Annotated in this window: 55 protein-coding genes and 1 pseudogene (2 of these 56 cut by a window edge); 37 read left to right on the top strand and 19 right to left on the bottom strand. The window is 66.0% G+C overall.

Annotated features, from left to right (window positions below; translation table 11 throughout):
- Positions 1-3,155 carry the 5' portion of a DEAD/DEAH box helicase family protein gene (locus EYZ64_RS22705; RefSeq protein WP_135456915.1) on the bottom strand. It extends 259 nt beyond the left edge of the window, so only the first 3,155 of its 3,414 coding nucleotides appear in the window; the start codon lies at positions 3,153-3,155; its stop codon lies off the left edge, out of view.
- A 255-nt stretch (positions 3,156-3,410) separates the two neighbouring features.
- On the opposite strand from EYZ64_RS22705, the gene EYZ64_RS22700 reads away from it, so the two are divergent.
- The 3 genes from EYZ64_RS22700 to EYZ64_RS22690 all read left to right on the top strand — a co-directional run bounded on the left by EYZ64_RS22700 (position 3,411) and on the right by EYZ64_RS22690 (position 5,016).
- The gene (locus EYZ64_RS22700; protein WP_286175097.1) at positions 3,411-4,064 is read left to right on the top strand and encodes a nitroreductase family protein; all 654 of its coding nucleotides are present in this window, start codon (positions 3,411-3,413) and stop codon (positions 4,062-4,064) included.
- A 108-nt stretch (positions 4,065-4,172) separates the two neighbouring features.
- Complete coding sequence (locus EYZ64_RS22695; RefSeq protein WP_210115555.1) at positions 4,173-4,592, top strand: hypothetical protein; 420 nt, start codon at positions 4,173-4,175, stop codon at positions 4,590-4,592.
- 55 nt (positions 4,593-4,647) lie between these two features.
- The gene (locus EYZ64_RS22690; protein ID WP_135456913.1) at positions 4,648-5,016 is read left to right on the top strand and encodes a SpoIIAA family protein; all 369 of its coding nucleotides are present in this window, start codon (positions 4,648-4,650) and stop codon (positions 5,014-5,016) included.
- A gap of 269 nt (positions 5,017-5,285) precedes the next feature.
- Here EYZ64_RS22690 and EYZ64_RS22685 read toward each other — a convergent pair whose 3' ends face one another.
- From EYZ64_RS22685 to EYZ64_RS22660, 6 genes are all read right to left on the bottom strand, one after another.
- The gene (locus EYZ64_RS22685) at positions 5,286-6,386 is read right to left on the bottom strand and encodes a restriction endonuclease subunit S (RefSeq protein ID WP_135456911.1); all 1,101 of its coding nucleotides are present in this window, start codon (positions 6,384-6,386) and stop codon (positions 5,286-5,288) included.
- A complete protein-coding gene (locus EYZ64_RS22680) occupies positions 6,383-7,840 on the bottom strand; it encodes a type I restriction-modification system subunit M (protein WP_135456909.1) in 1,458 nt (485 codons plus the stop codon). Before EYZ64_RS22680 ends, EYZ64_RS22685 begins: the two co-directional genes overlap by 4 nt.
- 125 nt (positions 7,841-7,965) lie before the next feature.
- A complete protein-coding gene (locus tag EYZ64_RS22675; RefSeq protein ID WP_135456907.1) occupies positions 7,966-8,382 on the bottom strand; it encodes a hypothetical protein in 417 nt (138 codons plus the stop codon).
- A 117-nt stretch (positions 8,383-8,499) separates the two neighbouring features.
- Entirely contained in the window at positions 8,500-10,332 is a 1,833-nt protein-coding gene (locus EYZ64_RS22670; protein WP_135456905.1) for a fatty acyl-AMP ligase, read from the bottom strand.
- A 92-nt stretch (positions 10,333-10,424) separates the two neighbouring features.
- On the bottom strand, positions 10,425-10,961 hold the full coding sequence (locus EYZ64_RS32475) for a DUF4333 domain-containing protein (protein ID WP_286175096.1): 537 nt from the start codon (positions 10,959-10,961) through the stop codon (positions 10,425-10,427).
- 27 nt (positions 10,962-10,988) lie between these two features.
- Positions 10,989-12,422 (bottom strand): neutral zinc metallopeptidase, encoded by a 1,434-nt coding sequence (locus tag EYZ64_RS22660; RefSeq protein ID WP_135456903.1) that lies wholly within the window; start codon positions 12,420-12,422, stop codon positions 10,989-10,991.
- Positions 12,423-12,494: 72 nt separating this feature from the next.
- Between EYZ64_RS22660 and EYZ64_RS22655 the strand changes: the two genes are divergently transcribed.
- The 8 genes from EYZ64_RS22655 (at position 12,495) to EYZ64_RS22620 (ending at position 20,028) form a co-directional block, all read left to right on the top strand.
- Complete coding sequence (locus tag EYZ64_RS22655; RefSeq protein WP_286175095.1) at positions 12,495-13,184, top strand: nucleoside/nucleotide kinase family protein; 690 nt, start codon at positions 12,495-12,497, stop codon at positions 13,182-13,184.
- Positions 13,185-13,301: 117 nt separating this feature from the next.
- Positions 13,302-13,889, top strand: coding sequence for a peroxiredoxin (locus EYZ64_RS22650; protein WP_135456902.1), 588 nt, complete (start codon positions 13,302-13,304; stop codon positions 13,887-13,889).
- 2 nt (positions 13,890-13,891) lie between these two features.
- The gene (gene ahpD, locus EYZ64_RS22645) at positions 13,892-14,425 is read left to right on the top strand and encodes an alkyl hydroperoxide reductase AhpD (RefSeq protein WP_135456900.1); all 534 of its coding nucleotides are present in this window, start codon (positions 13,892-13,894) and stop codon (positions 14,423-14,425) included.
- Positions 14,426-14,512: 87 nt separating this feature from the next.
- Complete coding sequence (locus tag EYZ64_RS22640; protein ID WP_135456898.1) at positions 14,513-15,847, top strand: MFS transporter; 1,335 nt, start codon at positions 14,513-14,515, stop codon at positions 15,845-15,847.
- Positions 15,844-16,830: a LacI family DNA-binding transcriptional regulator gene (locus EYZ64_RS22635; protein ID WP_135456896.1), complete on the top strand. Its 987-nt coding sequence runs from the start codon at positions 15,844-15,846 to the stop codon at positions 16,828-16,830. Before EYZ64_RS22640 ends, EYZ64_RS22635 begins: the two co-directional genes overlap by 4 nt.
- Before the next feature lie 114 nt (positions 16,831-16,944).
- Positions 16,945-18,147: a cytochrome P450 gene (locus tag EYZ64_RS22630; protein ID WP_135456894.1), complete on the top strand. Its 1,203-nt coding sequence runs from the start codon at positions 16,945-16,947 to the stop codon at positions 18,145-18,147.
- A 50-nt stretch (positions 18,148-18,197) separates the two neighbouring features.
- The gene (locus EYZ64_RS22625; protein WP_167858167.1) at positions 18,198-19,220 is read left to right on the top strand and encodes a phosphotransferase; all 1,023 of its coding nucleotides are present in this window, start codon (positions 18,198-18,200) and stop codon (positions 19,218-19,220) included.
- Positions 19,221-19,290: 70 nt separating this feature from the next.
- Positions 19,291-20,028, top strand: a complete 738-nt coding sequence (locus EYZ64_RS22620) for an SDR family NAD(P)-dependent oxidoreductase (RefSeq protein ID WP_135456889.1) — start codon at positions 19,291-19,293, stop codon at positions 20,026-20,028.
- Positions 20,029-20,033: 5 nt separating this feature from the next.
- Here the strand turns inward: EYZ64_RS22620 and EYZ64_RS22615 are convergent, their stop codons facing one another.
- Positions 20,034-20,654 carry a TetR/AcrR family transcriptional regulator gene (locus tag EYZ64_RS22615; protein ID WP_135456887.1) on the bottom strand — a complete coding sequence of 207 codons (621 nt, stop codon included), beginning with the start codon at positions 20,652-20,654 and terminating at the stop codon, positions 20,034-20,036.
- Positions 20,655-20,713: 59 nt separating this feature from the next.
- Between EYZ64_RS22615 and EYZ64_RS22610 the strand changes: the two genes are divergently transcribed.
- Both EYZ64_RS22610 and EYZ64_RS22605 read left to right on the top strand, forming a co-directional pair.
- On the top strand, positions 20,714-22,126 hold the full coding sequence (locus tag EYZ64_RS22610) for an amidase (protein ID WP_135456885.1): 1,413 nt from the start codon (positions 20,714-20,716) through the stop codon (positions 22,124-22,126).
- Entirely contained in the window at positions 22,123-23,559 is a 1,437-nt protein-coding gene (locus EYZ64_RS22605) for an APC family permease (protein WP_167857930.1), read from the top strand. Before EYZ64_RS22610 ends, EYZ64_RS22605 begins: the two co-directional genes overlap by 4 nt.
- A gap of 36 nt (positions 23,560-23,595) precedes the next feature.
- On the opposite strand, the gene EYZ64_RS22600 is transcribed toward EYZ64_RS22605, so the two are convergent.
- From EYZ64_RS22600 to EYZ64_RS22590, 3 genes are read right to left on the bottom strand one after another with little or no spacing between them, the layout of a single operon-like run.
- Entirely contained in the window at positions 23,596-23,898 is a 303-nt protein-coding gene (locus EYZ64_RS22600) for a hypothetical protein (protein WP_135456881.1), read from the bottom strand.
- 9 nt (positions 23,899-23,907) lie between these two features.
- Positions 23,908-25,410, bottom strand: a complete 1,503-nt coding sequence (locus EYZ64_RS22595; protein ID WP_135456879.1) for a class I adenylate-forming enzyme family protein — start codon at positions 25,408-25,410, stop codon at positions 23,908-23,910.
- A complete protein-coding gene (locus EYZ64_RS22590) occupies positions 25,407-26,255 on the bottom strand; it encodes an SDR family oxidoreductase (RefSeq protein ID WP_135456877.1) in 849 nt (282 codons plus the stop codon). Before EYZ64_RS22590 ends, EYZ64_RS22595 begins: the two co-directional genes overlap by 4 nt.
- A 254-nt stretch (positions 26,256-26,509) precedes the next feature.
- Between EYZ64_RS22590 and EYZ64_RS22585 the strand changes: the two genes are divergently transcribed.
- Genes EYZ64_RS22585 through EYZ64_RS22570 form a run of 4 tightly spaced genes read left to right on the top strand, consistent with a single transcriptional unit; the run spans position 26,510 to position 30,512 of the window.
- Positions 26,510-28,099: a methylmalonyl-CoA mutase family protein gene (locus EYZ64_RS22585; RefSeq protein ID WP_135456875.1), complete on the top strand. Its 1,590-nt coding sequence runs from the start codon at positions 26,510-26,512 to the stop codon at positions 28,097-28,099.
- The gene (locus EYZ64_RS22580) at positions 28,100-28,501 is read left to right on the top strand and encodes a cobalamin B12-binding domain-containing protein (protein ID WP_044522188.1); all 402 of its coding nucleotides are present in this window, start codon (positions 28,100-28,102) and stop codon (positions 28,499-28,501) included. It begins immediately after the preceding gene.
- Positions 28,498-29,454, top strand: a complete 957-nt coding sequence (locus tag EYZ64_RS22575) for an LLM class F420-dependent oxidoreductase (RefSeq protein ID WP_135456873.1) — start codon at positions 28,498-28,500, stop codon at positions 29,452-29,454. The genes EYZ64_RS22580 and EYZ64_RS22575 overlap by 4 nt, the downstream gene beginning before the upstream one ends.
- Positions 29,451-30,512, top strand: a complete 1,062-nt coding sequence (locus EYZ64_RS22570; protein WP_135456871.1) for a CaiB/BaiF CoA transferase family protein — start codon at positions 29,451-29,453, stop codon at positions 30,510-30,512. The genes EYZ64_RS22575 and EYZ64_RS22570 overlap by 4 nt, the downstream gene beginning before the upstream one ends.
- Before the next feature lie 69 nt (positions 30,513-30,581).
- On the opposite strand, the gene EYZ64_RS22565 is transcribed toward EYZ64_RS22570, so the two are convergent.
- Positions 30,582-30,893, bottom strand: coding sequence for a 2Fe-2S iron-sulfur cluster-binding protein (locus EYZ64_RS22565; protein ID WP_167857929.1), 312 nt, complete (start codon positions 30,891-30,893; stop codon positions 30,582-30,584).
- A 217-nt stretch (positions 30,894-31,110) separates the two neighbouring features.
- Here EYZ64_RS22565 and EYZ64_RS22560 point away from each other — a divergent pair, with 217 nt between their 5' ends.
- From EYZ64_RS22560 to EYZ64_RS22545, 4 genes are read left to right on the top strand one after another with little or no spacing between them, the layout of a single operon-like run.
- Positions 31,111-32,406 (top strand): class I adenylate-forming enzyme family protein, encoded by a 1,296-nt coding sequence (locus EYZ64_RS22560; protein WP_286175319.1) that lies wholly within the window; start codon positions 31,111-31,113, stop codon positions 32,404-32,406.
- The gene (locus EYZ64_RS22555; RefSeq protein WP_135456865.1) at positions 32,384-33,214 is read left to right on the top strand and encodes an acyl-CoA dehydrogenase family protein; all 831 of its coding nucleotides are present in this window, start codon (positions 32,384-32,386) and stop codon (positions 33,212-33,214) included. The genes EYZ64_RS22560 and EYZ64_RS22555 overlap by 23 nt, the downstream gene beginning before the upstream one ends.
- The gene (locus EYZ64_RS22550) at positions 33,201-34,289 is read left to right on the top strand and encodes an acyl-CoA dehydrogenase family protein (protein WP_044522199.1); all 1,089 of its coding nucleotides are present in this window, start codon (positions 33,201-33,203) and stop codon (positions 34,287-34,289) included. Before EYZ64_RS22555 ends, EYZ64_RS22550 begins: the two co-directional genes overlap by 14 nt.
- A 4-nt stretch (positions 34,290-34,293) precedes the next feature.
- Positions 34,294-35,058 (top strand): enoyl-CoA hydratase/isomerase family protein, encoded by a 765-nt coding sequence (locus tag EYZ64_RS22545; RefSeq protein ID WP_135456864.1) that lies wholly within the window; start codon positions 34,294-34,296, stop codon positions 35,056-35,058.
- 146 nt (positions 35,059-35,204) lie between these two features.
- On the opposite strand, the gene EYZ64_RS22540 is transcribed toward EYZ64_RS22545, so the two are convergent.
- Entirely contained in the window at positions 35,205-35,945 is a 741-nt protein-coding gene (locus tag EYZ64_RS22540; protein WP_135456862.1) for an SDR family NAD(P)-dependent oxidoreductase, read from the bottom strand.
- Between the two features lie 12 nt (positions 35,946-35,957).
- Positions 35,958-36,722, bottom strand: a complete 765-nt coding sequence (locus EYZ64_RS22535; protein ID WP_135456860.1) for an SDR family NAD(P)-dependent oxidoreductase — start codon at positions 36,720-36,722, stop codon at positions 35,958-35,960.
- 79 nt (positions 36,723-36,801) lie between these two features.
- Here EYZ64_RS22535 and EYZ64_RS22530 point away from each other — a divergent pair.
- Positions 36,802-37,799: pseudogene (locus EYZ64_RS22530) on the top strand (thiolase family protein).
- A gap of 11 nt (positions 37,800-37,810) precedes the next feature.
- Complete coding sequence (meaB, locus tag EYZ64_RS22525; RefSeq protein WP_135456858.1) at positions 37,811-38,683, top strand: methylmalonyl Co-A mutase-associated GTPase MeaB; 873 nt, start codon at positions 37,811-37,813, stop codon at positions 38,681-38,683.
- Here the strand turns inward: meaB and EYZ64_RS22520 are convergent.
- Genes EYZ64_RS22520 through EYZ64_RS22510 form a run of 3 tightly spaced genes read right to left on the bottom strand, consistent with a single transcriptional unit; the run spans position 38,672 to position 41,611 of the window.
- Positions 38,672-39,229 (bottom strand): TetR/AcrR family transcriptional regulator, encoded by a 558-nt coding sequence (locus EYZ64_RS22520; RefSeq protein WP_286175093.1) that lies wholly within the window; start codon positions 39,227-39,229, stop codon positions 38,672-38,674. The two genes, meaB and EYZ64_RS22520, sit on opposite strands and share 12 nt — an antisense overlap.
- A 17-nt stretch (positions 39,230-39,246) precedes the next feature.
- Complete coding sequence (locus EYZ64_RS22515; protein WP_135456854.1) at positions 39,247-40,878, bottom strand: FAD-dependent oxidoreductase; 1,632 nt, start codon at positions 40,876-40,878, stop codon at positions 39,247-39,249.
- A gap of 7 nt (positions 40,879-40,885) precedes the next feature.
- A complete protein-coding gene (locus tag EYZ64_RS22510) occupies positions 40,886-41,611 on the bottom strand; it encodes an IclR family transcriptional regulator (protein WP_044522216.1) in 726 nt (241 codons plus the stop codon).
- Between the two features lie 130 nt (positions 41,612-41,741).
- Between EYZ64_RS22510 and EYZ64_RS22505 the strand changes: the two genes are divergently transcribed.
- The 8 genes from EYZ64_RS22505 to EYZ64_RS22470 are packed head-to-tail and all read left to right on the top strand — an operon-like array spanning position 41,742 to position 50,740.
- Positions 41,742-42,653: an alpha/beta fold hydrolase gene (locus EYZ64_RS22505; RefSeq protein WP_135456852.1), complete on the top strand. Its 912-nt coding sequence runs from the start codon at positions 41,742-41,744 to the stop codon at positions 42,651-42,653.
- Complete coding sequence (locus EYZ64_RS22500; RefSeq protein WP_135456850.1) at positions 42,650-44,332, top strand: bifunctional 3-(3-hydroxy-phenyl)propionate/3-hydroxycinnamic acid hydroxylase; 1,683 nt, start codon at positions 42,650-42,652, stop codon at positions 44,330-44,332. Before EYZ64_RS22505 ends, EYZ64_RS22500 begins: the two co-directional genes overlap by 4 nt.
- Positions 44,289-45,212, top strand: a complete 924-nt coding sequence (locus tag EYZ64_RS22495; RefSeq protein WP_286175092.1) for a 3-carboxyethylcatechol 2,3-dioxygenase — start codon at positions 44,289-44,291, stop codon at positions 45,210-45,212. Before EYZ64_RS22500 ends, EYZ64_RS22495 begins: the two co-directional genes overlap by 44 nt.
- Positions 45,209-47,023, top strand: coding sequence for an FAD-binding protein (locus tag EYZ64_RS22490; RefSeq protein WP_135456846.1), 1,815 nt, complete (start codon positions 45,209-45,211; stop codon positions 47,021-47,023). The genes EYZ64_RS22495 and EYZ64_RS22490 overlap by 4 nt, the downstream gene beginning before the upstream one ends.
- Positions 47,020-48,327, top strand: a complete 1,308-nt coding sequence (locus EYZ64_RS22485) for an LLM class flavin-dependent oxidoreductase (RefSeq protein WP_135456844.1) — start codon at positions 47,020-47,022, stop codon at positions 48,325-48,327. The genes EYZ64_RS22490 and EYZ64_RS22485 overlap by 4 nt, the downstream gene beginning before the upstream one ends.
- Before the next feature lie 2 nt (positions 48,328-48,329).
- Entirely contained in the window at positions 48,330-49,151 is an 822-nt protein-coding gene (locus EYZ64_RS22480; protein ID WP_167857928.1) for a coniferyl-alcohol dehydrogenase, read from the top strand.
- A gap of 14 nt (positions 49,152-49,165) precedes the next feature.
- Positions 49,166-50,152 (top strand): cyclase family protein, encoded by a 987-nt coding sequence (locus tag EYZ64_RS22475; RefSeq protein WP_135456840.1) that lies wholly within the window; start codon positions 49,166-49,168, stop codon positions 50,150-50,152.
- Between the two features lie 6 nt (positions 50,153-50,158).
- Positions 50,159-50,740: an NADPH-dependent FMN reductase gene (locus EYZ64_RS22470; protein WP_135456838.1), complete on the top strand. Its 582-nt coding sequence runs from the start codon at positions 50,159-50,161 to the stop codon at positions 50,738-50,740.
- 7 nt (positions 50,741-50,747) lie between these two features.
- Here the strand turns inward: EYZ64_RS22470 and EYZ64_RS22465 are convergent, their stop codons facing one another.
- Positions 50,748-51,407: a class I SAM-dependent methyltransferase gene (locus tag EYZ64_RS22465; protein ID WP_286175091.1), complete on the bottom strand. Its 660-nt coding sequence runs from the start codon at positions 51,405-51,407 to the stop codon at positions 50,748-50,750.
- Positions 51,408-51,487: 80 nt separating this feature from the next.
- Positions 51,488-52,531, bottom strand: coding sequence for an alpha/beta fold hydrolase (locus tag EYZ64_RS22460; RefSeq protein WP_135456834.1), 1,044 nt, complete (start codon positions 52,529-52,531; stop codon positions 51,488-51,490).
- A gap of 191 nt (positions 52,532-52,722) precedes the next feature.
- Between EYZ64_RS22460 and EYZ64_RS22455 the strand changes: the two genes are divergently transcribed.
- The 6 genes from EYZ64_RS22455 to EYZ64_RS22430 all read left to right on the top strand — a co-directional run.
- Positions 52,723-53,547 (top strand): alpha/beta fold hydrolase, encoded by an 825-nt coding sequence (locus tag EYZ64_RS22455; RefSeq protein WP_135456832.1) that lies wholly within the window; start codon positions 52,723-52,725, stop codon positions 53,545-53,547.
- Positions 53,544-54,353, top strand: coding sequence for an SDR family NAD(P)-dependent oxidoreductase (locus EYZ64_RS22450; protein WP_135456830.1), 810 nt, complete (start codon positions 53,544-53,546; stop codon positions 54,351-54,353). Before EYZ64_RS22455 ends, EYZ64_RS22450 begins: the two co-directional genes overlap by 4 nt.
- 126 nt (positions 54,354-54,479) lie before the next feature.
- Positions 54,480-55,199, top strand: a complete 720-nt coding sequence (locus tag EYZ64_RS22445) for a TetR/AcrR family transcriptional regulator (RefSeq protein ID WP_450072315.1) — start codon at positions 54,480-54,482, stop codon at positions 55,197-55,199.
- Complete coding sequence (locus tag EYZ64_RS22440) at positions 55,196-55,390, top strand: ferredoxin (RefSeq protein WP_135456828.1); 195 nt, start codon at positions 55,196-55,198, stop codon at positions 55,388-55,390. Before EYZ64_RS22445 ends, EYZ64_RS22440 begins: the two co-directional genes overlap by 4 nt.
- Before the next feature lie 55 nt (positions 55,391-55,445).
- Complete coding sequence (locus EYZ64_RS22435; RefSeq protein WP_450072316.1) at positions 55,446-56,621, top strand: cytochrome P450; 1,176 nt, start codon at positions 55,446-55,448, stop codon at positions 56,619-56,621.
- Between the two features lie 50 nt (positions 56,622-56,671).
- Positions 56,672-56,829 carry the beginning of an amidohydrolase family protein gene (locus EYZ64_RS22430; RefSeq protein ID WP_135456824.1) on the top strand. 1,012 nt of this gene lie beyond the right edge of the window, so only the first 158 of its 1,170 coding nucleotides appear in the window; it begins with the start codon at positions 56,672-56,674; its stop codon lies off the right edge, out of view.

The following is a 56,829-nucleotide window of genomic DNA, read 5'->3' as shown; positions in this document are numbered from 1 at the left end:
TGATCCAGGCCCACCAATCTGCGGATGAACAATCCCAGCCCGTGTGACTGTTCTTTGGCCAGTGCGATGTCATCGGCCCCGCCGGTGCCGCTGTCGACGAGCATCTGTTCCAGTGCCGCGAGGTCGGCGGTGGTGAGGGGCTTGTTGCGGCGTAGACGTTGCAGCGCGACGTGGTCTTGGTGCTGTTTGAGGTAGGCCTTGGCCTTGAGTTCGAATCGTTCCCAGTTGGTGCCGGGGGTGATGCCCGGCAGGTCGACGAGGGCGGACTCGCCGAGTTCGTCGGCGAAGTCGGTGTAGACGACCACCTTTTTGGCTTTCTCCAGGAAGCGGAGCAGCCCACGCAATTTGCGTCGTGCGTGCTCAAGCATCGGCAGCGTGACGTCGACCCACCACTGGTCGCCGGCGACGTCGTCGAGCAGCTCCTGCTGTGCCGCGATCGAGGGAATGGCCGTCTGGTTCAACAGGCCTGAGGCGATGTCCTGGATCCTTTCGCGCAACCGCTCGGCGGCCAGGGCATCGCCTTCGAGTTGGGCGAGTTGGCGTCGCAGGACCAGCATGTCGAACCGCTTGGCGTCTTCGTCGTCGTCCTTGTGGGTCGACGGCAATCCGGCCAGGGATTCGGCGACGTCGGCGGCTGTCTCGCTGCTCAGCGCGCCCGCCCAGGGCTCCCACTGCGCGTATTGCTCGACCAGTCGACGGTGCGGCCGCACCAGGAAGTTGTCCAGCGTCATACCGGCAACGACGCGATGCAGCGACCACGCCACGTCGACGCGTAGACCCCGGTCGGTTTCGGTGCCCTGCCCTTCGAGCGGATCGGGATCGGTCGGCGGCTGCAGGTGATCGAGCGCCGTGATCAATCCGAGTCGCGTTTCGAACAACCTCTGGTTCAACGATTTCTGCGACGACCCGGGTGAGCCGGGCAGGTCCTGGCTGAAGTATTCGAGGTTGCCGCAGTAGTCGAAGACGTAGAAGTTCTGCTTGTGCTGCCCCGGGCCGAACAGGTCGGGGCACAGGCGGGTGCCGCGTCCGATCATCTGCCAGAACTTGGTTTTCGAGCGGACCAGCTTGAAGAACACGAGATTGACGACCTCGGGTACGTCGATGCCGGTGTCGAGCATGTCGACCGAGATCGCGATGTGCGGGGCCTTGTCGACGACGGAGAAGTCGTCGATCAGCGATTGTGCGTGCGAGATGCCGTGGGTGATGACCCGTGCGAAATGTCCGGCCAGGTGCGGGTATTGGATGTCGAAGCGGCGGGCGATGAACTCGGCGTGGTCGCGGTTCTTGGCGAAGATGATGGTCTTGCCCAGGCGGTCGCCGGCTGCGACGCGATGTCCCTTGGCCATGAGATCGGCGAGCACCATGTCGACGGTGCTCTCGTTGAACAGAACCTTGTTCACCTCTTCTGAGGTGACCTCGTCGGGGGTGTCATCGCCCCAGTCCAGGGATTCCCATTCGTCCTTTTCGTCCTCGGACAGGTCGGTGTAGCGGATTCCACGGTCGAGAAACTTTGTGCCGCCGGAGATTCCCACGGCCGGCACCAGGAAGCCCTCTTTGACCGCGTCGTCGAGTCCGTAGGCGTCGGTGGGCACTCCGTCCTCGAGGTGGAAGAGGCGGTAGGTGTTGTGGTCGACCTCGTCCTTCGGGGTCGCAGTCAGGCCGACCAGCAGCGAGTCGAACCAGTCGAAGATGGCCCGGTACTTCTGGTAAACCGAGCGGTGGGCTTCGTCGATGACCACCAGGTCGAAGTAGCCGGGTCCGAATTTCCTTGTCCCCGAGCTGGTGTCGTTGATGAGATTCATCATCGTCGGGTAGGTGCTGACGTACACGCGCCCGTCCGTGACCTTCTCGGTCAACAGGTTCACCGTGGTGGCGTCGGGAAGATGCGCCTTGAAGGCGTTCGCGGCTTGGGTGACCAGCGCGGTGCGGTCGGCCAGGAACAGCACCCGCTTGGCCCAGTTGGCCTCCATGAGCTGCTTGACCAGGGCGATGACGGTGCGGGTCTTACCTGACCCGGTGGCCATCACCAACAAGGCTTCGCGGCGTTTGTCCGTGAAGGTTTCGTCGATGGCCCGGATGGCGCGGTGTTGGTAGTGGCGTTCGACGATCGCCGAATCGATCGGGGCGTCGGTGAGCGGCTGGCGCGTCGAGCGGCGCTGCACCATCAGTTCCAGCTCGTCCCGAGTGTAGAACCCCTGGATGTCCCGCGGTGGATAGCCGGCCGCGTCGTCCCAGATCCAATGCTCAAAGCCGTTGGTATAGAAAATGACCGGGCGCCGACCGGTCATGGCCTCCAAACAGTCGGCGTACAGCTTGGCCTGCTGTTGGCCGAGGTGCGGGCTCTTCGAGGTGCGTTTGGCCTCCACCACTGCAAGGGGTAGTCCGTCGGCGCCCCACAGCACATAGTCGACGTATCCGGTGCCGTTGTCGGGCGGCATGCCGGTGACCTTGTACTCCCGGTCTTTGGCGTCTGCCAAGGGCCAGCCGGCCTCGCCCAGCATCAGGTCGATGAAGGTGTCGCGGGTCTCGGCCTCGGTGTAGTCACGGTTGTCAGGCTGTTGGTTGGCGGCCTGTGCCTTCTTGATTTCCTCACGCAGCCCGGCGATCTCAGCCTCGTGCGCGGCGGCAAGCTCGTCCTTCTCGGCCAATGCCTTGGCGTGGGCTTCGTCCTGCTTCTTGAACTTCTCGGCGAGCTGGGCCACTTCCTGGCGGCTCAGGGGAGCGGCCTTGGCGGCCAGCTTCGGGTCGAAGGGCAGCTTCAGCGGAGCGGCCTTCGGATAGGCCGAGTGGTGATAGACGGCCCACACCATGATGTGGTGCAGTTCGCGCAGGACAGCCAGCGCGATGTTCGGCGCGATCGGTTTCTGTTCGTGCACGGCCGCATTGCCGGCTTTACGGATCAGATTCAGTTTCTGCACGATCGCCGGCGGAACCTTGGAGCGGAATGGCGGCTCGTTGATGCGTGCCGACAGGTCGTTCTTGTAGGGGAGCGGCAGCGCCAGGACGTCGTACAGCAGGCCGACGAGTTGCTCGACGGCACGTCGGCTGTAGAAGCAGGCTGAGCGCGGGTCAGAGTTGAGGTAGCTTTCGGCGCGCGCGCAGTCGGCATTGATCTCTGGCCAGTCGGCGGCACCGACGAAAGCAAAGTTGGTCACGACGCGCCCCCTATGCGCTGGCCCAATACTCGGCGTAAAGCAAATTGATCAATTGATCGGCTGGTGAATGGAACTTATCAACTTTGGTCTGCCGACTTCGACGGACATGGCATCTCCTCGTGCGGGTGGGTTGAACCGAACCGGACTGTCTAACAGGTGCCTCTGACATCGCATGCCTTCGGTGGGCCACCCAAAGGACCGAGCATTCGCCCGAGAATGCCCGCTGGAGAGACCGGTCGTGCTGAAATTGTGGCCATGACGCAGCACGAGCCCTTGGCCATGCCGCTCGAAGAGGCGATGCGTACTCAACGGGCGATCCGTCGGCTCAAGGATGAGCCCGTTGATGATGCACTCGTGCTTCACATTCTGGAACTCGCGATGAAGGCGCCGACGGGTTCAAACGCACAGAATTGGGAGTTCATCGTCGTCAAGGACCGCGAGGTCGTCGCGAAACTCGGCGGCTTGAATCGACGGGCCTTGAAGTTCGGCGGCCCGATTTACCGGCGCGTCGTTGTCCGCCGCATGGATGACCAGATGCTGAGGATCGAGAAGGCCGTGCAATGGCAGGCGGATCATTTCGACGAGATCCCCGTCGTAGTCGTCGCCTGCCTCAAGGGTGTCATTCCGCTCTGGCCGTCGGTGGCGGTGAGCAGTGCCTACGGTTCTATTTTTCCCGCGGTGCAAAACCTCTTGCTGGCGGCACGTGCATCTGGCTTGGGTGCAGCACTGATCACCATGCCGTTGTGGAGCAAGCTGTTGGCGCGGCGCACCCTGGGCTTGCCGTGGAACGTCACTCCGTGTGCGGTCATCCCGCTGGGCTGGCCGAAGGGCAAGTACGGGCCGACGACACGTCGGCCGGTCGGAGAATTCGTCTCGCTCGACCGCTACGGCAATCGACCGTTTCTGTAGGCAGCGCGGCTGGCTGATCGGTCCTGGCGGCCAGACCGTATCGTTCCATCTCACCAAGGCCGCCAAGGCGGACGGCGCATTGGTCGGCGCGGAAGGGTACCGATACACGTGAGCAAGCGGTTGATCGCGACGATGTTGGCAGTGATGGCGATTGTCGCGGGCTGCGGCAAAGGCGATGGCGCTGCCGCTTCGATTGTCACCCCCGACCATGCCCAGGCCTCTCCGTCTGGCACGTACACCGCCTTCGCCGAGCAGGGGCCAGAAGACAAAGGGGAGAAGCCCTGGGTGGTGGTGGTTCGGGACAAGGCCGGCAAAGAGGTCTTCCATGACCATTCCTCGTACAGCGCCGACAAGGGCGTGATGATCACTTGGCTGTCCACCGAGCCCGAACAGCTCTGGGTGTATTCGGGTGATGCAGGGGTCTACCGGATCGCTCCGGGCAGCCACGGCGGATGGACCAGGGCCGGCGTCAAATCCGAGAACGTGCCGTCGGAAATATCCCGTCTTTGGGAGTCTTCGCGTTCCTGATTCAAAGAGCCGTCGGTTAGGTGCAGACTCGAGGCGCGAGACGGGAGGAGTACCGATGATTGACGTCCTTCCCGACATGCCCGAGGGCGTGTTCGGTATCCGAGTGTCGGGTCGAGTGCGCGGTGATGATCTGCGCGAATTCCGGCCGACGATGGACGAATTACTGAAGACCGGTGAGATCCGGATCGTCGAGGTGATTTCACCGGACTATGAGGGATTCGGGTCCGGCGGGCTGGTTCAGGATCTGAAGCTCGGCTTCGGTGCCCTGATACAGCACCACTCCGCGTTCAAACGGATTGCCGTGGTGTCCGACAAGGATTGGGTCGCCCACGCCATGCATGCCTTCGCGTGGATGGTCCCCGGCGAGTTGAAGATGTTCGGCCTCGACGAACTCGATGCGGCCAAGGAGTGGGCCGCGGGCTGAGGCCTTCAGGCGAGGGGGTATTCGTCTTCACCCGCGCGGTCGGACAGGTCGAACCGGATGTCGCACAGGTGGACATGGCCGGGGATCTCCTGCTCCGTGAAGGCAACGTGCGGTGTGGACGACTAGGGCACTACCGCCTGTACGGATCCCCAAGGGCGTGGTTTTGTGTTGTCCCGGTCGTGGTCGGGTTGGATGCCCAAGGTCTGAACAAATTTTGCTCAATCCGGCCGCCATTGGCGTTGTCTCAAAGGCGATCACGGCGAACTGCATCAGAGTTCCCCTCGGAATGCGCGGGCTTGGAGGGAGGCGAAGAGCTCGTCGAGATCGTCGGTTGTGACTCGTGGCACGGCCGCTACCCGGCGCGCAAACTCGAACTGTCGCTTGACCGGGACATTTGGCAGTTCAAGCTGTTCGAGCTTGGTTTTCGAGATGTTCTTCATCGAGCCGCCCGTTCCACTGGAAAGCTGGCTGACGCGGCGGCGCACCGATGGTGTGCGGAACAGCGACCAGTAATAGAGCGGATTGCTGTCAGGGTTCTTCCAGACGAATCGCCAGATCTTGTCTGGCAAGGCGATGTCGGACGGTGCTACATCCACATAGGCAACGGCGCCTACCAGTTCAGCTGTGTTCGCGCGGCTGATCAGAAGGTCGCCTGATCGCACCATGTGTTCGGAAGGTGGCTGGTAGTCGGGTGGGAGAGGTTTGGACTCTACTGCTTTGAATTGACCCGAGGTGACTGCGCTGATCTTCAGGACACGGTACTTGGATGCGGAGTTTTCGTCGTCGGCGACGAGATTGCGTCCACCTTTGAGGTCAGCCACTTCGCAGAACCGCACACTCTCGTCAGTTCCTAGGTAGAAATCGGGATCCCCGAACATGTCGAAGAAGATCGACTGTGCGAGGTCATTGAGCTGAGACACCACGTGGCGTCTTTTGACACGGAGTGAGTCGGCATGGTCGAGGATCGCGGCGATGCGGCGCTGCTCCTCGAGTGGCGGCCTAGGTACCTGGATCTCTTTGAGAAATTTGAAGTGGCGAGAATAGCCGGCATCTGGCAGAGCGACCGTGCGGAGATAGTGGTAGACGAACTTCGGATGGAAGTCGCCTCGCGTGCGAAGTACCTTTACGCCGTCAGCGCCCATTGCGAACGGAAAATCGACGTATTTCATCGCACGGGTGTGGTCACCAAAGATGATTTTCGGTCCGGCATGCCTGAACGCATGGCTGGTGTTGTCTGTGTATCCGGAGACCAAGCCCTTGCCTTGGTCGACCACCGGTAGCTGACCCGACTGGCGGTATTCGGAACGAGGTACTTTGGAGTTTCCGCCGGTAATATCCTCAACCGCTTCGAGGAACGCGACCGTCTTCACGACAGCATCGCCTTCAACTCGGCGAGCCCGACAGTAATCTCGCCTTCGAGCTTCTCTATCTCGGCGATGATCTCCAACGGTGGCCTGTGCTCGACCTCGTCGTGCACGATCTCCTTGTACCGGTTCAGCGACAGGTCATACCCCTGGGCGACGATATCTGCGACCGACACGCAGAACGACTGCTCAGTGCGTGCTCGTTCCAGCTCCGAGGAGCCTCGTGAACTCCACCGCGACAACGCATCCGGCAGATCATTGGCCTCGACCGGATTCCGCTTGTCATCGAGTGAGAACCCGTCGGCGGTGACGTCGTAGAACCACACGTTGTCGGTGCCGCCGGAGTTCGTTTTGGTGAACAGCAAGATCGCAGTCGACACACCGGCATACGGCTTGAACACACCGGACGGCAGCTTCACGATGCCATCGAGCTTCTGATCCTCGACCAGGATCCGCCGAAGTTCCTTGTGCGCCTTGGAGGATCCGAAGAGCACGCCGTCGGGCACGATCACCGCGGCTCGCCCGCCGGGCTTCAGAAGCTTCAAAAATAGTGCCACAAAGAGAAGTTCGGTCTTTTTGGTCTTGGCGACGCGCTGCAGATCCTTGGACGTGGCCTCGTAGTCCAGCGATCCGGCGAACGGGGGATTGGCCAGGATCAGGGTGTACTTCTCGGTGTCCTCACTGGCACCTTCCGACAGTGAATCTCGGTAGCGGATATCGGGAGATTCGACACCGTGCATCAGCATGTTCATGCTGCCGATGCGCAGCATGGTCGAGTCGAAGTCATAGCCGTGAAACATGCTGTTGTGGAAGTGCTTACGCTGGGCAGCGTCAGTGAGTACCGATGAATGCTCGTCGCGCACATACTCCGACGCCGCCACCAGGAACCCGGCCGTGCCGCAGGCAGGGTCACAGATCTCATCGGTGGGCTGGGGAGCGGTGATCTTGACCATCAACTCGATGATGTGGCGCGGGGTACGGAACTGCCCGTTCACCCCCGCGCTGGCGATCTTGGACAGCAGGTACTCGTACAGGTCGCCGTTGGTGTCGCGGTCGGTCATCGGGATGTCGTCGAGCATGTCGACAACCTTGGACAGCAGGGCCGGCGTGGGGATGGTGAACCGGGCATCACGCATGTGCTCGGAGTATGTCGACCCGTCGCCGCCGAGGTCACGCAGGAACGGGAACACCTTGTCGCCGACGGTGGAGAACATCACCGCCGGCTCGGCGTTCTTGAACTGCGACCACCGCAGCTGCTGCTGATCCGGCCCGAACCGCAGCCCCTCGGACTTACCGGTCACGCGGGCTTTTTTCTCGGCGAGGATCTCCAGGTCGTCCAGGCGGCGAATGAACAGCAGGTAGGTGACCTGCTCGATCACCTCCAGAGGATTGGAGATACCGCCGGACCAGAACGCGTCCCACACCCGGTCGACCTTGCTCTTCAGCTCACCCGTGATCACTGCACTGCCCCTTGCTGCCGTTAAGAACCGAACCGAACTGTATATAGGACCCCGCCGACAAATGGGGCGATATCCGTGAATGGACGCACGGACGGACGAGGCGGCAAGGCAGATGAGAAGTCACGCTAGCTTGGGCACGCGCCCTCAAGCACGGTGAGACTCTCGTTGAATTCCGCTGAGATATACAAGGACTCGCGAATCGATGGTCGTGGCCCAGTAGCCCCTGGAGCGAGGTTCGCCATCTTGGCTGCCCGCTCGGCCATCGTGTCGGCTCGTTCAGCCAGGCCCGGGTCACCGTGGATCTGATCAGCGAACCCATGTAGCCGTGCCGACCACTGGGTGTAATCAGCGGCGGTGACTTCGTCTCCAGCGTCCTTCTTGGAGATGACAGCTCGGGCGAACTGTCTGCTGTAGTCGAGCATCGACCGGATGACGGCGCAATCTGAGGCCGGACGACTGGACAGTACGAATACGCCCGCAGCAAGCGCGACCGTCGCAACAAGGCCGATCCCGCCGAGAATCAACCACCTACGTCCGGTCATCTACGACGCCTCTGCGGGTTCGGAGGGGCACAGCATCGAAATCAACGCTGGGGTCGCTCCACACGCTGGAGCGCGACCCTAGCGTCGCACTCGGCGCCAAGCCAGAACGAACCAGCCCTACTTGTTGAACTTCCCGCTCAGATACTCAGCCCGACAAGCATTCCGAGCCAGCTTGCCGCTCGTCGTGCGGGGGATCACGCCGGCGGCGACCATGCGGACGTCGGCCACCCGGATCTGGTGGTGGCGTGACACCGCGGCGCGCACGGCGTCGACGATCGGGCCGGGCTCGGCACGTCCGGCTCCGGCGGCCCGCTCGGCGACGATCACGAGTTCTTCACCGCGGTCGCCGACCACCGAGAACGCCGCGACGTAGCCCGAGCGCACGGCGGGCGACGACGCGCTCACCGTGGTCTCGATGTCGTGCGGGTAGTGGTTGCGTCCGTCGATCAGGATCATGTCCTTGATCCGGCCGGTGAGGTACAGCTCGCCGTCGAGGTAGACCCCGAGGTCGCCGGTGGCCAGCCAGTGGCCGTTGTCGGGCACCTCCTCGGCGTGGCTACCGGTCGTCAATCGGGTCTGCAGCTTGTTGGCGAACACCCGCTCGCTCTCATCGACGCGGCCGAAGTACCCCTGGCCGACGTTGTTGCCGTGCAGCCAGATTTCTCCGACGGTGCCGTCGGCCAGTTCGTCACCGTCGGGGCTGGCGATGACCGCCCACTGGTTCGGAATCGGCTGGCCGCAGGAAACGTGTGTGACGGCGCCCTCGTCGGTCGGGTCGACGGTCACCGCGCGTCCGGCACTGAGTTGTTCGCGGTCGAGGTAGACCGCGGTGGCCGCGGCGCTCGGGGCGATGCTGGCCACCGACAGCGTCGCCTCGGCCATGCCGTAGGACGGTTTGATCGCAGTCGCGGGCAGCCCGTACGGGGCGAACGCCGAGGTGAACTTCTCGACGGCGGCCATGGTCACGGGCTCGGAGCCGTTGAGGAGCGTGACCACATTGGTCAGGTCCAGCGTCTCGCCCTCGGGCGGCAGGCCGCGCTCGGAAGCCAGCTCGAAGGCGAAGTTCGGGGCTGCGGCGAAGGTGCGACCGTGTGCAGCCTCTTCGGCCAGCCGCTTGATCCAGCGGTACGGGCGGCGGACGAATGCCATCGGGTCCATCAGGCTGATGTGTCCACCGCACAGCGCCGGGAACATGATCATGATCAGGCCCATGTCGTGGTACAGCGGCAGCCAGCTGACACTGCGGATACCGGTGTCGAGATCGCCGGCCAGGATCATCTGGATGACGTTGGTGCACACGTTGCGATGGGTGATCTCCACACCGGCAGGCGTGCGTGTCGACCCCGACGTGTATTGCAGGTAGGCGATGTCGTCGATGTCGACCTCGGGGTCGACGTACATCTCGGCCAGCGTGTCCGGGACGGCGTCGACGGCGATCACGCGGGGACGCTCGGCGGCCGGCAGCGTCTTGATGAACGTGCGGACCGATTCGGCAGCAGACGTCGTGGTGAGCACTGCCGTCGGTTTGGCGTCGGCCAGGACTGCGGCCAGCCGCTCGGCGTGACCGGCCAGCGCCGGTGCGAACAGCGGCACCGCGATGTTGCCGGCGTGCACCGCCGCGAAGAACGCCGCGACGTACTCGACACCTTGCGGGGCCAGGATCGCCACCCGGTCGCGGGGCTTGGTGACCTGCTGCAGTCGGGCGCCGACGGCGCACACCTGTGACCACATGGCATTCCAGCTGAGCTCGACGGCACGACCCTCGGGGTCGGTCGAGTAATCGAGGAAGCGGTACGCAGGCTCATCTCCATAGATGAACCGGTTGCGATCCAGGAACGACGTCAAGGTGACCCCGTCGGGTACGACGATCGTGCCGTCGTCGCGAACGTAGTTTTCGACGTTCGACACCGACGAATCAACAGCACTGGTTGCAGCGGGAACCCGACCCATAACCCGTAAGACTAATAGCGGCTCTAATAAAGCCTGGCAGCGTGGTCGGGTGTGGGTTATCACCGAGTGCCGAAAATGTGTCGTGCGTCTCTCTATCGGGGCCCGTCAACGGCATAAGTCCCGTTATTGTCCGTGAATTCCACGATCACCCGGCGCAGCGTGTCGTTGACCTCAACCGCGCAGGTGAACGTCGCGCCTGTCCGCACGACCGGATTCTTGCCGCCGTTGCATGCCACCGCGACGACCCGGTTGGCCCCGTAGCCGTTGACCGGATCGGACAAGATCTGCGCCACCCCGGCCTCGGCCTGACGGACGTCCAGCCGGGTGCCGGTGGCATCCGAGCGGCTCCACGCCCACAGCCCGGTGCCGACCACCGCGACTGCGCCCACGACGATCGCCGCACCGATGAGCAGACGCCGATCGGTCGGCTTGGGCTGCGACGGCGGTTGCGGTGCGCGTGGCGGTGGCGCGGGCCGCGCATGGTGCTGCGGCTGCTGGGGCGGCGACGGCTGTCGCGGGGGTTGCGGCGTCCACACCGGCCGGGCCGGGCGAGCCCCAGGTGGCGGAGTGCCGCCCGGCAGGGGTGCGCCGCCTGGCCGCGCCCACCATGGTTGGTCGGGACCGCTCATCGACTCTCCTCGACTAGACTCATCAGCTCACGCGAACCGTTGGTAGCACTGCGCGTCGTCGCCTTGCAGGCCGGACCGGTAGGCCAGGATGCGGGTGAACCCGGCGGGCAGCACCCTGCCGTTGACGTCGCTGGCGGCCAGCCCGTTCGTGAGCAGGCCGCTGATCGCCTCGTCGGTGTCACCGGCTGACAGCGTGATCGGTAGACCGGGCTCGGCCATCCTGGCCTGCCCCACACCGGTCAGGCAGCCGGTGCGCATGGCTGCCACCGGAGTGTCGAGTACCAGGCCCTTCTCGTGCTGCACGGCGAGCGCATACCGCGATGTCAGGACGGAGATGGCCGAATTGTCGCCTTGTAGGAGCTCACGCTCGTCGTTCTCATTCCTGGCTTCCCCCAACGCTTTCATCCCGTCGAGATCCACCACGATGGTGTTGGTCGCCGGACAGTAGGACGCCGGCGGCGACGGCCCCGCGTCGGGACATGCGGTGGGCTCGGTACTCAACGTCGGTGGGTTGGCCGGTGCATAGACCTGCTGCAGCGACTGCATGGTCTTGTCCAGCAGATCGGCGGTGATCGTGCTGTTCGCACTCTGCGGCCCGCCGAAGAAGTCGAGGAACTTGGGCAGATCACCGCGACGGTTCTTGATCTCGTCGGAGTCGATGGCCGCGCATTGGTCGATGTTGCCGCTGAAGCCGATCTGGAACGCGCTGACGCGGTCCAGCGCCGACCCGTGTTCGTTGCCGGTGAGTGTCGCGTCGACCCGTGTCATCAGAGGATCGCGGATGTAGATGAGACCGCCCAGGACGTGGTTGAGGCCGTCGCCGGTGCTCAACTCGAAGCGCGGTGATTTACCCGCGGCCACCCAGCGCAGGTAGACCCCGGCGAGGCAGTCGGCTTGCTGCTCGGCCACCAGCACGGGCGTGCTCTCGTTGATCAGCCGGGCCTGCTGCTGGACGGCATGGCCGTACTCGTGGGCCATCACCCCGACGACACCCATCTGGCCGAAATACTGTGCCGCAACGGGAATCGCCACGCCGCGGTCCCAGGCCATCACGTCGCTCTTGAGGCAGTAGAAGGCGTTGGTCAGCCCGACGGTGTTTTCCCCGCAGATCTCGAGCCCGGGGGAGAGGTCGGAGTTGAACGAGACGAGCCGGGACACGGGGGTGAAGGTTCCCGGCAGTGATCCGCCGGTGTAGTTCTGTGACCAGAAATTCTCGATGTCGTCGACGGCAAGCAGGGCCAGGTCGTCGATCTGGCCGCCGTCGGTGTTCTCGGCACGGCGGGTCGGCCCGGGTGCGTCGGACCGGATGCCACTGTGGCCGTCGGTCACCGGCAGGCCACCGACCCGGTCGGGCAGAAACATCATCGAGGTCGCCCGGCCCCCGACCATCGGGGCGTTCCCGCAGCCGGCCAGCAATACCGCACAACAGGCCAGACCGAGCCACCAGCGAAGCCTCGCCAATTGAGCCGCCTTCCGTGCGATCCGCCTCAGCCAGTTCTACCTGCTCGTGCCGACGTTCGGCACGGGCCGTCGGTGACCTGCGCGACAATGGCACCCGATATGTGCACGTTCGACGATCTGCTGGCCCGGGTGCTGGCCCGCGCGGCAGAGCCGGGGACGTCCGTCATCGGGATCGCCGGGGCGCCGGGGGCGGGTAAATCCACGCTGACCGAGGCGCTGGTCGCCGCGGCGCGGGTCCGCCTCGGCGTCGACGCGGTGGCCCACGTTCCGATGGACGGGTTCCACCTCGCCGATGTGGAACTGCACCGGCTGGGCCGGCTGGACCGCAAGGGCGCGCCCGACACCTTCGACGTTGCCGGCTATGCGGCGCTGTGGCGCCGTATCCGCGCACGCGCCGAGGTGGTCTACGCCCCGGGCTTCGAGCGCGACATCGAGCAACCGGTGGCCGGTGCGATCCCGGTGTTCCCGGACGCGGCCGTGGTGCTCACCGAGGGCAATTATCTGTTGCTCGACGACCCGGGGTGGTCGGCGGTAGCCGCTGAGATCGATGAAATCTGGTACTGCGCAATACAAGACGAAGTGCGCATCGCGCGTCTGGTGGCCCGTCACATCAATTTCGGCAAGCCGGCCGCGGTGGCGCAGCGCTGGGTCGCCGAGGTCGACGAACCCAATGCGAGGTTGGTGGCCGCCACCGCGTCGCGGGCCGATCTGCTGGTGTCGATCGCCGCCGCGATGGGCCCAGTGATGCCCAACTCACATTGATGTCGTCTGTGCGCATTCTCACGTCTGATCGAGTTGCTATAACTATCAGCCGCGGCCAGAATCTAGGTGTAAATCTGGAATCATTCCAGAAAATCATGCGAGATTGGATAGGTTGCGATGGCGCTTTTGACGATTGGTTCTCAGTTCCCGGAATACGACCTGACGGCCGTGGTTGGCGGAGATCTGTCCAAGGTCGACGCCAAGCAGCCCGATGACTATTTCACCCGCGTCACCAACAAGGACGATGAGGGTAAGTGGCGGATCGTCTTCTTCTGGCCCAAGGACTTCACCTTCGTGTGCCCGACCGAGATCGCCGCGTTCGGCAAGCTCAACGAGGACTTCGAGGATCGCGACGCCAAGGTTATCGGGGTGTCGGTGGACAACGAGTTCGTGCACTTCCAGTGGCGTGCGCAGCACGAGGATCTGAAGACGCTGCCGTTCCCGATGGTCTCGGACCTCAAGCGTGAGCTCTCGCAGGCCGCGGGCGTGCTCAACGCCGACGGTGTGGCTGACCGCGCCACCTTCATCGTCGATCCCAACAACGAGATCCAGTTCGTCTCCGTGACCGCTGGTTCGGTGGGCCGCAACGTCGACGAGGTGCTGCGCGTTCTCGACGCGCTGCAGTCCGACGAGCTGTGCGCCTGCAACTGGAAGAAGGGCGACCCGACGCTGAACGCCGGCGAGCTGTTGGCCGAGGCGGTGTAACCATGAGCATCGACAACATCAAGGAAGCGCTTCCGGAGTACGCGAAGGACCTCAAGCTCAACTTCGGCAGCATCGTGAAGTCGACCGAGCTCACCGAGCAGCAGCTGTGGGGCGCCCTGGTGGCCACCGCTGCGGCGACCAAGTCGGAGCGCCTGCTGAAGGAGATCTCCGAGGACGCCCTCGACGTGCTGAGTGCGGAGGCCTACAACGGCGCCCTCGGCGCTGCGGCGATCATGGGAATGAACAACGTCTTCTACCGCACCAAGGGTCAGCTCGATGGTCGCTACGACGATCTGCGGGCAGGTCTGCGGATGAACATCATCGCCAACCCCGGTGTGCCCAAGGCGGATTTCGAGCTGTGGTCGCTGGCGGTGTCTGCGATCAACGGCTGCTCGCACTGCCTGTCGGCGCACGAGACCGTGCTGCGCGACGCCGAGGTGTCCCGCACGACGATCTTCGAAGCCATTCGGTTGGCGTCGATCGTCTCCGGGGTGGCCCAGGCGCTGCTCACCGCGGACGCGCTCGCCGCAGTCTGATGCCGTAAGCCTCCACAAAAGGGGCTTACGCGCATAACCCAACAGATAAACTCGCCTCTCGCGATTGGAGAGGCGAGTTTTCTGTTGATGGCACCGAAGAGAAACGCCCGCATCGACCCAATCGTGCGGAAGGCGATCACCGGCGCGTCCATCGGTAACGCGGTGGAATGGTTCGACTTCGCCATCTACGGATTCCTGGCGACCTACATCGCCGCCAACTTCTTCCCGTCCGGCAACGAAACAGCCGCACTGCTCAACACATTCGCGATCTTCGCCGCCGCGTTCTTCATGCGCCCGCTCGGCGGCTTCGTGTTCGGTCCACTGGGGGACCGGCTGGGCCGCCAGCGGGTGCTCGCCGTGGTGATCCTGTTGATGTCGGCCGCCACGCTGGGTATCGGCCTGCTGCCCACCTACGCGACCATCGGTGTGGCCGCCCCATTACTACTGCTCCTGCTGCGGTGCCTGCAGGGATTCTCGGCCGGCGGCGAATACGGCGGCGGCGCAGTGTATCTCGCCGAATATGCGGGCACCCGATGGCGTGGGCTCACCGTGACGTTCATCGCATGGTCTGGCGTGCTCGGCTTCCTGCTCGGCTCGATCACCGTCACGGTGTTGCAGGCATATCTACCGCCCGACGCCATGGAGAGCTATGGCTGGCGTATCCCGTTCCTGGTGGCCGCACCGCTCGGCCTGGTCGGCCTCTACATCAGGCTGCGGCTCGACGACACGCCTGAATTCGCCAAACTCGACGCGACCGACCGGGTGGCCACCTCGCCACTGCGCGAAGCCGTCGGCACAGCCCGGCGGGCGATCCTGCAAGTCATCGGCCTGTTCATCGTGTTCAACGTCGGCTACTACGTCGTCTTCACCTTCCTGCCGACGTACTTCATCAAGACGCTGCACTTCAGCAAGACCCAGGCATTCGTCTCGATCACCCTGGCCAGCCTGGTGGCGTTGATCCTGATCCTGCCGTTGGCGGCGCTGTCGGACCGGATCGGACGCAGGCCCCTGCTGATCGCGGGCTCGGTGGGCTTCGTCTTGCTGGCGTATCCGCTGTTCCTGCTGATGAATTCGGGATCGGCGGCGGCGGCGATCGCCGGGCACTGCGTGCTGGCCGCCGTCGAATCGGTGTATGTGGCGACCGCCGTGACGGCCGGCGTCGAACTGTTCGCCACCCGCGTGCGCTACAGCGGTTTCTCGATCGGCTACAACATCGCGGTGGCATTGTTCGGCGGGACCACCCCATATGTGGTCACCTGGCTCACCGCGACGACCGGCAACAACCTGGCGCCCGCGCTGTACCTCATTGCCGCGGGCATCGTCTCGCTGGCCACCGTCCTGACCTTGCGCGAGAGTGCGGGGCGGCCACTGTCGGGTGTGGATGACCCAGCCGGTCAGCAACGTGTCACGATGACACCGTGAGCGCGACAAGAGGACGCCCGACCAAAGCCGACGTTGCCAAACTGGCCAATGTCTCCACGGCAACCGTCAGCTATGTGCTCAACAACGTTCAAGGGCAACGCATCTCGGAGCAGACCCAGGCCGCGGTGCGCAAGGCCGCGGCCGATCTCGGTTACCGGCCCAACCTGGCGGCCCGCAACCTCGCGGTCGGTGGCAGCGGCGTGGTGCTCTACATCGTGCCGCGGACCGATCTGGGCGAACTACCTCTGGAGGTCGGCAGTCGCCTCACCACCGCGCTCGGCCGGCACGGCATCGTGCTGTCGATGCAGCTCGAGACCGACGACGGCCAGAACATCGTCGACGCGGTGGCGAACCTCAACCCGGTGGCCGTTGCCGGCGTCTTCCCGCTCACCGGTGCTGCTGCCGCGGCTGTCGAGGCGGCGCGGATTCCGCAGATCTACCTGGGCAGCGAGAAGCTGCGCGCGCTCGGATCGTTGCACCTGACTGTCGGGGTGATGCGGGTCGAGCATCTGATGTCACGCGGCCACACGCGTCTGGGCTTCGCGTATTCCGGCTCTGAGGTGCTGCGGCCGCTCGGTGACTACTGGCTGTCGGGTCTGCGGGTGGCCGCCGGCGAGCACGGCCTGCCCGAGATCGACGTCGACAGCGTGGCCACCGACGGATCGGATGCGGCAGCCGTCGTGTCGAAATGGGTGTCCGGGGGCGTGACGGCCGTATGCGCGCAGAGCGATGAGACGGCGTTCGTGGTGCTGCACGGAATACGCCGGGCCGGCTTGCGCTGCCCTGACGATCTCGCGGTCATGGGGGTCGACGCGATACCGCTGGGTGCGGTCAGCTCCCCACCGCTGACCTCCGTCGCCTTCGACGCCAAGACCATTGTCGATGCCGCGGTCCCGGCCATGATGGCCGAACTCGGATATCCGACGGTCGCCGACGTCGACGGCAGCGACCCCGCCGGGCTCATCGTGCGCGACAGCACCTGAGCATTACATGTGAACTGCAAACCGTAACTCGTGGTGGCCTTGTCCGGTGACCGTCCCGCCGTGTAACTTACGCGGGTAAGTAACTCTCCGCAGCCCTCAGAGAGGCGGACCGCCGTGAGTGTGAGCACCACCAGTGACGTGTACTTCGACCCGTACGACGTCGAGATCAACGCCAACCCGTATCCGACGTTCGCCCGGCTGCGCGAGGAATCGCCGCTGTACTACAACGAGCAACACGACTTCTATGCGTTGAGCCGTTTCGCCGATGTCAACAAGGGACTCGTCGATCATGAGACCTTCAGCTCAGCCCGCGGCGCCATCATCGAACTGATCAAGGCGAACATCGACATCCCCTCGGGCGCCCTGATTTTCGAGGATCCACCGATCCACACCGTGCACCGCAAGCTGTTGGCCCGGATGTTCACCCCGCGCAAGATCAATGCGCTGGAGCCCAAGATCCGGGAGTTCTGCGCGCAGTCACTCGACCCGCTGGTGGGTGCCGGAAAGATCGACTTCATCAAGGATTTCGGCGCGATCATGCCGATGCGGGTGATCAGTGCGCTGCTGGGCATCCCCGAGGACGACCAGGAGATGATCCGCGACCACGGCAACGATCAGTTGCGCACCGAGGCCGGCAAGCCGATGAAAGCGGCCCGCGAGGGTCTGGTCGACGGCTCGATCTTCGAGACGTACATCGACTGGCGCAAGGACAATCCGTCCGACGACATCATGACCGATCTGCTCAACGTCGAGTTCACCGACGAGCACGGGATTACCCGCAACCTCACCCGCGAGGAACTGCTGATCTACATCAACGTGGTGGCAGGTGCGGGTAACGAGACCACCACGCGGCTGATCGGTTGGGCGGCCAAGGTGCTCGCCGAGCATCCGGATCAGCGCCGCCAGTTGGTCGAGAATCCCGCGCTCATCCCGCAGGCCATCGAAGAACTGTTGCGATTCGAGCCGCCGGCCCCGCACGTGGCCCGTTACGTCACCCGTGACGTCGAGTTCTACGGCCAGACGGTTCCCGAGGGCGGCGTGATGATGATGCTGATCGGTGCGGCGGTCCGCGACAGTCGTCAGTTCCCGCCCGACGGTGAGGTTTTCGACATTCACCGCGAGCAGCGCCAGCATCTGGCGTTCAGCGTCGGCACCCATTACTGCCTGGGCTCGGCGCTCGCGCGACTGGAGGGCCGGATCGCTTTGGAGGAGATGCTCAAGCGATTCCCGGAGTGGGATGTCGATCTCGACAATGCCGAGCTGTCGCCGACTTCGACTGTCCGCGGCTGGGATTCGATGCCGGCGTTCATCCGGTGACCGCCGCGCTGACCGTCCCCAAGGACTGGGCCGAGGTCACACCGGAGTGGATGACGGCGGCGCTGGTCCGCCACCACCCGGGCGCGGTGGTGGACCGCGTGACCGTCGACATGCGCGACGACGGTACCAACCGTCGCGCGCGCCTGTCGGTCACGTACTCGGCGGGCTCGGGACCCGCCACGGTGTTCGCCAAGGCCGTCGACCCCGGCCACAAGGAGATGATCAAGTACACCAGCGGCCTGCTGCATGAGCCCAGGCTGTTCAACTCGAAAATCGAGCTGCCGCTGGAACATCCGACGGTCTACGCCGCGCCGATCGATGAGGGCGACGAAGACTTCGTCCTCGTCATGGAGGATCTCACCGCCCGTTCCGCTGATCCGCGTGATGCGACCCGGCCGCTGACCGTGGAGCAGGCGGCGCACGGCGTGCGCGGCCTGGCCCGGCTGCACGGTGCGTTCTGGGGCGCGCGCGTGCGCCGTCCCGGTCTGGAGTGGCTGGAGCCGTTCGTTCCGTGGGACGGCATGCAGTGGGCGCCTTTACCTGCTGCGCTCGACCGGTTGGGTGACGATGCCCCGCCCTCGGTGCGCGCACTGACGATCGACCACCTGGTGGAGGGGATCTGGAAGCCCTTCATCCGGACACTGACCGTGCCCGGCACCGCTCAGACACTGCTGCACGGCGATCCGCACATCGGGAACACCTATCTGGTGCCCGACGGAGATGTCGGGTTCCTCGATTGGCAGGTGGCCCGTCACGGCAACTTCTCCTTGGATCTCGGCTATTTCCTGCAGGGCGCGTTGACCACGGAGGACCGCCGGCTGTCCGAGCGTCAGTTGCTCGAGGAGTACCGCGACGAGCTCGGACTGCCCGCCGACGAACTGCCGTCGCCCGATGAGATATGGCTGCGCTACCGGGCTTCGGTCGCGCACGGGCTGATGACCTGGCTGGCGACTGCCAGCGCGGGCGAGTTGTGGCAGCGCCCGGACATCGCCCTGGCGCTGGCCCAGCGGTATTCGGCCGCTTACGAGGATCTGCAGACGGCGCAGGCGCTGGCCGATCTCGTCGGTCGGTGAACTCCGTCAAACCGACCGCCTGACGGGAATCCTCAATCTGGACACCCGCCGAGCCACTACGGTGTCCGGCATGACAGGTGTGGTGGTGACAGGTGCAGCGTCGGGGATCGGCCGGGCCAGCGCGGAGGCGCTGATCGCCGACGGTCGACGGGTTGCGTTGTGGGACATAGCCCCCGAGGTCCGTGATGTGGCCGACGGCTTGGGTATGCCCTCGGCGGTGATCGACGTATGTGACACCGGTGCGCTGTCGGAGGCGGTTGAGGAGGCGGCTCAGGCGCTCGACGGCCTCGACGGCCTGGTGCATGCCGCGGGCCGGGTGCTTCCCGAACCGGTGGGCGCCTACACCGAGGAGTCCTGGGACGCGGTGCTGGACGTGAACTTGCGTGCACAGGCGTTGCTGATGCAGCTGCTGTTGCCCCACCTGGAGAAGTCCGCCGCCGACGGTGGATCGCCCGCGGTCGTCGGTATCTCGAGCATCGAGGGTCTGGCCGCCAACCCGTTCATCCCGGCCTACTGTGCCTCGAAGGCCGGACTGCTCGGCATGACGAGGTCGATGGCTGCCCAGCTGGGCCCGTTGGGAATTCGCGTCAACGCGGTGTGCCCCGGCTTCATTCACACCCCGATGCTGCAGATCGCATTGGACGTCGAGGAGATCCGCGCGAGCTTCGAACAGGCTGCGCCGATGGGCCGGCTCGGTCAGCCCGACGAGGTCGCGGCCGCCGTCGCGTTCCTGATGTCGCCGAAGGCGTCGTTCATCACCGGCACGCAGCTCGTGGTGGACGGGGGAGTGACCAGCCGTCACGCGTGACGCGGTCAGCCGGCGATCGGCCCCAGCGTTTCGGCCAGCCCGGCGATGATCGTGGTGAGCCCTCGGTCGAATTCGTCGAGGTGTCTGAGATCGCTCAGGCTCGGCCACGGCGCGGGCAGGTTGCCCGGCCGTCGAGTGGCGTGACTGCGGGCCCAGACGACGAGGAAGCCGGACGCGTACGCATCGGTGACCGCGAGGACGTGGCGCGCCTGGTCCGGGTTGAGCCCCGCGCCCTGCAGGACGTTGAGCACTTGGGCCAGGTGGGGCGCCACCGGCAGCTCGTCGTAGGGCGCGAGGGCCAACAGTTCGAACGTCCGCGGGTACCGCGCCGCCACGTCTCGATATGAGCCCAGCACGCGCCGGATCGCCTGCTGCCAGGATTCTCCCGCCCGGGCGTCGGTGTCGAGCAGGCAGATGAGCTGCTCCACGACGCTTTCGAGAAGGTCGTCACGGTTCCGGACATGGGTGTAGAGGCTCATCGTTCCGCAGCGGAGCTCGTCGGCGAGGGCGCGCATGGTCAACATCTCCAGCCCGTCGCGTTCGATCAGCGCGATCGCGGCGGCGGTGACGTTGTCGCGATTCAACTTGGGACGCGACTTTGTCTGTACCGCTTGACTTCTTCCCATGGATCTCACAATATCGGCGTACGTCGTACGGTGCGATGTACGTCACTAAGGAGCTTCCGTTGGAACTGCATCACTTGTCCGCCGTCGAGGCGACGGCGCTGTTTCGTAGCCGGGATCTTTCCCCCGGCGAACTGCTCGAGGCGGTCGTTGCCAGGACGGCCGCCACCGAACCGGCGGTCAACGCCGTGACCGAGCAATGGCTCGACGACGCCCGCGAAGACGCCCGACGGTCGGAGCAACGTTTCGTACGCGGTGAGGAGGTCGCGCCGCTGGAGGGAATCCCGCTGATGCTCAAAGACGAGCAGCCGGTCGCGGGGCGCCTCTGTGAGGACGGGTCCATGCTGGAGAAGGGCCGGATCGCCGACGTCACCCATCCCATCGTGGATCGAATCCGCGCGGCGGGGGCCGTCATCCATGGCAGGACCACCACACCGGAGTTCTGCTGCGCGCCGGTCACCCACTCCGACCTGTGGGGCGTGACCCGCAACCCGTGGAACCTCACGGTCACTCCGGGCGGTTCGTCCGGCGGAGCCGGTGCCGTGCTGGCCGCGGGGTCGACGGTGCTGGCCACCGGCTCCGACATCGGCGGCTCGATCCGGATCCCGTCGTCGTTCTGCGGAGTCGTCGGATACAAGCCGCCGTTCGGACGGGTCCCCGGTCTCCCTCCGTTCAACTCCGACACGTACTGCGCCGATGGGCCCATGGGCCGCAGCGTCGCCGACGTCGCGCTGCTCCAGAATGTGATCGCGGGCCCTTGGTCTGGGGATCAGGCGTCCCTGCGGCAGTCGGCACCGGTCTCCGCCGATGTGACCTCGCTGCGCAACACCCGGATCGCACTCTGCCTCACGCTGGGCGACTACGCGGTCGACCCGGTGATCGCGGAGAACACCCGAACTGTCGCCGCCGCGCTCCGGTCCGCAGGCGCCGACGTACAGGAAGTCACCCTGCCGTGGCAGACCCAGCAGGTACTCGACACTGCGTGGGCCCATTTCGGCGCTGTGATGGGGCCGTTCATCGAGCAGGTCGCTGAGGGCGACCCGGAGATGCTCCAGGCCCTGATGCCCTACACGCGGGCATTTGCGGCGTCCGCTGCCGGGTCATTCGATTACGTCGCGGGGCTGTCCGCAGAGGCCGACTTCTACCGCCCGTTCGGGGAGCTGATGGACGGCTTCGACGCGTTGGTGTGTCCGACCATGGCCGTCACCGGGCTCGACGCCGAAGCCGCATGTCTGGACACCCAGCAGGTCTTCAAGACCATGATGACGTTGCCGTTCAACGTGATCGGACGGGTTCCGGTACTGGCAGTCCCGTCCGGCAAGGCGCCCAACGGCGTGCCCACCGGGGTTCAGATCGTGGGTCGCACCTACGACGACGCAACGGTGTTCCGAGTCGGCGCCGCGCTCGAGCACGAACTGGCGCTGTGGACTGATCCCGGATGGTGGCCGGACCTGCCCATCCAGTTGGCACAGTGACGTCCGTCCAACCCGCCGCCGATCGGCGGGTATCCGGCGGAGGCTTGGCGTCCGGACGGCTCGGGACCTTCGACATCGTCTTCTTCGTCATCGCCGCGGCGGCACCGCTGGCGGTGGTTGCGGGGTCCGCACCGCTCGCGTTCAGGCTGGGCGGGTTGGGTACTCCGGGCGCCTACGTCCTCTGTGGTTTGGTGTACATCCTGTGCGCGGCCGGCCTGACGGCCTTCGCGCAGCACGTGCGCAACGCGGGCGCGTTCTACGCCTTCATCGGACGCGGACTCGGGCGACCGGCCGGAGTCGGGTCGGCGCTCCTCGCGCTGTTGTCGTACGGGCTCGTCTGCTTCGGCTTCTATGGCTTCTTCGGCTCGTATGCGAAGACGGCTGTCCACGATCTCGTGGGTATCGACCTGCACTGGTCCGTCTACTCCCTCGCAGGTGCTGCTTTCGTGGCAGTACTCGGTTACCGGCAGATCGACATCGGCGCACGGGTTCTGGGAGTGCTGATGACCCTCGAGGTTCTGATCCTCGCGGTGCTGTCCATCACCATTCTCATCAAGAACGGCTCAGCCAATCTGTCGTCGCAACCCTTCGAGCCGGGCAACGTCTTCAACTCCGGTGCGGGAGGAATGTTCGTTCTCGCGCTGGGCGCCTTCATCGGCTTCGAGAGCACGGCGATCTATGCCGAGGAGGCCCGGAACCCGGAGCGGTCCGTGCCTCGGGCAACGTACGCCGCCGTGGCGTTCCTCGCCCTGTTCTACGGATTCACCACTTGGATCGCGGTCGACGCATTCGGCGTGGAAAAGCTGCTTGCCATGACCCAGGCAGACGACTTCCAGAGCCTGTATTTCGGCCTCGCCGACACCTACCTCGGTGGCTGGGCGAAGACCACCATGGACCTACTGATCGTGACGAGCATCCTCGCGGCCACGATCGCGTTCCACAACGCGACCTCGCGGTACATGTTCGCCCTCGGCCGGGACCGGATCCTGCCCGCGCGGCTGGGACAGGCGCACCCGCGGTTCGGATCTCCCAGCCGGGCCAGCGTGGTGACAACACTCGGATCGGTCCTGCTGATCGTCGTCACCGTGGGGCTGCACGGCGATCCGTATCTGCACCTCCTGCTGTGGACGAACACCGTGGGCATCGTCGGAATCGTGGTGTTGCAGGTCCTCTGCATGGCAGCCGTCATCCGGTTCTTCGCACGGGATCGCCGCGGCAACACGGCATTCCGGGTCTGGGTGGCGCCCGCGCTCGGTGCGGCCGGGTTGATCGTCGGCCTCTACCTCATGCTGACCAATCTCGATCTGCTCACGGGCCGCACCGACTGGGTCAACTGGGCACTGGTAGCTCCGTTGCCGCTGGTCGGCCTCGGCGGCTACGTCTGGGCGCGGATCACCCGAGGCCGGCGCCCGAGCGAGGCCGGCGCCGACTGACCCCACAGCTTGGCCTACAGCTGTGGGGTCAGCCCACTAGTCGCTGGCCGGAAGGGGCTTGGCCTCTTTGAGGCTGAGGGCGGTGGTCCCGACCGAGAGCGTGCCGGCACCGGCCTTGGTGACCAGCACCTCGGCCCCGCCTTCGTCGACGTAGCGCTTGCCCATCAGGTTGCCGTCGGAGAACGCCGCGTCGATCGTTGCGGCCGAGTCCTTTTCGGCGTCAAGTGCGACCATCGCGACACCGCCGGCCCGGAGGTCGTCGAGGCTGTCGGCGCTGCGCACCACGATGACCTGGGTGTCGCACACCTGGCTCTGCAGGCGGGTGCCGTTCTTGATCATGCTGACTCCTTACGGGGTGTGCCTTGAGACGGGTGCGAGTTCGTCGACCAGTTGGCGGCGCAGGACCTTGCCGGTCGGGTTGGTGGGCAGTTCGTCGCGGAACACCACCCGGTCAGGGGTTCGTGAACCGCGCAACTGCTTGCGCACATGATCGCGCAACGCATCCGGGTCGGGCGAGGTGCCCTCGACGGGCACCACGACGGCCACGATGATCTGTCCCCATTGCGGGTCCTCGGGGCCGACGACGGCCACGTCGCGGACTTCGGGATGCTCGACGAGCACATCCTCGATCTCGGCAGGGGCGATGTTCTCCCCACCGCGGATGATGGTGTCGTCGGACCGCCCGCCGATGAACAGGTAGCCGCCCTCGTCGAGCATGGCGACATCCTTGGTGGGGAACCAGCCTTCGGCGTCGAGCACCGACCCGATGTCGGTGTAGCGGCCGGACACCTGCTCACCGCGCACGAAGAGTTCACCGGTCTCGCCGGCGCCCAGCACGGTCCCGTCCTCGGCGCGGATCTGGACCTCGATGCCGGGGACCGCCTGGCCGACCGAGCCGAGCCGACGGGCGGCGGTCGCGTCCTCTGCGGCCAGTGCCTCGCGGTGATCATCGGGGCCCAGAACCGCGATGGTGGAACTGGTTTCGGTCAATCCGTAGGCGTTGACGAACCCGACGTCGGGCAGTAGCTGCAGTGCCTTGCGGACCAGGGGCAGCGCCACCTTCGAGCCACCGTAGGCGAGGCTGCGCAGGGTGGGCAGTTCGAGGCCGGCCGCTTCCAGGGCGGTGACGATGCGGTCCAGCATGGTCGGCACCACGGTGGCCGACGTGACACCTTCGGTGCGGACCAGCTCGACCCAATTCTCAGCGTCGAAGTGTCGCAGGTACACCATCTTCCGGCCGGCGTACAGGTTCGACATGGCCGCGCTGACCCCGGCGATGTGATACGGCGGGACGCAGATCAGGGCGGCGTCTTCCTCTGCCGCCGAGGCGAATTCGACTGTCCCGGTGATGTAGCTGGTGAGGTTGTTGTGGGTGAGCTCGACGGCCTTGGGGCGTGAGGTCGTGCCCGAGGTGAACAGCACGACCGCGACGGCGTCGGGGTCGGCGAACTCGGCCGCGGGTTCGGCGGTGCGCGCCGCGGCCAAGAACTCCTCCGAGGTGATGACCTGCTTGCCCGCTCCGGCGACGACATCGGCGTATTCGGCGTCGGTGACCACCAGCGCCTCGGGCAGTCGCTCGATCAGTTCGTGCAGGCCGTCCTTGCTGAGTCGGTAGTTCAGCGGGGTGAACGGCACGGCTGCACGGGCAGAGGCGAACAGCAGCAACGGCAGTATCGCCCCGCCGGTGCCGACATAGGCCACGTGGGCGGCCCCGGAGGCGGCGATCACGCCGGCGCCGCCGTCGGCCAGGGTGCTGAGTTCCTCTGTGGTCAGGCGGAGATCGTCGGACACCACTGCGGTGCGGTCGGGTCCGCCCGAGACCGCCATCTCCAGCAGTAGCGAGATGCTCATAGGCCTTGTCCCGGTGCGTCGATGAAGATGTCGATGATCGGATTATCCCCGCCGCCGTAGCGTGACAGGTCGGTGACGCCGGAAGCGGTGAGCACCTCCGAGTCGATGAAGGTCTGACCGTTCACCTCGCCGGCCGGTCGGGACAGGATCTCCACGGCCGCATCCGCCATGATCTCGGGGTTGCGGGACTGAGAGGCCATCTTGTCGCCGTCGGCGAGGTTCGTCACCGCGGCGGTGGCGATGTAGGTCTCGGGCCACAGGCAGCTGAAACCGATTCCGGCATCCGCGTATTCAGCGGCCCAGCCCAGCGACAGCAACGTCATTCCGTACTTGGACAGAGTGTAGGAGGGGTGCGCGCCCAGCCAGTAGGGGTTCATGTTCATCGGCGGGGCCAGCGTCAGCACCTGCCCGTTGGTGGATTTGCGCAGGTGCGGCAGCGCGGCTTTGGTGAGCAGGAACGTGCCGCGGATGTTGATGTCCATCATCAGGTCGAACTTCTTGGCCGACAGCGCCTCGGTGGGGTCGGTGGAGATGGCGCTGGCGTTGTTGATCACGATGTCGACGCCGCCGAAGTGCTCGACCGCGGTCTCGACCGCGCGGGCCACGTCCTCTTCCTTGCGCACGTCACCGACGACCGCGACGCCCTTGCCGCCGGCGGCCTCCACCTCGGCGACGGCGGTGTGCACGGTGCCGGGAAGCCTGGGATGCGGTTCGGCGGTCTTGGCCAGCAGCACCACGTTCGCCCCGCGGCGGGCGGCGCCGAGCGCAATCGCCAGTCCGATCCCGCGGCTGCCGCCGGATACGACCAGCGTGCGATCGGTGAATGACTCCTGCTGGCTGGACATGGTCCTCCTCGTCGAGCGCAGCGTCTGCTGTGCGCCGTTATCAACCGTACCCAAATGGTATTGGCATTCTCATTTTTAGCAAGTGGCGTAATCGTCGGCTGAGGCGCCCGAAGAATCGGCGTCCATCAGACTTGTTCGGCCGTGTCGCCGGAGCCGCTCTGTGTGCAGGTCGGAGGACTCCCGGCCAGTACAGGCGCCACATTTCCACCCTGCGGTATTGGCATTCTCATTTTTAGCAAGTACGTTATCCACTGATGAGCGAGCAAGTTGTGCCTCCGGTAGAGACACCATCTGGCATCCCGCTGGCGCCCGTCTACGGACCGAGCGACCGTGCGGTCGAGCCGCCTGCCCCCGGGACCTATCCCTTCACGCGCGGCAACTTCGCGTCCGGCTATCGCGGGAAGACCTGGACCTTCCGGCAGTACTCGGGTTTCGGCACCGCCGAGGAATCCAACCGTCGGTACCGCTACCTGCTCGATCAGGGTGGGACGGGCCTGTCGGTGGCGCTGGACCTGCCTACCCAGTGCGGCTACGACTCCGATGACGAGGAGTACGGCGAGGAGGTCGGTCGTGTCGGCGTCGCGGTGGACACCCTGGCCGACGCCGAGATCCTGTTCGACAGCATCCCGCTGGACAAGATCAGCACCAGCTTCACCATCAACGGCACCGCGGCCATCCTGCTGGCCTTCTACGTTGCCGCCGCGGAGAAGAAGGGCGTCCCGCGCGAGAAGCTGACCGGAACCATCCAGAACGACATCCTCAAGGAATACGCGTCGCGCGGGACGTGGATCTGGCCGCCCGAGCCGTCGCTGCGGCTGATCGCCGACACCATCGAGTTCTGTGCCGCCGAGGTGCCCCGGTTCAACGCGATCTCGGTGGCCGGTGCGCACTTCCGCGATGCGGGTGCCAACGCCGTGCAGGAGATGTCGTTCACGCTCGCCGATGGCGTCACCTACTGCGACACGGTGGTCGCGCGCGGCCGCATGACGATTGACAAGTTTGCCCCGCAGATCTCGTTCTTCTTCTACACCCACGGTGACTTCTTCGAGGAGATCGCCAAATATCGTGCCGGCCGGCGTCGTTGGGCCACGATCGTGCGGGAGCGCTACGGCGCGACCACCGACAAGGCGTCGATGTTCCGGTTCGGCTGTGTGGCGGGCGGGGCCTCTCTGTACGCGCCGCAGGCTCAGAACAACCTGGTGCGGGTGGCCTACGAGTCGCTGGCTGCGGTGCTGGGCGGTGTGCAGTCGATGTTCACCGCGGCGTGGGACGAACCGTTCGCCCTGCCCAGTGAGGAATCGGCGACGCTGGCCCTGCGGACCCAGCAGATCCTGGCCTACGAAACCGGTGTCACCAAAGTCGCCGACCCGCTTGGCGGTTCGTATTTCGTCGAGGCGCTCACCGACGCCACCGAGGCCAAGATCATCGAGATCATGGACGATTTGGAGCGGCACGGCGGCATGGTCCGCTGCATCGAGGACGGCTACCTGCAGGGCCTGATCGCCGACGAGGCGTTCAAGATCCACCAGGAGGTCGAGTCGGGGGCACGCCCGGTGGTCGGGGTCAACAAGTTCGTCACCGACGAGCCGGCGCCCGATATCGACACCTACGAGCTCGATGCGGAGGGCCGCGATCTGCAGCTCAAGCGGCTGTCCAAGGTCAAGGCCGAGCGCGACGATGTTGCGGTCAAAGAGACTCTGGCCGCCCTGGCCAGGGGTGCCGAAAGCGACGACAACCTGATGCACCGGTTGATCGATTGCGCCAATGCGTATTGCACAGTGGGAGAGATGGTGTCGACCTTGAAGTCGGTGTGGGGCGAGTTCCAACAGCCGGTGGTGTTCTAGATGGCGACTCGTGTACTCGTTGCGAAACCAGGGCTCGACGGCCACGACCGCGGCGCCAAGATCGTCGCGCGGACGCTGCGTGACGCCGGATTCGAGGTCATCTACACCGGTATCCGGCAGCGCATCGAGGACATCGTGTCGATCGCATTGCAGGAAGACGTTGCTCTGGTGGGCCTTTCGATCCTCTCGGGTGCGCACGTCGCATTGACCACCCGCACTGTCGAGGCGCTGCGGGCGGCCGATGCCGGTGACATCGCCGTCGTCGTTGGCGGCACGATCCCGCAGTCTGATGTCCAGAAGTTGCTGGACGCCGGTGCGGCAGCGGTGTTCCCGACGGGGACGTCGCTCGACACCCTGGTGACCGACGTTCGTGCGCTGACAGAAAAGGTTTCGGAATCATGAGGCTGGGCGTGATGATCGGGGCCGAGCGTGGCGACATGGCCCGCAAGGTCTCCAAGCTGGTCTCCGACATCCAGTGGGCCGAGTCGGCCGGACTGGACAGTGCGTGGATGCCCCAGGTGCCCAACGACTTCGACCTGCTCACCATGGTGGCGTTGATGGCGTCGAACACCACGCGCATCGAACTCGGCACCGCGGTGGTGCCGCTGCAGGCGCAGCACCCGATCGCACTGGCGCGGCAGGCGCTGTCGGTGCACGCCATCTCGGGTGGCCGGCTGGTCCTGGGTGTCGGGCCGTCGCACCACTGGATCGTCCGCGACATGCTGGGCCTGCCCTATGACAAGCCCGCCGCCTACACCCGGGACTACCTGCAGGTGCTCAACGCTGCCATCTCCGGGCCCGGAGACGTTGACGTGGAGAACGATTCCTTCACCGTGCACAACCCGACGGTGCTGGGCGCCGACACCCCGATGCCGGTGCTGGTGTCCGCGCTGGGCCCGGTGATGCTGCAGATCGCCGGTGAGCACGCCGACGGCACATCGCTGTGGATGGCCGACGAGAAGGCGATCGGCGAGCACATCGCCCCGAAGATCAACAAGGCCGCTGCCGAAGCCGGTAAGCCCGCGCCGCGCATCGTCGCCGGCATCCCGGTCACGCTGTGCGCCAACTCCGAGATCGAGGAAGCCAAGGACCGCGCCAACCGCGTCCTCGCCGAAGCCGAGACCTCGCCCAACTACCAGCGGCTGCTGGACCGCGGCGAGGCCCGTAACGTCGGCGATCTGCTCGCCGCGGGTGACGAGGAGTCAATCCTCAAGCGGTTCAAGCAGTTCGCCGACGCCGGGGTGACGGACCTGTCGGTTCGTCTGCTGCCGATCGGGGAGAACCGCGACGAGCTGATCGCGTCGAAGTACCGGACGCGTGAGGTGATCGCCGAACTCGCCAAGTGCCTGCGATGACCGCGCCGCTGGCGGGCATCCGCATCATCGAGGTCGGTGTCATGCTGGCCGGCCCGTACGCCACGATGATGCTGGCCGACCTGGGCGCTGAGGTGATCAAGGTCGAACCGCCCGGCGGGGAGATCTCCCGTCAGGTCAGTGACAGCTATTTCGCGAGCCTCAACCGGGGCAAGCGCAGCATATGCATGGATCTCGCCTCCGAGGCTGGACAAGCGAAACTCGCTGAGCTGGTAGCTGATTCGAACGCGCTCCTGGTGAACATGAAGCCTTCGGTGATCCGCAGGCTGGGCCTCACGTACGAGAATCTGCGGCGCTTCAACGAGAAGATCGTCTGTGTCGCGATGACAGGATTCGGGTTAGACGGGGGAGATGACCCGGCGTTCGACTACGTCATCCAGGCCGCCACCGGGGTGGCCGCGATGACCGGTGATCCCGACGGCCCGCCCACGTTGCCCGGCTACTCCTCGGCGGACAACTCGACCGGGCTGACTGCTGCGCTGGGCCTGCTGGCGATGATCGTCTCGGGCAACGGTGGGCAGGTGGACGTGTCGCTGCGCGATGTCATGCTCTCGCAGCTGAACTACCGCGCCTCGGCCTATCTCAACGACGGTGCCGAGCCGCGCCGCCATCCGTTCGGCGCGCATTCGTATTACGTACCCGCGCAGCTGTTCCCGACCGCCGATGGGTATCTGGCGTTGTTCATCACCCATGACGGGTTCTGGAAGTCGTTCGCGGCTGAGGCCGGGGTCGACGGTTTCGAGACCATGGCTGAGCGCGCCGCCCGCCGCGAGGAAGTGCTCGACGTGGTGACGGCGGTCCTGGCCACCGATACCGCGGCGGGTTGGGAGTCGCGGCTCAAGCCGCTGGGGATTCCGGCGGCTGCCGTGCGTACCTTGCCGCAGGCGCTGGATGCGACACCCGAGATGGTCGTCACCGCTGGGGATTTCCGGCTCGTGGGCAGCCCGGTGCAGGTCGCCGGGTACACGCCGGACTACCGGCCAGCGCCGGCGTTCGATGAGTACGGCCAGCGGTCACCGGTTTCTGCACCAGAGTCGTGACTGCTTGATTTGTGCGACCCTGCTGTAGAAACCGGCGGCGCACATGGCGCTCGCTCATGGCGCTTGAGGTCAATCCTCGTCGTAGGAGACGGTCACTGAATCGCAGTCCGGGATGGCCTGGCAGGTCAGCACCCAGCCCTCGGCCACCTCGTCGTCGTCGAGCGCGTCGTTGACGCGCATGGTGGCGGTCCCCTCGAGGAGCTTGGCCATGCAGGTGCCGCAGTTGCCGGCCTCGCAGGAGAACGGAGGCGTCATACCGGCGCGGCGCGCGCTCTCCAGCAGCGTTTCGCCCTGCCGGCGGGGCACGGACAACTGCTCACGATCGAAGACGATCGTGACCTTGCCGTCCGCTTCGCTACCGACCGTCGGATCTGCCGTCATGTGACTCCCCTGTGCACGTACGTTCTGATATGAAGAGAATACCATTCTCGCTAACTGATAGTATCTTCTCGGTGTGCTCGACGGCCAGCGGAGCATGGGAAAGGGGCGGTGAATCTTGACTGGGATCGCAACTGTTCCTCGGGTGCGCACCCCGGTCGTGCTCGCCTTCGATGACCGTGACTACACCCTGGCCGAACTCGACGCGCTGACCAGCGGGATGGTCACCGAGCTGGAACGCCGCGGCGTCAGGCCGGGTGACCGCGTCGCGATGATGTCCTCCAACCGCCCCGAGTTCGTCGTCGCGCTGCGCGCGATCTGGGGCCTGGGCGCGGTGGCCGTGCTGATCAGCCCGGCCTGGAAAGAACGCGAGGTTGCCCACGCCCTCGCGCTGACAGCGCCCAGCCATGCGGTGGGCGATCACGAGGTGCTGGCGTCACACATGCCGATGTTGCATCTCGATGAGCCGGTCACCCCTGGCCTCCGGCGGTTCGACCCGCCCGACCCGGACAGCGACGCGCTGTTCGTCTTCAGCTCGGGTACCACCGGCCTGCCGAAGGCGGTGCGCCACACCCATCGCGGGTTCGCGACGGCCATCGACCATTGGCGTGACGCACTGGGGTTCACCAGCGCCGACCGTATGCAGATCATGACGCCGCCGTCGCACATCCTGGGGTTGCTCAACATCGCCATGGTGCTCGACACCGGCGCCTGGATGCGCCTGCACCGCCGCTTCGACGTCGACACGATGCTGCGCCACATCGAATCCGACCGCATCACGATCGAAATGGCGGTGGCACCAATTGCTTTGGCGCTGGCCGCGCACCCCGATCTGGGTCGCTACGATCTGTCGTCGCTGCGCTACGTGATGTGGTGTGCCACCCCGGTGACCCGCAGTGTCGCCGATGCCGCCACCGAACGGGCCGGGATCCGGTGGCTGACCGCCTACGGCACCACCGAACTCCCGGTGATCGCGTGTAATCCGCTGGATGCCACCCACATCGACACCGTGGGCACCCCGGTGCGCGGGGTCGACGTCCGCATCGGCGAGGACGGTGAGATCCAGGTGCGGTCGGACTCGGTGATGGCCGGTTATCTGCCGAAGGACGCCATCGCGGGGGCATTCTGTGACGGCTGGTATCGCACCGGCGACATCGGCTACCTCGATGACGACGGATACCTGCACATCACCGACCGCGCCAAGGAGATGGTCAAAGTCCGCGGCTTCCAGGTGGCACCGGCCGAGGTCGAGGCGGTGCTGCACGGCCACCCGGCAGTCACCGACTGCGCGGTGTTCGGCGTGACCGACGCGGCCGATGGCGAGGCCATCGTGGCCGCGGTGACGACACATTCTGCGGTGTCAGCCGAGGAACTCATCGACCTTGTCGGTGAGCGGCTGGCCTCGTACAAGCGGCCCAGCCGCGTGGAGTTCGTAACCGAGATACCCCGGTTACCTTCCGGAAAGGTATTGCGACGAGTGCTGAAGGAGCGGCATGGACGTTCGTCTGACGTCTGAACAGCAGCAGCTGCGAGAGGCCGCAGCGAAACTGGCCGACGACCTCGGACCGGATGCGGTCGGAGAGCTGTCGGATGAGGGCCGGATCGCCCGGTTGGAGAGCACGGTCGCCGCAACCGATTGGCGCACACTGCGTTCCGACGGCGCCTCCGGCGTGGAAGTGGCGATCATCGCCGAGGAGTTCGGACGCGGTCTGGTCGACGTGCCGTTCCTCGGTCCGGTGCTCGCCGACGATCTGGCGCGGCGGCTCGATCGTGAGGTGAAGGTCGGCACGGAGGAAGCCGCCACCGCCGGTGTGGATCTGACGCGAAGCACCGTAGGTGCGGTCGAGTCGCCCGCCGAGCTCGCCGAGCTGTCGAGCGAGGACGCTTTGCGCTGGCAGGCGCTGGCGCTCGCTGCCACCAGCGCCGACCTGGTCGGTGCCGCGCGCGGCGTGCACGCGCTGGCCGTCGACTACGCGAAAGTCCGTGAGCAGTACGGCTCGACGATCGGGTCGTACCAGGCGGTCGCACACCTGCTGGCCGAAGGACTCGCGCTGATCGAGGGATCGATCAGCGTGCTGCGTCACGCGGCATGGGCCGTCGACGAACTGCCGGCCGAGGAAGCCGTCCGGGCCGGAAAGATCGCCAAGGTCTACTGCGCCCGCGCCGCGCGCACCGTCTGCGAGACCGCGATCCAGGTGCACGGCGGGATCGGAAACACCTGGGAATGCCTGGCGCATGTGTACCTGCGCCGGGTTCTGGTGGCCACCGAGTTGTGGCCAGTCAAGCTGGAGGACTTGGAGGTCACTGATCTTGGACTTTCGTGATTCACCTGAGGAAGCTGCCTTCCGGGACCGCCTGAGGACCTGGCTGGCGGACAACGCCGCGTCCTTCAAGGCATCCGGTGACGACTACTGGGCCCGGATGGGGGAGTGGCATCAGGCCCTCTATGCCGCAGGGTTTTTCGGCACCTCGTGGCCCGAGGAGTTCGGCGGCCAGGACCTGCCGCCGGTCTACGACGTCATCGTCGACGAGGAGCTGGCCCGGGCCGGTGCGCCGCCGCGCCCCAGCCTCGGCTACCTGGTGGTCGGCCTGGGTCATCACGGCAGCAAGGAACTGCAGCAGCGGTTCCTGCCGGGGATGATCAATGGCACCGAGCGTTGGTGCCAGGGCTTTTCGGAACCCGGCGCCGGTTCGGATCTCGCCTCGCTGACCACGACGGCGACGCGCGACGGCGACAACTACATCATCAACGGGCACAAGATCTGGACCAGCTACTCCGATGTGGCTGACTGGTGCCTGGTGCTGGCCCGCACCGACAAGACTGTGGCCAGGCACAAGGGGATCTCGGCGTTCATCGTGTCGATGCACCAGGACGGCATCGAGCAGCGGCCGCTGCAGATGATCAACGGTGTCACCACGGAGTTCGGTCAGGTGGCGTTCGACGGTGCGGTGGTGCCGGCCTCGAACATGGTGGGTGAGCCGGGCGACGGGTGGCGGCTGGCCATGACCGTCGTCAGCCATGAGCGTGAACCGTCGACCCTCGGTTATTCGGCGCGCTACGGAAAGCTGGTGCGCGAGATGGCCTCTCGGGTCGAGGGGAAAGTGCCCGAAGACCTCGCCTGGGCCGGGGTACAGGCCGAGATGCTGCGGCTGCATGTGCGACGGCGGCTGTCCGAACAACTCGACGGGCTCAAGCACGGCCCGGAGGGCTCGTTGGACAAGCTGCTCATGACCTGGGTCGAGCAGTCCGTCGGGCATGCCGCGTTGGCGGTCACCGGCACCAGCGATCCCGAACTGCTGAGCGCGTATCTCTACAGCCGCGCCCAGAGCGTCATGGGTGGCACATCGCAGATCCAGAAGAACATCATCGCGTCACGAATCCTCGGGCTGGGAGTCTAGATACATGTACGGAATGCCAGACGAAATCAATGTGCAGGCCGACGGTGCGCTGCGCATCATCACGCTGAACCGCCCCGATGCGCTCAATGCGGTCAACGACAACTTGCACGTCGGCCTCGCGCGGTTGTGGGAGGCGCTCAACGAGGACGCCGATGCGCGCGCCGCCGTGATCACCGGTGCCGGCCGGGCGTTTTCCGCGGGCGGCGACTTCAACTACCTCGACGAGTTGCGGCGCGATGAGGCCTTGCGGCAGAAGACGATCAAGCACGGACGTGACCTCGTCATCGGCATGGTGCGGTGCCGCATTCCGGTCGTCGCCGCGGTGAACGGCCCGGCCGTCGGGCTCGGCTGTAGCCTGGCCGCGCTGTCGGACGTGGTCTACATGGCCGAGAACGCACACTTCGCCGATCCGCACGTACAGATCGGGCTGGTGGCCGCCGACGGTGGTCCGCTGGTGTGGGGTTCGCAGATTTCGTTGTTGCAGGCCAAGGAGTTTGCACTCACGGGCGTGCGGATCAAGGCTCAGCGGGCAGTTGAACTGGGCCTGGCCAATCATGTGGTCGAGGACCCACTGGCCGAGGCGATCGCGTGCGCGAAGAAGCTGATCGACCTGCCGAAGCAGGCGGTGGAGGCCACCAAGCGGCTGATGAACATCCAGCTGGAGCAGCAGGTGATGGCGTCGCTGGATTACGCAAACCTCGCCGAGTACGTGTCGTTCGGAACGGCTGATTTCAATCGGATCGTGGACGGCTTGATCGCGAAGAACTGATCACCGCTGTACCGCGAGCGTGCGTGTCTGTGCACGCTCGCGGGATATGGCGGGGCGCAAGCTGTTACGGCACACGCGTGCGTAACGCAGTGGCGGTGATTCTGCGATTTTCCGCCATGGCGTTACGCGCGACGGGCAGCTGGCAACTAGAAGGTGAGCGACTCGGAGCGTTGGACGGTTCCGGTGACGCCGCCGGCATCTTGACCGGCCAGGCGCACCGCCGCGAGTCCCATCGCCTCGGGCGGTTCGACCATCTCCGGAGGGATCTGCAGCCCGCTGCCGCCGGCCTGCCAGCCCTCGGTCAGCACCACGCGTGATGGGCTGAGGCAGTTGACCGCGATGTTGTCACCGCGCAGGTCAGCAGCCAGGCCGAGATAGAGCCGTTCGGCCGCGGCCTTGGACACCCAGTAGGCGTTGGCACCGTGCTCGACCATGTCGACCCCGGTGGTGGTGATCGCGATGAGCGACCCGCCGCCGCGCTCGCGAACATGCGGGATGACGGCCTTGGTCACCAGGAAGACCCCGGTGAGGTTGACGTCCAGGCACAGTTGCCAACGCTTGAGCGGAGTCGACTCCACCGGGCCGAGCCACAGCACACCGGCGTTGGCAACCAGGATGTCGATGCCGCCGAACTCCGAAACCGCCTCGGCGACAGCCTTGTTGACTGAATCCTCGTCGGTGACGTCACAGGCGACCGGCATTGCGCGCCCGCCAGCATCGTTGATGTCCGCGGCCACCGAGCCGATCGTGCCGGGCAGCTTGCCCGGTTGTTCGGAGCGGGCGGCCACGGCCACCGCGGCACCCTCGGCGGCCAGTGCGGCAGCGATCGTCGCGCCGATGCCGCGGCTGGCGCCGGCGACAAAGGCGACCTTTCCGGTCAGGTCCATCGCGTCAGGCTATTACTTGGGAGGGAAGCGCAATGCCCCATCGAGGCGGATGATTTCGCCGTTGAGGTAGTCGTTTTCGATGATGCTCTGAGCCAGCTGGGCGTACTCGACCGAGCGGCCCATGCGCTTCGGGAACGGCACCTGCGGACCCCAGTACTGCTCGAGCTGATCGGCGGCCTTGCCGTAGGCAGGGGTGTTGATGGTGCCGGGGGCAATGGTGCAGACCCGGATGCCCAGGGGCGACAGGTCGCGTGCGGCGACGAGCGTCATCCCCAGCACGCCGCCCTTGGCAGCCGAGTACGGCAGCTGGCCGATCTGGCCCTCGAACCCGGCGATCGAGGCCGTGTTGACGATGACGCCGCGGCCGCCTTCCTCCAGCGGTTCGGTCTTGGCGATCGCCGCGGCCGACAGGCGCATCACGTTGAACACCGCGGTCAGATAGAACTCGATGGTCTTCTTGAACCCGTCGAGGTCCAGCGGGGACCCGTCCTTGCCGACCAATCGGCCGCCGGCGGCGGGCCCTCCGTGAGTGTCCACGGAGATGCGGAGCGGGGCAAGGGCTTCAGCCTCGGCGATGGCGGCGAGTACCGACTCCTCGGAGGTGGCGTCGGTGCTCACATAGCGCACGCCCAGCTCTTTCTCCAGGCTGGCGCCCTTCTCGTCGGCGAGGTCCGCGACGACCACCTTGGCTCCCGCTGCCTGCAGGCGGCGGACGGTCGCCTCACCCAGGCCACCCGCACCGCCGACGACGATCGCGGAACTACCGACGATTTGCATACGGTTCCCCTTCTTGCAACTCGGACTCTCTGGCTGCGAGAATAGCATTCTCTTACCGGGTGAACCAGGGAGCAGATCAATGCCTGAAGCCGTCATCGTGTCCGCGCTGCGTACTCCCATCGGCACGGCGAAGAAGGGCACGTTGCGCGATACGGACGCCTACGCGCTGGCCGACCATGTCGTGCGCGCTGCGGTGGAGAACATTCCTGCCGACCTGACCGCATCAATTGACGACGTGATCCTGGGTGAAGGTCTCTACGGTGGCGGGGTCGTCGCCCGCCACGCCGCGATCACCGCCGGCCTCACGACAGTCCCGGGAGCATCGATCAATCGGCACTGCGCGGCCGGTCAGGCCGCCGTGCAGGGGGCCGCGGCCAGCATTCGCGCCGGGATGGACCGGCTGATCCTGGCCGGCGGGGTGAACTCGGCCAGATGGACCAGTGGGCTTTGGGCTCGCACCTCAAGGCGCTCGCGGCGATCGACGAGGGCCGGTTCAAGGAGGAGATCGTCCCGATCCAGACTCCATACGGGTTGTTCGACACCGATGAGCATCCGCGCCGTGACACCACACTGGAGAAACTGGCGGCGCTCAAGCCGCTGCATCCAGAGATTGACGGGTTCTCGATCACCGCGGGCAATGCGTGCGGTGCCAACGATGCGGCCGCGCTGCTGACCATCGCCAGCGACAAACTCGGGCTGCCGGCCCTGGCCGCCATCAAGTCCTGGGCCTCGGTGGGCGTCGACCCGGCCTCCACCGGGCTGGCTCCCGTCGAGGCCATCACCAAAGCCCTTCGCCGGGCCGGTCTTTCGCTGTCGGACGTGGACCTGTTCGAGATCAACGAGGCCTTTGCGTCGATGTGCGTCGCCACCATCAAGCTGCTCGACATCGACCCGGAGATCGTCAACGTGAGCGGCAGCGGGTGCTCACTGGGCCATCCGGTGGCCGCCACCGGGGCGCGCATGCTGGCCACGATGGTCCATGAGTTGCGCCGGCGCGGTGGCGGTATCGGCGTGGCCGCCATGTGTGCCGGGGGCGGTATGGGTTCGGCGACGGTCATCGAGGTGCCTGCGTCGTAGTGTCATCACTGATGCCAGATATCGAAGAACTCATCACCGCGGCCCGCGGCGGATCCCAACGTGCCGTCGGGCGATTGCTGAGCCTGGTCGAAAGCGACCGTCGCGACGAGGTTCTCGCGGTGCTCAGCGCGGCATCTCCGCGCGTCATCGGGGTTACCGGGCCACCTGGGGCCGGAAAGTCGACGACGGTCGGCGCGCTCGTCGGCGCGTACCGGGACCGCGGTCTGCGGGTCGCGGTGCTTGCGGTGGATCCGTCGTCGCCGTACAGCGGCGGTGCACTGCTCGGGGACCGGATCCGGATGGCCGCCCACATCAATGATCCCGATGTGCTGATCCGCTCGGTGGCGACCCGTGGGCATCTGGGCGGGCTGGCCGCCGCGGTACCCGCGGCCATTCGGCTGCTTGCCGCGCTGTCCTACGACTTGATCGTGCTGGAGACGGTGGGCGTGGGGCAGTCCGAGATCGAGATCGCCGCCATCGCGGATCCGACCGTGGTGATCCTCAATCCCGGCGCGGGTGACGCCGTGCAGGCCGCCAAGGCCGGGCTGCTGGAGGTCGCGGATCTGGTGGTGGTGAACAAGGCCGACCGCGAGGGTGCCGATCAGACCGCGCGTGACCTTCGGGCCGAGGCGGCTGTCCCGGTTCTCAAACTCGTTGCGGCCCAAGGGGAGGGGCTGGCCGAGCTGGTCGAGGCCATCGATGCTCACCATCGATCCGACACCGCGGCGCGCCGCGCCGCGCGGGCCAGGGCCCAGATCCTGTCGCTGGCCCAGACCTTGTTGCGCAATCACGGTGAGCTGGACGGGCTGGCCGCCGCGGTGGCCGACGGCACCACTGACCCGTACAGCGCTGCGGCACAATTGATCGCGGATTCAGCCGGGTAAGGCCAGGACGCGTCGCATCGTCTGCAGCAACTCGGTGCGCAGCGTGTCATCGTCGAGATCGGTCACCAGTGGGTGCATCACCGCGACGCTGATCACGCCGGACAACACTGCCGCATGGACCCGCGCGCCATCGCCGGACTGATCGCCGAGCATGGCCGCATAGAGCCGGTCGATGAACAGCTGGAACGGTTCGTGTTCGGCGAGCAGGCGCACCACGACCGGATCGAACTGCAGTGTGCTGGCGGCGCGTCGACGCGATACGGCCATGTCGATCACCCGGGTGAGCAGGACTTCCCGAGCCCGGGTGGGCGAGCCCTCGGCCTCGGCCGCCTCGAGCGCATCCTCGAGCTGGCCGAGTTCACGCTCGGTGAGCGCGATGACGATGGCTTCCTTGGTCTTGAACTGGTGGTAGACAGCGGCTTTCGTGACACCGAGCGCGTCGGCGATCATCTGCAACGACGTGCCGCTGACCCCGTGCTCGGCGATCAGCTCAAGCGCCGCATCGAGGATGCGGGTCTGGGCTGCGCTGCGCGGGTTCCCGAGCACCACTCGACCGTAACTGATCAGCTCACCGACTTGCCGGTAGCGGCGGCATAGCCGCTGCGGTAACCGAACACCATTGCGGGACCGAGCGTGCCGCCTGCCCCGCCGTAGGCCTTGCCCGTCACCCCGCCCATGGCGTTGCCCGCGGCGAACAGGCCGGGGATCGGGGCGCCGTTGACGTGCAGGACACGGCCGTCGCGGTCGGTGCGCGGTCCGCCCTTCGTGCCCATCGCGCCGATGTTGACGGGAACCGCGTAGAACGGCGCGGTGTCGAGTGGCCCGAGCGTCTGGCCGGCCGGGGTGGCGGCCGAGTTGTCGCCCCAGTACCCGTCATAGGCGCTGGATCCGCGGCCGAAGTCGGGGTCGACCTCGCGGGAGACGTTGTCATTCCAGCGGTTCAAGGTCTCGGCCAGGCCCTCGGCGTCGATACCTGTCTTGGCGCCGAGTTCGGCGAGGGTGGCCGATTCGCAGAACCAGTCCGGCACCACATCACCGGGTTCGACGCCGAGGAACCCGTAGCGCTGCAGGTGCACGGAGTCGAAGACGATCCAGGCCGGGTCGTTGGCATAGCCGACCTTGGGGTCGAGGTACTGGAAGGCGCCCGCCATCGAGTTGTATTCGCCCGCCTCGTTGAGGAATCGCTTGCCCGCCCGGTTGACGATGACGCTGCGTGGCCGGGTGCGTTCCAGCCGCACACTGCGGCTACGCGGATGACCGTCGATGGTGTCGCCGGGAATCTGCACGATCGGAACCCACCACGCCTCACCCATGTTGGCCAGGTCGGCACCGAGCGCCATCGCCATCCTCAGCCCGTCGCCGGTGTTGTTGGGTGGGGACACCGCGCCGCGCATCGGCCCGCGCAGGTAGGCCTCGACCAGTTTTGCGTCCCACTCGAATCCGCCGGTGGCCAGCACCACGCCGCTGCGGGCGCGGACACGAACGTCGGCACCGTCGACGCTGATCCGCACCCCGGCGATGCCGTCGGCGTCACCGACCAGTTCGATCGCGCGGGCCTCGGTGACCGGCTGGATGTCGCGATCGAGCAGGCCGCGCAGCAGACCGGCGATCAGTGCGGTGCCGGCGACACAGAGGTCGGCGTCGGGATCGTCGTAGACGGCGTGAATGCGGGCGCGAGTTTCCGCGTCGATGCCGACGTTGCTGAAATCCGCTGGGAATGAGGTGATCCGGTCCCGCCAGACGCCGAGCTTGCCCTGATCCACCGGGCTGGCGCTCAGCGAGCGGCCGCCGCCCGGGCGGCCGCCGGGCAGCTCGGGCTTGTAATCGGGAAAGCCCTCGGCGACGGCGAAACGCAGCTCGCTGTGCTCCTCGACGAAGTCGAGCATCGCCGGGCCGGTCCGCACGAGGGTGTCGACCAGATCGGCATCCATGTAGCCGAGCGATTGGGCCTGCAGGTAGTCGATCGCGTCGGCGACCGGCAGCGGCCCGTCAGCGCTGCGGTCATGGGCCGGGATCCAGACGATGCCGCCGGAGACCGCGGTCGTGCCGCCGACCGTGGGCGCCTTCTCGTAGATCGCGACCGACGCGCCGCTGACCGACGCGGTCAGTGCGGCGGTGAGCCCTGCGCCGCCGCTGCCCAGTACGACGACGTCGACCTCGTCATCCCAGTCAAATTCGGTCTGGGTCACTGTCATTCCCTTCTCAGTACAGAATCGCCGATAGTTCGTTTGCTGCCCGGACCACCGCGTCCTTGCCGCCCAGCACGACGTCTTCGCGGTGCGAGATGAGATTGATGCAGGTGGGCGGCGACGGCAGACGCCGGCGCACGGGCACCGCAAGGCCATAGGTGTCCGGTTCGATCTCGCCGTGGGTGATCACCCAACCCTGTTCGCGGGTCTCGCGGACCAGTTCGCGTTCGCCGGGACGCGGCGGCATGCTCGCTAGCAGTGCCACTCCGGCGGCGCCGCGCTCCAGCGGATGGCGGCTGCCCTCGTGGAATGACAGTTGGTAGAACACCTGCGTCGGGACGATCACCGCGACCGCCACCTGCTGATCGCCCTCGGCCACCAGCAACGACACCGTGCTGCCGAGCTCGTCGGCAAGGGCGCGCAGGGTCGGGACGCTGAGCTGGCGCATGTTGTTGTCGAAGGACGCACCGAGTGCGGCGAGGCCGGCGCCCGGCCGGTAGCGGCCGTCCTCACCCTTTGTCACGTACCGGAACTGGCTGAGGGTGGCCAGCAGCCGGTAGGCGATCGTGCGATGGGCGCCGACGTGGTCGGCGACCTGTTGCACGGTGAGCCCGGTCGGGGCTGCGGCGATGGCCGCGAGCGCGCTCAATCCGCGCGCCAGCGTCTGTGAACCCGGCACCCCGTTGGGGGTGCTGTCGGTCTTCGTTTGTGCCTGCGGCTGGGTTGCCTTGGCCGGCATCGCGCCCCTCCTTGACAGATAGAACCGCGAGAGTGATGCTCTGATAATAATGCACGTTGATGTGCGCTATGTGAGCAAAGTGCTTACAAATTTGGAGAATATCATTCTCTTTACCGTCGGAGAGGGGAACATGACAAGCACTGCCGCCGGGCCGGCATCCGGTTCCGTTTCGGCCAGCGAGCATGAGAGCGTCTGGTCTGACCTGCAGGGCGTCGCGTTCTCGCAGGGTTACCTCGATGTGGGCGGCATCCGCACCCGCTACCTGCATGCCGGTGACCCGAAGCTGCCCGTGCTGGTTCTGCTGCACGGGTCGGGCGGGCATGCCGAGGCCTATGTGCGCAATCTGGAATCCCATGCCGAGCACTTCTCGACCTGGTCGATCGACATGCTCGGGCACGGCTACACCGACAAGCCCGGCCATCCGCTGGAGGTCGCGCACTATGTCGACCATCTGATCGCCTTCCTCGACACGATCGGTGCGCAGCGCGCCCACATCTCCGGTGAATCGCTGGGCGGCTGGGTGGCCGCGCGGGCCGCCGCCGATCACCCGGACCGCGTCGATCGGTTGGTGCTCAACACCGCCGGTGGTTCACAGGCCGACCCCGAGGTGATGAAGCGGATCATCACGCTGTCCATGGCGGCCGCGGAGAACCCGAGCTGGGAGACCGTGCAGGCCCGGATCAAGTGGCTGATGGCCGATAAGTCGAAGGATTACGACGACATCGTGGCGAGTCGTCAGGCGGTGTACCGGCAGCCCGGTTTCGTCGCCGCGATGAGCGACATCATGGCACTGCAGGATCCTGAGATCCGCGCGCGGAACCTGCTGGGGAAGAAGGAATACGGATCGATCACCGCCCCCACGCTGGTGTTGTGGACCAGCGATGACCCGACCGCCGACGTCAGTGAGGGCCGGCGTATCGCGTCGATGATCCCCGGTGCCCGGTTCGAGGTGATGCCGGACTGCGGGCACTGGCCGCAATACGAAGACCCTGACACGTTCAACCGGTTGCATCTGGACTTCCTGCTGGGAAAGCCGGCGTGACCGACCAAGAGGTCGACGTCATCATCGTCGGGGCCGGGCCGGTAGGCCTGACCCTGGCGAATGTTCTTGGCATCCAGGGTGTCCGAACGCTCGTGGTGGAGGAACGCGACACCCTCATCGACTACCCCCGGGGAGTCGGACTCGACGATGAATCGCTGCGTACCTTCCAGTCCATCGGCCTGGTCGAGGCGATCCTGCCGCACACGGTGCCCAACCAGATCCTGCGGTTCTACGACGGTCACCGCCGGCTGCTGGCCGAAATGGCTCCTCCGGACGCACGATTCGGCTGGCCCAAGCGCAACGGCTTCGTACAGCCGTTGGTCGACGCGCAGTTGCTGGTCGGGCTGGACCGGTTCGAGCACGTGCAGATGGCCTGGGGGCGCCGGATGGAAGCGGCGATCGAGACAGCTGACGGAGTGACGGTCGAGTTCGGCCCGGACGTGCCCGCGGTGCGGGCGCGCTATGTGGTGGGGTGCGATGGCGGCCGCAGCGCCACCCGCCGCCTGATGGGGGTGTCGTTCGACGGCACCACTTCGCCGACCCGCTGGGTGGTGGTCGATCTCGCCAACGATCCGCTGGGGCATCCGAACAGCGAGGTCGGTGCCGACCCGGATCGGCCGTACGCCTCGATCTCGATCGCGCACGGCATCCGCCGGTTCGAGTTCATGATCCATGCCGACGAAACCGACGAGCAGGCCGAGGATCCCGAATTCGTTGCCCGGCTGCTCGCTCCGTTCGTGCCGTATCCCGACAAGGTCGACGTGATCCGTCGCCGGGTCTACACCCACCATTCCCGGATCGCCGGGAACTTCCGGAAGGGCCGGTTCCTGCTGGCCGGCGATGCCGCGCATCTGATGCCGGTGTGGCAGGGCCAGGGGTACAACAGTGGCATCCGGGACGCGGCCAACCTCGGCTGGAAGCTGGCCGCGGTGGTCAACGGCCAGGCCGGCGACGGACTCCTGGACAGCTACGACACCGAGCGCCGCAAGCACGCCCGGGCCATGATCGACCTGTCGACGTTGGTGGGACGGGTTATCTCGCCCACCAACCGCAAGGTCGCGGTGTTGCGGGACAGGCTGATTCGCGGTGCATCGGTGGTTCCGGCGCTCAAGCGCTACGTGCTGGAGATGCGGTTCAAGCCGATGCCGCGTTACGACCAGGGTGCGGTCTACCACCCGAAGCCGCCGACGCCCGAAGCGCCGGCCGGCACGCTGTTCATCCAGCCGCGGGTGGACACCCGCGAGCAGTCTGACGTGTTGCTCGACGATGTGATCGGGCTGAACTTCGCGGTGCTGTGCTGGAACAACAATCCGCGCGCGTTGCTCGGCGAGCAGGCCTACCAGCGCTGGAAAGCGCTGGGCGCGAGGTTCATCGCGGCCCGCCCGCAGACCCAGCTGTTCTGGACCGGCCACGATGCGGACAACGACGACGGCTCTGTGGTGATCGTCGGTGACCGCTCGGGTGCGCTCAAAGCCTGGTTCGACGTACACGCGGAATCGGTGCTGGTGCTGCGCCCGGACCGCTGCATCGCCGGTGCCGACATCGCCCAGCGTGCCCCGGAACTGAGCAACGCCCTGTTCGACGTACTGCATGTGCTGGAGGGAGGTGCGAACGGTGCCAGTAGCCCTGTGCTGTATGTCCCACAGCCCACTGCTGAATCTTCCGGGACCGTCGGCTGACCTCCTCGACGAGATCGGGGCGGCGGTCGGCAGCGCTCGCGAGTTTGTTGCCGACTACGACCCCGAACTGGTCGTCACGTTCTCGCCCGACCACTACAACGGGTTCTTCTACCGGCTGATGCCTCCGTTCTGCATCGGTACCGCCGCGGCGGGAGTGGGGGATTACGGGACCTACCAGGGTGCGCTGAACGTTGCCGGTGACATGGCCCAGCAGTGCGCGGAGGCGGTGTGGGAGTCCGGGGTGGACGTCGCCATCTCGACGAGCATGGACGTCGACCATGGCACCGTGCAGCCGCTGCAGGAGTTGTTCGGTGAGGCGACCGCGCGGCCGATCGTGCCGATCTTCATCAATTCCGTTGCCACCCCGTTGGGTCCGCTGTCGCGGTCCCGTGCTCTGGGGGCTGCCGTGGGCGCCTACCTGGCAACCCTCGACAAGCGGGTGCTGGTGTTGGGTTCCGGTGGGTTGTCCCACGATCCTCCGGTGCCGACGCTGGCCACCGCCCCGCCGGCTGCGTTGGACCGGATCGTGCACGGGGTGCCGATGACCGCCGAACAGCGCACGGCCCGGCAGACCGCGGTGAGCCAGGCCGCTCACGACTTCGCCCACGGTGACAGTGCGCTTCGGCCGCTGAATCCCGAATGGGACCACAGCCTGCTGGAGATATTCGACGAGGGCAGGCTGACGGAACTGGACAGCTGGTCCAACACCTTCATCGCCACCGAAGGGGGCAATTCGGCACACGAGATCCGCACCTGGGTGGCCGCATTCGCGGCGCTCGAAGCCAACGGGCCATACCGGACCGGGAACCACTTCTACCGGGCGGCACCGGAATTGATCGCAGGATTCGCAATCAGGACGGCGGTAGGAATCGCAGCATGACCTCAGACACCAGTGCACAGACCGCCGAGCAGACGTTTGACAAAACGGTCGACGTTCTCATCGTCGGATCCGGCGGCGGCGGCATGACCGCTGCGTTGGCCGCCGACGCAGCCGGTCTCGATACCCTCGTGATCGAAAAGTCCCCCCACTTCGGCGGTTCCACCGCGCTCTCGGGCGGCGGGATCTGGGTACCCGGGGCGCCGTCGCAGCGCCGGGCCGGCTATGTGCCCTCACCGGACGGGGTTTTCGACTACCTCAAGCAGATCACCGAAGGCACGGTCAGCGACGCCCGGCTGCGCAAGTACGTCGAGGCCGCACCGGAGATGATGGACTTCCTGGAGCACAACAGTGATTGGTTCGAGTTCGTCTGGAAGCCCGGCTACGCCGACTACTACCCGGAACTGCCCGGCGGCTCGGCACAGGGAAGCACCATCAACGTCCCGGCCATCGACCTGCGCAAGCTCGGCGAGCACGAGCAGGAACTGCTCGCCCCGCTGGCCCTGGCGCCCAAGGGAATCTGGTTCGCCCCCAAGGATCTTCGGCTCTTCTACCAGGTTCGGCAGAACTGGCGCGGCAAGGCCGTGCTGCTCAAACTGATCTGGCGGATGGTGCGGGCCCGGGTGTTCGGTGACCGGATGGCCGCCATCGGCCAGTCGCTGGCCGCCCGGATGCGGTTGGCGCTCAAGCAGCACGACATCCCGCTGTGGCTGGATGCGCCGATGACCTCGTTGATCACCGGTGCGGACGGCGCGGTACTCGGCGCCGTCGTCGAGCGTGACGGCAAGCCGCTGCGGATCCGGGCCACAGGGGGCGTCATCCTGGCCTCGGGTGGGTTCGACCATGACATGGCGTGGCGCAAGGAGCACCTGCCGGTGCTCGAAAAGGACTGGAGCTTCGGCAATCCGGCTGCCACCGGCGACGGCATCCGGGCCGGGGAGAAGGCCGGCGGCACCACGGAACTGCTGGACGAGGCGTGGTGGTTCCCGGCGATCTGCTGGCCCGACGGCCGGCTGCAATTCATGCTGAACGAGCGGATGATGCCGTCGCAGTTCGTCGTCAACGGCGAGGGTAAGCGGTTCATCAACGAGGCCGCTCCCTACATGGACTTCGCCCACGCCATGATCGAGGGGCAGCAGTCCGGCATCGGCCACATCCCGTGCTGGCTGGTCACCGACATCGACTCGTTCCACCGGTACGTGGTGGCCGGGCACCTGCCCATCCCGAAGATCCCGTTCGCACCGGTGCCCACCGGACGCAAGGTGCCACGGGCCTGGCTGGATTCGGGCGTCGTGGTCGAGGCACACAGCTGGGAGGAGCTGGCCGGCAAGATCGGTGTGCCCGCGCAGAACCTGCGGGCCACAGCCGAGCGGTTCAACCAGCTGGCACACGGCGGGCACGACGACGACTTCAACCGCGGTGACAGCGCGTACGACAACTACTACGGCGACCCGACCCTGCCGAACCCGAATCTGGGCCCGCTCGGCAAGCCGCCGTACTACGCGTTCCAGATCATTCTCGGCGACCTGGGCACCTCGGGCGGACTGCGCACCGACGAGTACGCCCGTGTGCTGCGTGCCGACGAGTCCACGGTGGACGGGCTCTACGCCGTGGGCAATGTCTCGGCGGCCGTCATGGGCCGCAGCTATGCCGGTGCGGGCGCGACCATCGGGCCTGCAATGACGTTCGGCTACGTGGCAGCCAGACATATCGCTGACCGGAACGCCCAACAGTCTGTCGCACAACCAGTTTCACAAGCAGCCAACCAACAAATCCAGGACACCGTCAGCAACCCCTCAGGAGGAAACCGATGAAGATTTCGCTGTTCTACGAGTTCCCACTGCCCCGGCCGTGGTCGGAGGATGACGAACATCAGCTGTTCCAGCACGGTCTGACCGAGGTGGAGGCCGCCGACAAGGCCGGCTTCTCCACCGTCTGGCTCACCGAGCACCACTTCCTGGAGGAGTACTGCCACTCCACCGCACCGGAGATGTTCCTGGCCGCGGCCAGCCAGCGCACCAAGGACATCCGGCTGGGTTTCGGTGTCATGCACCTGCCCCCGCCGATCAACCATCCGGCCCGCATCGCCGAGCGCGTCGCCACCCTGGACCACCTGTCCAACGGGCGGGTGGAGTTCGGCACCGGTGAGGGCTCCTCGGTGGCCGAGCTGGGCGGTTTCGACATCGACCCGGCCGACAAGCGCACGATGTGGGAAGAAGCCCTTGAGGTTTCGATCCGCTGTATGACCGAGGCGCCGTTCACCGGATTCAAGGGCGAGCACGTCGAGATGCCGGCCCGCAACGTGATCCCCAAGCCGCTGCAGAAGCCGCACCCGCCGGTCTGGGTGGCCTGTACCCGCCCGTCGTCGGTGCAGATGGCCGCCCAGAAGGCCATCGGTGCGCTGAGCTTCGCCTACACCGGTCCCGAGGCGCTCAAGGAGCGGGTCGACGGGTACTACAAGGAATTCGAAGAGCAGGGTGCCCCCATCACCCCGGCGATCAACCCCAACATCCTGGCCATCGGCGGTGACCTCTCGATGATGGTGGCCCGCTCCGACGACGAGGCACTCAAGCGCCTCGGCATCGGCGGTGGCTTCTTCTCGTTCGGGATCATGCACTACTACCTGACCGGTATGCACACCCCCGGCCGTACCAAGGTGTGGGAGCGGTATCAGGAGGCGGTCAAGGAAGATCCGACGCTGGCGTACGGTCCCGGCCGCGGCGCCATCGGGTCGCCCGACACCGTGCGCGAATTCCTGCGCGCCTATGAGGCGAGCGGGGTCGACGAGATCATCCTGCTGCTCAACCCGCGCAGCCACGAGGGCACCATGGAGTCCATCGAGATCATGGGCAAGGAGATCCTGCCCGAGTTCATCGAGCGGGATGCAAAGGCGGTGGCGGACAAGGCCAAGCGCCTCGAGCCGGTGATCGAGAAGGTCGAGTCGCGTCGCCGTCCGTCGGACGCCCCGTTGTTCGACGAGACCTACGCCTTCGGTGGGCTGCCCACCGGCCGTGACAAGTTCACCGCCGGTGAGATCCCCGAGGCGATGGCCGAGATCAACGAAGGCCGGGTCAAGGCCGCTCAGGCCGAGAAGGCAGCTCGGGAAACCTCCGGATGACCGTGACCCTACTAAGCGAGTTGGTGCGCTACGACCGCAAACACGTCGTGGTCACCGGCTGCGGCTCGGGCATCGGCGCCGCGCTCACCCGTGCCTTGGGTGAGCTCGGCGCCCGGGTGACGGGCCTGGACATCCGGCCACCCGATCACCTGCCCGATGAGTTCATCGAACTCGATCTGGCCGCCCCGCAGTCCGTCGACCGTGCCGCCGGTGCGGTCGACGGGCAGGTGGACGCCCTGTTCAATGTGGCCGGCGTGTCCTCGGGGATCGGCAATCCACTGCTCGTGGTGCGCATCAACTTCCTGGGAACGCGACAGTTCACCGAAGCGGTGGAGGGCCGCATTCCGGCCGGCGGATCGATCACCTCGGTGTCCTCGCTGGCGGCATCGGGGTACCGCGAGAACCGGGCCACCACAGCGGGGTTGATCCGGACACGATCGGTCGACGAGGGGTTGCGGTGGTGCGCCGACCATCCCGAGGCTCTGGCCGACGGTGGCTACCGCTTGTCCAAGGAGGCGATGATTCTCTATGGGATGTGCCGGGTTTCGGAACTCGGTGCCCGCGGGATCCGGATCAACTGCACCGCACCGGGGGTGACTCAGACGCCGATCCTCGACCAGTTGAACTCGGCGTTCCTCGATACGTTCACCACCCCGCTCGGCCGCAAATCCGGGGCCGCCGAACAGGCCGCGCTGCTGGCGTTCCTGGGCAGCCCGGCCGCCAGTTACGTGACTGGTCAGGTGATCTGGGCCGATGGCGGCATTCTCGCCCAGCGGGAGGCCGCCCTGGTCGATGCTGTAGAAGACGCTGACCAGAGGAGCTGAGATTGGCCGGGACGATGAGCGACTTTCGCAAGGTCGCCGACGATGTGCGCAACTGGGGTCGCTGGGGTTCCGACGATGAGCTGGGCACACTGAACCTGATCACCCCCGCCAAGGTTGCCGAGGGTGCGTCGCTGGTCACCCACGGCAAGGTGTTCGCACTCGGCGGCGACTTCTCGTCGGCCGGCCCGCAGGGAGCGTTCCAGTTCCGGCAGAACCCGACCCATGTGATGACGGTGGACGGCGGCGACGCCAACACGCTGGCGCAGTACGGCCCACAGTGGCTGCGCAATTCGGTGGCCCACGAGGTCAGCGGGTTCTTCGTGGACAATCCGTTCCGCTTCAACGACGACATGATCGTCATGCCGCTGCAGGCCGCCACGCAATGGGATGCCCTGTCGCACGTCTACTACGAGGACAAGCTCTACAACGGATTCCCGGCCGATTCGGTCACCAGCTTCGGCGCGTTCCGCTGCGGTATCGACAAGGTCGACGGCAAGGGCATCACCTCTCGCGGGGTGCTGCTGGATGTGGTCCGGCACCGCGGCGCCGAGCAGTTCCTGGAACCGGGCAATCCGATCACGCCGGCCGAGCTCGATGACGTGGCCAGGGCGCAGGGAGTAGCCGTCACACCCGGTGACATCGTGGTGGTGCACACTGGCTGGTGGACAAGGTTTTTGGCCACCGGCGATGGGGCCGAACCCGGGTCGGGACTGGATTGGCGTTGCGCCTCGTGGCTGCACGACCACCAGGTGGCGGCTGTGGCAGCAGACAATCTGATGGTCGAGGACCCCGACCCGGCCAACGGTGTCGAGGGCACTTTCCTGCCGATGCACATGCTGTGCCTGCGGGACATGGGCCTGATGCTCGGCGAGTACTGGGACCTGGGTGCGCTGGCGGCCGACTGCGCGGCCGACGGTGTCTACGAGTTCCAGCTCATCGCCCCGCCGCTGCGGGTCACCGGTGCCGTCGGTTCGCCGGTGAATCCCATTGCGATCAAGTGAGGAAACATGACGTCAGCTGAAAAGGTGCCGTTCGTGGTCGGGCTCGGCGGCACCCTACGCGCGGACTCCTCGACCGAGCGGGCCGTGCGGTACTGCCTGGAGTCGGTGGAACGGCAGGGAGGCCGGACCCGGATGTTCGCCGGGCCGGATCTGGAGTTGCCGATGTATGCGCCGCATTCGTTGGAGCGCACGCCCGCGGCTCTGGAGTTCGTCTCCGCGCTGCGTGACGCTGACGCTGTGGTGGTGGGCTCGCCGGGCTATCACGGTGCGATCTCCGGTCTGGTCAAGAACGCGCTCGACTACATCGAGGACCTGCGGGAGGACCCGCGGGTCTACCTGGACAACACCCCGTGGGGCTGCATCAGTTGCGCCTACGGGTGGCAGGCCGCGGTGGGAACGCTGGGGCAGTTGCGCTCCATCGGTCATGCGTTGCGGGCCTGGCCCACCCCGCTGGGGGTGGCGATCAACTCCGCGGACAAGATCTGGTCTGAGACTGGCGAACTGGCCGACGGAACCGTGCGCGGTCAGCTCGAGATGCTGGCCACCCAGCTGCTCACCTTCGGCCGGTCCAACGGAGCGGCGCGATAGCTTCGGATCACAATGTGGCCCGGCCGACGACGAGCGGACGGACGATCGCCGGCATGCCCCGCCATATGCCGTCATCGGCTGCGACGGCGAACCCGCACGCCCGCATCAGTTCCACTGTCTGACGATTGCAGTGGCAGCCGCCACCAAAGCTGCGCCACGGTCGGAACAGGGCATCCTGGCACGCCGCGAGAAGCCGTGAGCTCGCACGGACATGTTCGATGAACAGCAACTGCCCGTCAGGGCGGAGCACACGGGCGATCTCGCGCAGCGCACCTCCGGGATCGTCGACGGTGCACAGGGCGAGGGTCGAAACAACCGTGTCCACGGAGGCATCGGCCAGCGGCAGTCGCTCCGCACGCGCGTCGACGACCCGCGCGACGCCCTCGTACCGCGGCAAACGGTGCGCGAGCTTCCGGCGCATGCCCGGCTCGGGTTCGGTGAGCACAAGCTCCGCGATCCCATTCGGGTAGTGCGCGATGTTCAGGCCTGTACCGGCGCCGATCTCGACGACGTGACCGCGGGCGCCGGCCAGCAGAGTATGCCGCCGGTGGCGCATTCCTGCGATCTCACCCATCCAGAGAAACGGGTCGTACACCCGCGCCATGATCCGAAGCCACGTCGGCGATGACGGTCTCGGCTGAAGTTCAGTACTCACAATGTCGGTCATGCCACGAACGTACGAACACCCGTGTCGTACGCGCATCGCTCAACGCGGCCATCTTCGGCGGATGGCCCATTCCGGCCATCTCACAGGAGTCCGAGACGCGCGGCCTCCGCGACAGCCGCCGTTCGCGAGGTGCGACCCAGCTTGCGGCGGATATTCGCCACGTGTCGGTGAACGGTATGTGGGCTCAGCACCAGCTGCTCGGCGATCTCGCGATCACCGAGACCGCGCGCAACGCAGGCGAGGATTTCACGCTCACGACGGGACAGTAGGACCGATTCCGGCCCGCCGGCAGGGGGCCGCGACGGCTGCGCCGGTGACAGGGCTTGGCGGCATGCGCGGACCACGGAATCGGTGTCACCGTGCCAAGGGAAGTGTGCGCTTCCCTGCAACGGGATGAACGTCGCGCCCGATATCGAGGCCGCGACCTCACGGCCGAGCCGGGACGGCACTGCGCGGTCGTTACGACGATGCACGACCAGCGCAGGCTGGCGAACGAGGGGTAGGTGTTCGCGCACATCGAGGCGATAGGCGAGATCCAGCAAGGCGGCGGCGGTCTCGGCGGTCGCCGCTTCCCGTTGAAACCGGGCAAAGCGCTCGTGCTCAGCAGCGTCCGCGGTGCCGAGGAAGATGTCACTGAGCAGACGAGAGCCCAATCCCCAATGTGCGCGTACCGCAGTCAGAATCGCGTCACCCACACCCGGTGCCGTCAGTGCCGCACCGGTGGGGTACGACCCGTACAGCACCAAGTGCTCGACGCGCTGCGGATACGCCGCGGCAAATGCGATGGCGGTGCAACTTCCCGACGAGCCGCCGATGAGCGACACGCGCTCGAGCCCGAGCTCGTCGAGAAGCGCGCGCAGTGTCGCAACCTCCTCATCGAGGTTCAGATCCGAATCTCGCAGAGCACGATCCGACATGCCGACGCCGAGGCGGTCATAGCGGATCAGTGTGTATCCGTCCGAGACCCCTTCCCAGAATCGCCGGAAGCTCGCGCTCTGCCAGTCGAGTTCGAGGTGGCTCACCCACCATGCCGGAGCAACGAGCGGTGGACCGTCCCCACGAATTTCGTAGGCCACTCGACGGGCGCCGAGGGGAAGGAACCGGATCTCGGACTTCTCCAGCATCGTCAATCAGGCTACGCATGAAGCCTGGTTGTGCACAGCTTCCGTTCGTCACCGACGGCGTCATTGATCTCCCAGCTCATCGGCTCACAGCGAAGTCGGCCGAGCGTCGTACGCGAGATTAAGCACTGTGGTCATCCGATACTTCTGAGAATGATGTTCTCCAATTGAGAAAACATCAGTATCGTGTGGCCGTGGAGTTCGCACGCAAGACCATCGACGTCGATGGCCTGACCACCGGGTACCTCGACGCCGGTCAGGGTGACCCGGTCGTCCTGTTGCACGGCGGCGAGTTCGGCGCCGGTGCCGAATTGGGTTGGGAGCGCGCCATCGACGCGCTCGCCGAGAACTACCGGGTGCTCGCCCCCGACATGTTGGGGTTCGGTGGGAGTGCCAAAGTTATCGATTTCAACGACGGCCGGGGCATGCGGATCCGGCACATCGCCCGGTTCTGCGCCGAACTCGGCGTCCATGAAGCCCATTTCGTCGGCAATTCGATGGGCGCGATCAACCTGCTGGTCGATGCCACCTCGGATGCGCCGCGGCTCCCTGCGCGGTCGCTCACCGCGATCTGCGGGGGAGGGGAGATCCAGCGCAACGAACATTCGGCGGCGTTGTACGACTATGACGCCACGCTGGACGGGATGCGACGCATCGTCACCGCACTGTTCGCCGATCCGGCCTATCCGGCCGATGAGGCCTACGTGCAGCGGCGGTACGAGTCGAGCATCGCGCCGGGGGCCTGGGAAACCTTGGCCGCGGCCCGATTTCGGCGGCCCGGCCTGGAGGCACCGGCGATGCCGTCGGCGCAACGGGCATATGACCGCATCGGTGTGCCGACCATGATCATCGAGGGGGATCGTGACAAGCTGCTGCCGCCCGGCTGGGCCGCCGAAATCGCCGGCCAGATCGCCGGTGCCCGCAGTGCGGTGATTCCCGGTGCCGGGCACTGCCCGCAGATCGAACAGCCCGCCGCGCTCATCACGGTGCTGCTGGAATTCCTGAAAGAGGTGTCATGACAGGCAATGAGTTGGCCGGAAAAGTCGCGATCGTCACCGGCGGTGCGTCGGGTCTCGGCGAAGGATTGGTGCGCCGGTTCGCCGCCGAGGGCGCCCAGGTGATGATCGGCGACGTCGACGAGGACCGCGGCAAGGCATTGGCCGCCGAGCTGGGCGAGAACACCCGGTTCCTGTTCACCGACGTCGGCGACGTCGATCAGGTGGGTCGGCTCGTGTCGACCGCGGTGGAGACCTTCGGCGGTCTGGACGTCATGGTCAACAACGCCGGGGTCTCGGGCCGGATGCACCGCCGGTTTCTCGACGACGATCTCGCCGACTTCGATTCTGTGATGCGAATCAACGTCCGGGCGGTGATGGCCGGTACCCGTGATGCCGCGCGGTACATGTCCGAGCACGGGGGCGGTTCGATCCTGAACCTCACCTCGATCGGCGGCATTCAGGCCGGCGGCGGGGTGATGACGTACCGCGCGTCGAAGGCCGCGGTCATCCAGTTCACCAAGTCCGCGGCGATCGAATTGGCCCACTACGAGATACGGGTCAATGCCATCGCTCCGGGCAACATCCGTACGGCGATCGTGGCCAAGTCGGCCGCGCCCGACGAGCGTGAGCGCATCGAAGAGTTCGAGGCGGGGATCCGGGCCCAGATGCGCAACGACCGCCCGCTCAAACGGGAGGGCACGGTCGAGGACGTTGCCGAGGCGGCGGTCTACTTCGCGACAGACCGGTCGCGGTACGTGACGGGAACCGTGCTGCCGATCGACGGCGGCACCGTCGCGGGCAAGGTCATCGTCCGGAAGTCCAAGTAGGCCCGCCTGACCGATTGAGATTGCGTTCAGGGTCCTGATCTGCGGCGAACCGCGACCATGGCCGCAATCTCAACGCCGGTCTGGACCGAGTGCCAGGCGCAATCCGGTGGCTTCGACTTGCCTGCGATCAATTTAAATCAACTGCTTGACTTAATTACAGGAGGGGCGTTGACTGTAACGGTGACAGCAGCCAACCGGACCGCCCGCGCCGATCGGGCGAGCAGTACCCAGGAGGCGATCCTCAAGGCGGCCGAACGGCTGTATGCCGAGCACGGCGTGTTCGCGGTGTCCAACCGCCAGGTGAGCGAAGCGGCCGGGCAGGGCAACAACGCGGCGGTCGGTTACCACTTCGGCACCAAGACGGATCTGGTCCGCGCGATCGAGCACAAGCACCGCGGGCCGATCGAGTACCTGCGCGAGCAGATGGTTGCCGACACCGGCGATTCGGCCGAGCTCCGGGACTGGGTCTCCTGCTTGGTGCAGCCGCTCACCGATCACCTTGCGGCGCTGGGTAACCCGACCTGGTACGCCAGGTTCGCCGCCCAGGTGATGACCGATCCGGCCTACCACAACATCGTGGTCCGCGACGCGTTGAGTTCGCAGTCGCTGGTGCAGGTCATCGAGGGGATGAACAACTGCCTACCTGAACTGCCCGCCGAGGTGCGCGCCGAACGCAACATCATGGCGCGCAATCTGTTGATGCACAGCTGCGCCGATCGGGAGCGCGCGATGGCCCAGGGCGGCAACGTGCCGCGGGCGTCCTGGCAGGGCGCGGCTTCGGGATTGATCGACGCCATCGTCGGCCTGTGGATGGCGCCGGTTACTCAAGAAAGCGACCTCATATGAAAGTCACTGTCGACCAGGACAAGTGCGTTTCGTCGGGGCAGTGCGTACTCAACGCCAGTGAGGTGTTCGACCAGCGTGACGAAGACGGTGTCGTCGTCCTGCTCGAACCCGCACCCGGTCCGGACCAGACCGACAACGCCCGCCGCGCCGCAGCGGCCTGCCCAGCCCTAGCCATCGAGATCCAAGACTGACCTGAGGAATGACGTGTCCGAAACCGTTACCGAAGTAGACATCCCCGAATACCCGATGGAGCGCGACGTGCGATGCCCCTTCGCGCCGCCGCCGCCCATGCTGGGCAACCCCAAAGGCCTGTTCCGCGTGAAGATCTGGAACGGCAGCACCCCGTGGCTGATCTCCGGTCACGAAGAGGCCCGGACCCTCTTCGCAGACTCCCGGATCAGTGTGGACGACCGGATCGATGGTTTCCCGCACTGGAACGAGCACATGCTCTCCACCGTGGACAAGCGGCCGCGGTCGGTGTTCACCTCGGATGCCGAGGAGCACACCCGGTTCCGTCGGATGCTGTCCAAGCCGTTCACCTTCAAGCGCGTCGAGGGTCTGCGGCCGGCGATTCAGAAGGTCACCGACGAGTGCATCGACAAGATCCTGGCCGGCCCGAAACCAGCCGATGCCGTGGCCGAATTGGCCTTGCCGGTACCCACCGTGGTGATCAGCGAGATGCTCGGTGTTCCTTACGAAGACCACGAGTTCTTCCAGGAGCACGCCAACGCCGGCCTGGCCCGCTACGCCGCAGCGGACGCCATGCAGAAGGGCGCGATGAGCCTGCACCAGTACCTGATCAATCTGGTCGAGGAGAAGCAGGCGAACCCGTCCGAGGACGCGGTGTCCGATCTGGCCGAGCGGGTGACTGCGGGGGAGATCAGCGTCAAGGAGGCCGCGCAGCTGGGCACCGGTCTGCTGATCGCCGGGCACGAGACCACCGCCAACATGATCGGCATCGGCATCCTGGCGCTCCTGGAGAACCCCGAGCAGGCCGACTTCCTGCGTAATGCCGAGGACCCCAAGGTCATCGCCAATGCGGTCGAGGAACTGATGCGTTATCTGTCCATCATCCAGACCGGCCAGCGCCGGGTGGCGCTGGAGGACATCGAGATCGGCGGCGAGACCATCCGCGCCGGTGACGGCGTCATCATCGATCTGTCCCCGGCCAACTGGGACGCGAAGGCCTACCCGGAGCCCGAGAAGCTCGACCTCAGCCGCGACGCCGGCCAGCAGCTGGGCTTCGGCTACGGCCGCCACCAGTGCGTCGGTCAGCAGCTCGCCCGCGCCGAACTGCAGATCGTCTTCCACACCCTGCTGCGCCGGATCCCGACCCTGCGCCTGGCCGTTCCGCTCGACGAGGTGCCGTTCAAGCACGACCGTCTCGCCTATGGCGTCTACGAGCTTCCCGTGACGTGGTAATTGCCGGTACGCCGGCCTTCAGCCCCTACAGCCCGAATGGAGTACCACAGATGACTGCTTCAACGACCCTCTATCCGCCGGAAGGCTTTGGTGCACCGAAGAATCGCCGGGGCCATGCGACAGAAGGCGGCCTCACGGGGCTTCCTAGCGGCACGGAGATCTTCTCGGCCGACAACCACATCTCGGTGGCCGACGATATTTTCTTCGA

Source organism: Mycobacterium sp. DL99, from assembly GCF_004762045.1.
Classification (GTDB): domain Bacteria; phylum Actinomycetota; class Actinomycetes; order Mycobacteriales; family Mycobacteriaceae; genus Mycobacterium.
This window is presented reverse-complemented; position numbering and strand designations above follow the sequence as displayed.

Coding starts and splice junctions, on each gene's coding strand:
- EYZ64_RS22595 (WP_135456879.1), bottom strand. CDS start 25,410: ATGAGCATCTCGCTACTGCTGGAGATGGCGGTCTCGGGCGGACCCGAC.
- EYZ64_RS22600 (WP_135456881.1), bottom strand. CDS start 23,898: ATGATCAAGAACGGCACCCGCCTGCAGAGCCAGGTGTGCGACACCCAG.
- EYZ64_RS22540 (WP_135456862.1), bottom strand. CDS start 35,945: ATGGACCTGACCGGAAAGGTCGCCTTTGTCGCCGGCGCCAGCCGCGGC.
- EYZ64_RS22650 (WP_135456902.1), top strand. CDS start 13,302: ATGGCGCTTTTGACGATTGGTTCTCAGTTCCCGGAATACGACCTGACG.
- EYZ64_RS22465 (WP_286175091.1), bottom strand. CDS start 51,407: ATGACCGACATTGTGAGTACTGAACTTCAGCCGAGACCGTCATCGCCG.
- EYZ64_RS22620 (WP_135456889.1), top strand. CDS start 19,291: ATGACAGGTGTGGTGGTGACAGGTGCAGCGTCGGGGATCGGCCGGGCC.
- EYZ64_RS22460 (WP_135456834.1), bottom strand. CDS start 52,531: ATGCTGGAGAAGTCCGAGATCCGGTTCCTTCCCCTCGGCGCCCGTCGA.
- EYZ64_RS22510 (WP_044522216.1), bottom strand. CDS start 41,611: ATGCCGGCCAAGGCAACCCAGCCGCAGGCACAAACGAAGACCGACAGC.
- EYZ64_RS22675 (WP_135456907.1), bottom strand. CDS start 8,382: ATGACCGGACGTAGGTGGTTGATTCTCGGCGGGATCGGCCTTGTTGCG.
- EYZ64_RS22475 (WP_135456840.1), top strand. CDS start 49,166: ATGAGCGACTTTCGCAAGGTCGCCGACGATGTGCGCAACTGGGGTCGC.
- EYZ64_RS22570 (WP_135456871.1), top strand. CDS start 29,451: ATGACCGCGCCGCTGGCGGGCATCCGCATCATCGAGGTCGGTGTCATG.
- EYZ64_RS22505 (WP_135456852.1), top strand. CDS start 41,742: ATGACAAGCACTGCCGCCGGGCCGGCATCCGGTTCCGTTTCGGCCAGC.
- EYZ64_RS22535 (WP_135456860.1), bottom strand. CDS start 36,722: ATGCAAATCGTCGGTAGTTCCGCGATCGTCGTCGGCGGTGCGGGTGGC.
- EYZ64_RS22555 (WP_135456865.1), top strand. CDS start 32,384: ATGGACGTTCGTCTGACGTCTGAACAGCAGCAGCTGCGAGAGGCCGCA.
- EYZ64_RS22545 (WP_135456864.1), top strand. CDS start 34,294: ATGTACGGAATGCCAGACGAAATCAATGTGCAGGCCGACGGTGCGCTG.
- EYZ64_RS22615 (WP_135456887.1), bottom strand. CDS start 20,654: ATGGGAAGAAGTCAAGCGGTACAGACAAAGTCGCGTCCCAAGTTGAAT.
- EYZ64_RS22515 (WP_135456854.1), bottom strand. CDS start 40,878: ATGACAGTGACCCAGACCGAATTTGACTGGGATGACGAGGTCGACGTC.
- EYZ64_RS22470 (WP_135456838.1), top strand. CDS start 50,159: ATGACGTCAGCTGAAAAGGTGCCGTTCGTGGTCGGGCTCGGCGGCACC.
- EYZ64_RS22490 (WP_135456846.1), top strand. CDS start 45,209: ATGACCTCAGACACCAGTGCACAGACCGCCGAGCAGACGTTTGACAAA.
- EYZ64_RS22640 (WP_135456898.1), top strand. CDS start 14,513: ATGGCACCGAAGAGAAACGCCCGCATCGACCCAATCGTGCGGAAGGCG.
- EYZ64_RS22580 (WP_044522188.1), top strand. CDS start 28,100: ATGGCGACTCGTGTACTCGTTGCGAAACCAGGGCTCGACGGCCACGAC.
- EYZ64_RS22585 (WP_135456875.1), top strand. CDS start 26,510: ATGAGCGAGCAAGTTGTGCCTCCGGTAGAGACACCATCTGGCATCCCG.
- EYZ64_RS22495 (WP_286175092.1), top strand. CDS start 44,289: ATGTCCCACAGCCCACTGCTGAATCTTCCGGGACCGTCGGCTGACCTC.
- EYZ64_RS22575 (WP_135456873.1), top strand. CDS start 28,498: ATGAGGCTGGGCGTGATGATCGGGGCCGAGCGTGGCGACATGGCCCGC.
- EYZ64_RS22560 (WP_286175319.1), top strand. CDS start 31,111: ATGGTCACCGAGCTGGAACGCCGCGGCGTCAGGCCGGGTGACCGCGTC.
- EYZ64_RS22565 (WP_167857929.1), bottom strand. CDS start 30,893: ATGACGGCAGATCCGACGGTCGGTAGCGAAGCGGACGGCAAGGTCACG.
- EYZ64_RS22625 (WP_167858167.1), top strand. CDS start 18,198: ATGACGGCGGCGCTGGTCCGCCACCACCCGGGCGCGGTGGTGGACCGC.
- EYZ64_RS22485 (WP_135456844.1), top strand. CDS start 47,020: ATGAAGATTTCGCTGTTCTACGAGTTCCCACTGCCCCGGCCGTGGTCG.
- EYZ64_RS22690 (WP_135456913.1), top strand. CDS start 4,648: ATGATTGACGTCCTTCCCGACATGCCCGAGGGCGTGTTCGGTATCCGA.
- EYZ64_RS22450 (WP_135456830.1), top strand. CDS start 53,544: ATGACAGGCAATGAGTTGGCCGGAAAAGTCGCGATCGTCACCGGCGGT.
- EYZ64_RS22700 (WP_286175097.1), top strand. CDS start 3,411: ATGACGCAGCACGAGCCCTTGGCCATGCCGCTCGAAGAGGCGATGCGT.
- EYZ64_RS32475 (WP_286175096.1), bottom strand. CDS start 10,961: ATGAGCGGTCCCGACCAACCATGGTGGGCGCGGCCAGGCGGCGCACCC.
- EYZ64_RS22435 (WP_450072316.1), top strand. CDS start 55,446: ATGGAGCGCGACGTGCGATGCCCCTTCGCGCCGCCGCCGCCCATGCTG.
- ahpD (WP_135456900.1), top strand. CDS start 13,892: ATGAGCATCGACAACATCAAGGAAGCGCTTCCGGAGTACGCGAAGGAC.
- EYZ64_RS22670 (WP_135456905.1), bottom strand. CDS start 10,332: ATGGGTCGGGTTCCCGCTGCAACCAGTGCTGTTGATTCGTCGGTGTCG.
- meaB (WP_135456858.1), top strand. CDS start 37,811: ATGCCAGATATCGAAGAACTCATCACCGCGGCCCGCGGCGGATCCCAA.
- EYZ64_RS22590 (WP_135456877.1), bottom strand. CDS start 26,255: ATGTCCAGCCAGCAGGAGTCATTCACCGATCGCACGCTGGTCGTATCC.
- EYZ64_RS22440 (WP_135456828.1), top strand. CDS start 55,196: ATGAAAGTCACTGTCGACCAGGACAAGTGCGTTTCGTCGGGGCAGTGC.